Here is a 51173-nt window from a genome sequence, read left to right as displayed (position 1 = left end):
AGGCCTAAAAAGGTTGATATCGCAGGCCTTACTCAAAAGCCTTTTTGTTTATTGCCACTCCAAGGAGGAGAGGACTATAACCTGAAGTTTTCTGATTCTGGTTTTGAGAGCTTGTATGGGCAGAAGGGCGCCAACGATTTATTGGCTCAGGCGCTAATTGATCGGAGTTATGCGGAAGCGCAAGGTGTGAACATTATCGTGACTGAGCATCCTGCTAAAAAATGCCGCTTATCTAATGCTCCGACGTTACCAAAGGGTGTGACATTTATCGAGGCTAAGAAAGGTATCCGTAGTATTGATTTAGCCGCGCATAAAAATTGTGTTGGGGTCGTATCGGTTAACTCTAACTTGGTTCATGAGGCAATGGTCTTAGGCAAGCCTGTTTGTTCTTATGGGCGTTTGATGTACAAGAGTGATGATAAGCCAATGTTTTCGTCAATTGCAGATATGCTGACATGTGGCGAACAAGACCTCAGCCTGGCTGATCAGTATTTAGCGCTATTATTTTTAAGTCAGTGGGAACTCACTGACTTAATGGACCCTATAATTGTGCAGACTTTATTAAACAGCATGGGGAAGGTTTTCCCTTGGGAGTTACGTCGAGGTATTTAACATTGGCTAATGTAAAAGAATATTCTTTTTTACCAGCTTAAAGCTTTTGCCAAGAATCAAACCTCTAATAAGTCTAGATTCAACACCGCTAACTTTACAGCTTCGCGATACTAAGAGTAAAACGTACATTAGCTGGCTTCCCATAATATATAGATAACCTCCTATTTCCGGGTTGCTGGTATATACTGATACGTACTTATTTCGGGTGACAGATGATTAAGGGTATCTTGTATTGAATACTGGTTTCTGGCCGAGCTTTATTGCTCATATTAAATTTACTCTAGCTTTTCTTTTATTGGTTACTTCTATCGAGATGCATGCGAGCTCTGACCAAGCCCGCCACTGCTTCAATTCAGGAGACTATGTCTGCGCCAAAAATATATGGGAGCCATTAGCTTATAAAGGCGATAGCATTGCCCAATTCTATATGGCCCGAATTAATCAGGAAGGTTTAGGTGTCGCTAAGAACATTTCTAATGCGCAGATATGGTACGTAGAAGCCGCTGAGTCAGGCTTGTTGGAAGCGCAAAATAATCTAGCTGTGCTGTATGAGAAAGGTGACGGTTTACCTAGAGATATTAATAAAGCGATAAAGTGGTATACGCTAGCGGCCGAACAGGGCGATACCTCAGCTCAATATAATCTAGCCTTAATTTATTACACCAATGAAGACGTCAAAGACGAAACAAAGGCTAATAGCTGGTTCAAGAAGGCGGCTAAGTTGGGAGACGTTCAAGCTCAGTATAACTTAGCGCTAATGCTCTTAAATGGATTGGGTGTCGAAGCTAAACCGAAAAGGGCTTTGCGTTGGTTGAGACGGGCGGCTGATCATGGGCATATACTGTCTCAGTATCAACTAGGCAGAATTTATCATTCTGGTGAAGTCTCTGGTAAAAACATAGCTGAAGCCATTAGTTGGTATACCTTGGCAGCCGAACAAGGTGATATCGATTCTCAGCTAAGTTTGGCGCAAATCTATTTACAAGATGGTCCTCAACACGACTCGCATGAATCATTTCGTTGGTTTGAAGTGGCTGCAAAATCAGGAAGTGCTCAGGCTCAGTTTCAATTAGGTCGTTTCTATCAAAGCGGTTTCGGTGTTATTAAGAACTTAAGCAAGGCGCAGCAATTGTATCAACAGGCTTGTAGGCAGAGACTTTCTGTTGCTTGTCAGGCTGGCGCTGCGCTGTAAACTTAGGCTCTTCTTGATAGGCATGGCTTGAGCTATAATGCTCAGTTCGCTCATTAGTTAAAATCCCTTTATGTCTTCTTCCTCATCAGAAAATCCCAACGCATTTACCGCTAACGGCCAGAATTATGAGCTTCAGCGTTATCCTGTTGAAAAGCGTAGTCAGTTGCGTGCCTGGGATGCTGCAGACAGCTACCTGCTTAATCTGGTTGATGACATGGCTGGAAGCTTCAAGCAGCTTTGTATCGTGCACGATAACTTTGGTGCTTTGACGATTCCTTTAATGAAATATAAGCCCCTCTGTTACGGCGACTCATGGATGTCATTAGAAGCAACGCGACAGAACCTCAAGAAGAATGCTGAAGCGAATGACGATAATGTGCTGGACTTTGAGTCGGGTCTTGAGTATCTCGTCAAACGAGAAGAGCGCCCAGACTTAATCATTGGTCGAGTACCTAAATCTAAAAGCCAGCTGGCTTATTTACTCGCTGAACTGAATAAGTGGGCACAAGAAGGCTGTACACTTTTACTTGCAGGTATGGATAAGCACTTAAGCAAAGGTCAGTATGAGTTGCTGGAGAAGTGCTTTGGCCCGGCGAGTTTTTTGCCAGGTGTAAAAAAAGCGCGAGTCTGGAGGGCAGAGGTTGATAAATCTCTGGCGTACGCTTCAGAGCAGAATATATTTGAACAGTGCAAGTCTGTCAGCGTTCCCGATTTTGAATTGAACTTGAAGGCTTTACCAAATGTCTTTAGCAATGATCATTTGGATATTGGCAGTCGCTTCTTTTTGGGGCATTACAAGTGCTTACCGGAGGTTTCACAAGTCGCTGATTTAGCCTGTGGGAATGGGGTACTTGGTTTAGCCTACTTACAGCGCTTTCCTAATGCCCAGATGTTTTTCTATGACGAGTCTTTTCAGGCGGTACAGTCTGCGAAACACAATTTGGCGGTCAATATGCCTACAAACCGTGCTGAGTTTATTGCTTGTGACGGCTTGAGCAAGGCTAAGTCTAATTCATTGGAATTGATTCTTTGTAACCCGCCGTTTCATCAGCAAAATACGGTGAGCACTTCGATAGCCCAATCCTTTTTCAAAGAAGCCAAACGTGCATTGAAAACGGGTGGCGAGGTATGGCTCGTGGCAAATCGGCACCTTGGCTACCATTCTGACTTGAAAAGAATATTTGGTAACTTTGAAAATATCGCAGCGAATAAGAAGTTTGTAATTCTCAAAGCTGGGAAGTAAGCCATTCCTTAAAATATGAATAATATTCATGTTTGTGTTAGTCTGGGATTTTATGATCTCAGGTAGGCTGGACTTTTACTTGGTTTAGACTGCAGATCCAAAAAAATAATAAGACTAGTTGGATAATATGGACGCAAACTATTTTTCTAAGCTATCGCTCGCTCTGAGTCAGGCAGGCCTTGCTAGCCCTGTACTGCTTGTCGATAAATCTTTGTTGGATGAAAATATTGCACGCTTGAAAGAAACCCTAGAAAAAGGGTTTGCCTATCGAGTGGTGGCAAAATCTTTACCCAGTATTCCTATGCTGGAATATATACTGTCCGAAACTAATTCCTCTCGTTTAATGTGCTTTCACCTTCCTTTTCTTATACATATTGCAGAGCATAAATGGCCCGTAAAGCCGGACTTGTTGTTAGGAAAACCTATGCCTGTCATGGCGCTTAGAGCTTTCTATCAGTGGTATGAGAAGCAAGGTGAGCCGCTAGACTTTGAGCCAGCAGAGCAAGTTCAATGGCTGATTGACTCAAATGAACGCTTGAACGAGTACGAGGCTGTTGCTTTAGAGTCAGGGCTCAAGATGAAGGTTAACCTTGAGGTCGACGTGGGTTTGCATCGTGGTGGCTTTGCTGACATGAGTGAGTTTAGGTCTTGTCTAGAGCGTATTAAACAATCTGATTTATTGAGCCTTAGCGGACTAATGGGTTACGACTACCACGTTGCCAAGGCGCTTAATATTTTGGAAGGAAGGGCTGTCGTGGCTCGTGCTGCAAAAAGTAGCTATCAGCGTTTTGTTAATGTGGTTGACGAAGTATTTGGTTCTCATGAAGGGCTATGTTTAAACGCAGGGGGAAGCCCAACTTATTCCTTGTATCAGCAAGGCGATTTTAGGAATGAATTAGCAGTTTCGTCAGCTCTGGTTAAGCCCAGCGACTTTGATATTCCAACTCTGGAGCATCATGTGCCTGCCGCATTTATTGCTGCCCCCATTTTAAAGGTAATTGAAAAACCAAGTTTGCCCATTGCTTCATCTTTATCTCCTTTTTTGCGGAGTGCGAAGCTGTTACCGAAGAAGGCGTGCTTTATTTATGGTGGCAATTGGCTTGCTGATCCGTGCTATCCAGAAGGCTCTGAACGAGTGAAGTTGTACGGTTGCTCAAGCAATCAGGAAATGTATTCGCTTGCAGAGTCTTCTGAGCTAAAGCCTAACGACTATATGTTCTTCCGGCCCAGACAAAGTGAAGCCTTGTTTCTCCAGTTCGGGCAAATAGCTGTCTATGATCAGGGAAAGATTGTTGCTTGGTGGTCTGTATTTGATACCTCAAAAACACCTCGCTGGGAGCAATAGTTGTAGTGATGGGTATTTTCTTTATTCTCGTTTTACTCAGCTTTCCCGCTGTGTTGATTGTCGCTGCTCAGCGCTGGGCCATTCTCGACAAGCTGGGTGTCGTGGTGTTGGCTTTTGCCTCGGGTATTGTGCTATCGGGTTTCAATATCCAGAACTACTTGCCCGGTAGCGATGTGCTCTCGATCCAAACTCAGGTAACTGAAGTCGCCATAGCCTTGGCAATTCCAATGCTGGCTTTTTCAATGGATATTAAGTCTGCTTTTCACTTGGCTGGGCCAACGATTAAAGCCATGATTCTAGCATTGTTTAGCGTGATGATTATCACGACGATTCTGTCTTTACTGTTTGATGGGCGAATAGAGCATTTGTGGCAAGTTGCTGGATTAGCGGTCGGCGCGTATACCGGAGGAGGCCCGAATATGGCGGCTATTAGTGCGGCAATTGAAGGTGAGCAGTCGGTGTTTATTACGATGACCAGCTATGATATTTTGCTGTCGGCCTTATATCTATTATTTGTTGTGAGCCTCGCAAAACCGCTGTTTAGCCGGTTTTTAAAAGCCTTCAATGAAAGCGAAAAGTTGCCCTTGAATAGCACGTCGGGTGGGGGGCTCTTTGATCACTTGAGTGATGAAAGTTCACATGCCTATAAGCAGCTAGTGAGCAAAGAAAATGTTTTAAATGTTGCCTCTGTACTCGGCTTTGCAGTGTTGGCATTGGTTATTGGTATAGGCCTTTCTCAGTTGTTCCCGAAAAGTATGTCTTCAGTAGTGACGATAGTGGCGATTACGAGTGCTGGTCTGGGCTTGTCATTTTTTCCTCAGGTAAAGCGTTTGAAGCAGAGCTTTCATTGCGGCATGTATTTGGTGCTAGTGTTTTGTTTTACCATGGGCACAATGACCAACTTGGAAATTCTAAGTGCTCTGAATGTAGAGTTATTTCTCTTTATCGCCTTGTTATTGGTTGGCACGTTAATTCTGCATGCTAGTTTATGCAAGCTATTTAAAGTCGATACAGATACCTTCTTGATTAGTTCGGCCGCAGCCATCATGTCGGTGCCATTTATACCCGTCGTGGCGGGTGCTTTGAAGAATAAATCGCTAATAGTCCCAGGTTTCGCCGCTGCAATTCTTGGCTATATCCTGGGTAACTATTTAGGGATTACGCTCGCCTACTTGATACGCTGGTTGAGCTCTTAAAGTAAATCGTTGCCTACCAACTCCAGGACAGTCCAATATCAACTGATAAGCCAGAATCCGCTAGGCCGTTTTCAACGTTATATAGTGATGCGACGGTATTTTTCTGATCAAAAATATTATTCACGTTTATATACATAGCACGTTCGCCTTCGCCTGATTTAGAGTCGAAGTGTTTAAGAAGGCTGAGGTCAGTACGAAAATAATCATCTGCATCCTCTGGCGCAATTTGCGTCACCTCTAGCGTTGTCGGGTTTGTCGAGGTTATATAGTCACCCTCACTATAGTTGAGCATTGCTCTTTGTTTGATTGATAGCTCGATATTGCTATCAGCAAGTAGGTAGTTACCCTGAAGTGTAAAAATCCACTGTGGGAAAGCTAAATAATCACTATTGAGTTCTTTATTCTCGCTTCGAACATAGCTACTGCTGCCAACTAACTCAAACCTCTTGAACTGTTTTCGACCAGAAAGCTCAACACCATAAGACTCATTTCTACCTGTGTTGAAATATTTCTGAGAAGAGCCCGTTGTTGGCACTAAAACGATGCCTTCTTTCCAGCGACTTGAAAACAGAGTTAACTCTGTAGAATAGTCATTAGCGAGAAAATGATTGACCCACTCAATCGTATCAATTTCCTCTGGTTTGATGCTCTCGTTTGCTTCAATTGCCTGAACAGAGCCAAATCTCTCAATTGCTGTGGGCGCTCTAAAAGCGTGGCCGTAAAGAAGCTTGGAGCTATAGTTTTCATTGACTTTGACAATGAGCCCTGCTCTTGGCGAAAGGTGAGAGCCGACATCTGAGTAATCGTCTGCTCTGAGACCATAGACAGCATGCAGTTTGTCATTAAATAAGCCTGTCTTGGCTTGGAATAGTGCATACCTAATGTGTCGTTTAGAATTCTTATAAGGGTTGTCTTGATCAACAAGGGTGCTGCCATTTAAGTCGATCCGGGAGTAGTTGCTACCGTTGACGATAAATCGGTCATAACCAGCACCGAGAACCCATTGCGTTGAGGCTTCAGGCGATTTGCCTTTTAACTGAAGTTTCGCGCCACTACGTTGCTCATTTGTAGATTGATAGAGTGTGTGAGGGCAGTAAAGAGGGTTATTGGTCGTATTGGTTCCATCTTTACAGTCAAAAGAAGTGATTGGTATATCGTTAGGCGCGTACACGAGGCTTATCGGGTAGCGTGCATTGTCAAATGACCATTCTTGCTTACTCTGCCAATGATAGATTTGAGTGCCCAGTTCAATGCTATCGCTAAGCTGGTAATCGTAAGATAAGCTTGCGAGCCAGAAGCTGGAATCTTGCCCTGAATGTTCCCGATCTTCAGTTAAGCTGGTAGATTGCACGTCAAAATTATCATCAATACGGGTAAAGAACTGGGTGCCGGTGCTTGGAAAACCAGATGCCAAATAGTTTGCGTAGTATGAAAAAAACTCGACACGTCCTGTATCGACTTTGCCAGCGCTCAATTTTATAAAGCCACTTTGATCACGATAGGCATAGTGTCTTTCGGAGTTATAGAGCAAACCGTCATCAGGATCGGTGTAGCGATAGTTCAAGTTTTGATCGCTCTGTCGGGCAAATGCTAAGCCGGCATTGAGTATGCTATCTTCGAATGTCTGTGCGACAAATAGAGAGGCTTTGGTATAACCATCACTGCCTACTTTACTTCTAATCTGGGTCTCATCTTTATTAGAGTCTTTGAGTTGTCGAGCAATTACACCATGAAAAGCATCGCTTCCATAGAGTGTACTGCCGGGCCCTCTAACCATTTCTATACGGCTTAAATGATCAAGATTGATAATCGGTTTATCATACAACGAGGTCGCATAAGTGTAGCTGTTTAAGGGGACGCCATTTAAAGTGTTGGCAATGCCGCGCACCGATAGCTCTGTAGTGAAGCCGCGAATTGCTATTGCTTCGGCACCACCCCAAGTAGGGTAACTTGCCACGGAAGGAACACTTTCCAGCACATCACTTAAGCGTTTTGCTCCTGTTTTTTGCCAGTCATTTTCGGTCAGAAGAGATACGCTAGACGCTGCGTCCAGCTCTGACTCTTCAAATACTGATGCAACAGTTACTTTGAGGTTCATTAAGTCCTGAATGGACATTTGGACTGTGTGATCGAGATAATGAGGTAATGTATAAAGCGGCACCACTACATGATATTGGGAAGATCGCTATCCCTGATCATATCCTTAACAAGCCTGGTAAGCTAACACCTCAAGAGTGGGAGGTTATGCAGTCTCATGCCCAGATCGGTTACGATATACTTTCGACGTCTGACTTAGAGGTCTTGCGAGCGGGCGCGCTCATTGCAGGTGGGCATCACGAGAACTGGGACGGTTCAGGCTATCCAAACGGTATTGCGGGTGAAGATATTCATATCTTTGCGCGAATTGCTTCGGTGGCAGATGTGTTCGATGCGCTGGTGAATCGTCGATGCTATAAACAAGCTAGGTCTATAGACGAGACATTAAACTTCTTCAAAGAGATGAAAGGCACTAAGTTCGAGCCGCGTTTGGTTGATTTATTACTCGATACCCAAGAAGAGCTAATGAAAATTCAAGAGGCGCATGCCGATTAGGCATGCGCATACGATACTAGGTTTTACGCTTAGAATGCTAAGGCAAAGCCTAGTAGTATCGATAGAGTAGCGAGACCGGATGCAACAATGATTGTCGCCATTGCCTTGTCTTGTTTGGCTGCATCAGAACGAGTAAACGACGCTCTATCTTCGAAGGTCATTTGTTTTAGCGGTGCAGCTAGCATTGGCTTCATTTCGTTATCAACTAAAATTGAATCGTTGGCTGGGTTGTCCTTGCCTGAGCCTTTTTTAGTTTGATGAGGAATGCCGTTAATTCGTGTCTGAAAAGTTGTATTTTCGGCTTCTTCTTGTTCACTCTCTTGCAGCAACTCCAGCGCCCAGCTTTCATCAACCTCTTGCGGTTCAGTGCTCCGGTATGCTGTATAGGTTTGGTTAAACTTTTCGTATAGTGCAGTGGTTTCTTGAAGTGTGAGAGTCTGATCCTGCGCTTTTTGAGAGACCATATTCAAAATACGCGCACGCTCGTCGTGTATCTGTTTATTGTCTTGCTCTAATGCTGAGTTTCCGTAATCTTCAATTGTTGCTACTGACATGATTCGTTCCTGAATTAATTGCCTTCTCTCTCCTTGGCGAACCGTTATCTTAAAACGATAAACGTCGAAAAGGCGTTAAAAGTAAATTCCAATTTGCTTCTTATTACAGGTTCTTTGAATCGATATTATCGGGGGGAGAATAGGAATTCAAAAGCCATATCAAGCTCTTGATTCTATTTCGATAGTGAGTGCTCAATGCAGTTCACTATGACTAACTCTTCCCTGTTATTGTTGTAGATCGAGATACTATCCTGATGTGGGCAATCATAGGTGGAAAGCTGCAAGTGGTCAATGTTTGCCGTGTGAGACATTGACCATTCTTGATGAGGGAAAAATCGATAAATTAAAGTGCTCGAGTTTCTCCAACCTTCATCAATAAAGCATTTTCATCGCCATAGCTTTGATCTATAGCGGCTTGTTTAAAGCGAGGAGGGGCTTCAAATGGGTCTTCAGGTGTCAGCATGATAGCCCCCCAATGCATGCCGATGGTTTTCTGTGCTTTGATACTTCTTGCAATTTCAATGGCATCTTCAGGTGTCGCGTGAACAGAACGCATATACCTTCTTGGCTCATAGGCGCCAATACCAATTAAGGCCAAATCGAAGGGGCCTGCCCGTTCACCTATCTCCTTGAATATCTCACCTTTCGCTGTATCGCCCGAGAACCATATGCTTCTTTCCTTGGAGCGGAAGCTGAAGCTTGCCCATAGGGTCTTGTTGGTATCAAAGAGGCCTCTGCCAGAGAAATGCACGGCGGGTAGTGTGGTGATGGTTAGTTCTTCGACTTGTGTTTCTTGCCACCAGTCTTGCTCAATAACACGCTTGTAGCCTCGCGATGTTAAGAAGCGCTTAAGGCCCAAGGGTACGATGACTAAAGTTTCTTTTTTGTAGGGGTAGGCTCGAAGGGCTAAGTCATCTAAGTGGTCATAGTGGTTGTGGCTGATGGCTATGATATCGGCTTGGGGTAATGACTTGGCGTCAAATGCAGAAGGCACAAAACGTTTGGGGCCTAAAGAACCAAGGCCAGCAACTTCACTCAAGAAGGGGTCGGTAATGATAACTTTGTTGTTTAGGCGGAGGATAAAGGCTGCATGACCTATCCAGGTGATGCTAGGTTGCGGTGTATCGCGGTATTGCTGCTCCACTTGCTCCTTGGGCAGAATGTGGCCTTCAGGTATAGAAGGCATTCTATTTGCGAAGGGGAAGGTGGTAAAGAAGCGTATTGCTTCCCAAGTGCTACTAGTGCGTTTTGGGCTGCCGGGAGGGTTTCGAAACCCTCCTACTGGTAGATGATGTTGGGGGCGCTTGCTTGTCGACACTTGTGCTATTTCTTTCGTTTAACTGATTTTTTCTTGGCGCTTGTTTTCTTTCCAGAGGTTTTCTTTTTCTTCTTAGAACCAGCCGCTTTTCCGGAAGCTTTGAGTTTTTTCGGGCCTTTATAGTGACCTTCAAGCTCTTTAACTTTACGTCGCTTGAAGGTCTGCTTTAGAAAACGCTCTATACCGGCCATAAGGTTAAATTCAGGCGCGGAAATAAGGGTGATGGCTAAACCCTTTTCGCCCGCTCTGCCGGTGCGACCTATACGGTGGACATATATCTCACCACGCCTCGGCATTTCGAAGTTGATCACCAGATCCATGCCTTCAATATCAATACCTCGTGCAGCAATATCTGTAGCGACCATTACTTTCAGCTCGTTACGGCGCATTTTGCTCATCACGAGATTTCGTTGTTTCTGGTCTTTGTCTCCGTGTAATACACCAGCGCTAATTTCTTGTTGCTGCATGACACGGTAAACCTGATCTACTTGCTCTTTCGAGTTACAAAAGACAATGCTGTGACGATATGTTTCGTTTCTTAGTAGCCAGCATAGTAGTTGGTATTTGTGAGCGTTATCGTCAGCAAAGATGATTTGCTGATCAATTGATGTGTGAGTATCGCTTGTTTGGTTTAGCTCATACACTTTTGGCTCATCTAGCAACTGGTCTGCCAGGCCTCGAAGTGCTTTATTGGCTAGTGTTGCTGAATAGAGCTGCGTTTGACGCCGTTGATGACAGTGTTCTGAAATAGATAGAATCTCATCGCTAAAGCCCATGTCGAGTAAGCGGTCTGCTTCATCAAGTATCAGGATGTCTACCGAAGAAAGGTCTAACAGGTCTCTGGCAAGCAATTCAGACAAACGCCCCGGTGTTGCCACGATAAAGTGTGGCGGGTTTTGAATGATTTCGGTCTGTTTGTGGATGTCAGTACCGCCACCGATATGACCCAACTTAAGTGCTGTAAAGCGAGCTAGCTGTTTTGCCTGCTTAAGCACTTGTTGGGCGAGTTCACGTGTAGGAACCAATACCAGGGCAAGTATGTCACCGCCTTCTTCATGCATTATTTGGTCGAAGGTAGGGAGTAGATAGGCAGCCGTTTTACCACTACCTGTCTCAGCGCTGACAAATAAGTCTTCGCCATCGAGCGCGTCAACCAGGGTTTTTTCCTGAACTTCAGTCGGTTCTTTAAAACCTGCTTCTTCTATTGCTTGAATTAAACTGTCTTCGAGTTCACTGAACACAAATATTACCCTCTTCGAATGTGAAGCGGATAATACCAAATTAGAGCAAGAGTTATTAGAAGAAAGGAGAGAAATCGAGAAGTATTAAAATAAACAAGTAGATACTTGATTCTATCTGATTGCGCGCTTTACTCTAGACTTCTTCCCAATACTAACAATCTAATGTTGAACAAATCATATATGAATACCAAGCTAATTCACCTTTTTTCCCTGGTTTTCCTTATTCTTTTGCTTATTTCTACCAGCCTTTTTGCACGACCCAAAATTGGTTTGGCTTTGGGAGGAGGTGGTGCCAAAGGCGGTGCTCATGTTGGTGTGCTTAAAGCCTTAGAGCGTGAGCAGATTCCTGTTGATTACATAGCGGGCACCAGTATTGGCTCGATCGTAGGTGGCCTATATGCCATGGGTTACAGCGCGGCAGAGATTGAGAAGAAGATGATGGCTACTACGTGGGAGGAAGGTTACTCAGACTCGATTCCTCGTCAAGATTTACCTTATCGCTTAAAGCAAAGAGACCAATTTAATGTACCCTTGGATATAGGGCTGCGTGATTACCAAATTACCTCGCCAAGTGGTTTGTTGTATGGTCAGCGTGCCGCGCAGCTATTACGTGAGACCTTTGGTATGGTGCCGGTGCTATCGAGCTTTGATCAGCTGTCGATACCTTATCGAGCAATTGCGACCGACCTGAGCCGCAACGAGCAAGTTACACTAGATCACGGAGACCTACTTAGTGCTATGAGAGCCTCGGCCAATGTGCCTGGTGTGTTGGCACCTGTAAACTGGGACGGGCAGTTGTTAGTTGATGGTGGTTTGGTAAATAACGTTCCAATAGATGTCGTGAAACAAATGGGGGCGGATATCGTTATCGCAGTAGATATCGGGGATGAGTTAGCTAAGCCTGAATCCTTGACTGATACTTTTTCTATCTTGGGGCAGCTCTCTAACTTTCTCACCGTGGCCTCGACTGAAAAACAAAAGGCACACCTGGCGGCTGAAGATATTCTAATAAAGCCTGATATTGATAATTTGAGTACGACTGATTGGTCAACCTTTCACTTGGGAATACAAGAAGGTCTTGAAGCGGCTGAATATCATTTGTTGTCATTGCAGGCTTTGTCACTTTCGGAGGCAGAGTATCAGTCTTACCTGTTGGCAAAAGAGAGGGTGAAAAACCGTTTGGTGCGTGTGCAAAAAGAAGCATTTAAACAGATTAGAATAGATAACCACTCCAATGCTCATCAAAGTATTATTTCAGAAAACCTGGATTTAAAAGCGGGTGAGAAGTTAAGTCCGAGTCAACTTAACCAGGCATTAAGTCGAGTATATTCCCTTGATGAGTTTCAGCGAGTTGATGCCAGAATAATCCCCGAGAACGATCAGCACAGTGTCATAGTTACTGCCGAAGGAAAAGATTGGGGGCCGAACTTCCTTGAGTTTGGCTTGGGCTGGGAAACCAATTTTACCGATCAGTCAAAGACGGATCTTGATTTGGCTTATACCGCGACTAACCTAAGCGTTAATGGTGGAGAGTGGCGTTCGCAACTAGAGCTGGGAAGTGATCCTGAGTTAAATACGGAGTTATATTGGCCACTAACAAAATCCCGTACTTTTTATACTTTAGGTCGCTATGCCTTCGAGTCTGTTGACTGGCGTCTACTTGACCTCAATGTTCTTCCCTTAACTGTCGAGCAGAATATTCATCAGCTTCGGGCGGGTTTGGGGTTTAACTTTTCCAGGAATGGAATACTTGAAGTGGGCGGTTTGGCTGAAGTGGGGAGTTTGGATAATGACTATTTACTCTCCAAAAAGATAAACTATGACACGTATGGAGCTTATCTTAAACTGGGTTATGACAGCTTAAATAGTGCCAGCTTTCCAACAGAAGGAAATCGAATTGAGCTTTCCCTTATTCATAAAGAAGAAGATGCTGATAATGTAACGCTTCAAGATGGAGGGCAAAGTGATTTCGGCGTCCAGTCTACTCAGCTTGGCTTTGAGTGGAAGGGCGCGATTAGTATTGATAGCCATGCCTTTGTAGGCAAGGCTGCTTTTAATAAGATGTTCGTAGATGATGGCGAACACAGTGTTAACAATGCTTCTTTAGGTGGTTTTTTAAACCTGTCCGGTTTTAACGAGCGAGACCTGAGCGGGCCGCATAAGGCCTTTATGGCATTGATTTATCAATACGACTTACGTGGAGGCTTTATTAGAAAAACAGGTTTGCCCTTATACGTAGGACTTAGCGCAGAAGCTGGGAATGTGTGGAGACAGGATGAGAAAGTCGACCTCGAAGAGCTTATTTATGGTGGTAGTATCTATCTAGGCACCGACACCATAATGGGCCCAGTTGCTTTGGGCTACGGTGCCAATGATCATGGTGCCAGCTCGGTATACTTTTACCTGGGTTACGAGCTGTAAGTTTGCCGCTAAGAGAAGTATTCCACTATCCAGGTATAGAGTAGGTCGACGCTTATATCTGCCAGCTTGATTTGCTGAAATGCATCATCAGGGTCCTTATCTCGGTAAGCGAACTGATACATAAGCTGTTCGGGCTGTTCATCATGCAGAATCAAGATGATTCGTTTACCACTTTTCAGACAATCAATTGTCATGACGTCGGCCGGAATCCCGTTAGCTCGCATATTTTTGCTGACACCGACAACCGGATTAATGTTGGCGTGCTCTTGCTGGATTTTTACGTGAGTGTCGGTGGCCAGGTCGGAGAGAATGGATAAGGGGGTTGTGCTCACGAAGGCTCCTCGTCATGTTTGCTGTGGCTGGTTTGATGAATCATCTCTGCAGGTCTAAATAGCTGTTCTAATAAATAGCTTTTGAAAGACTCTGGGTATTCGAGAGTGTCGAGAGCTTTCTCCATACATAGCATCCAGGCGTCTCTTTCTTCACTATCTATGGTGAGGTGGCTATGTACTTTAGGGATGCTAATCGATCCAAAGTGTTGCATATACAAACGCGGTCCACCCATCCACCCGGCCAGGAAGTAGGTGAGCTTCTGTCGGGATAGAGTCAAATCTTCAGGGTGCATTTTCCGAATGACTTGTGCTTCGGGTAGGGTATCCATCATTAAATAGAACGTATCAACTAAACGTGTCAGTCCCGGTTCACCGCCTGCGGCAACAAAGGTCGAGTCACCTTGGCCATACTGTTTATCGCTAATATTCATTAAGTTATCTAACTTTGTTTTCTCACACTTACCAAGCCTTTACTAGCTTAAGCAATGTTTTGTCAGTTTGTTCAGTGCCCTGATTTAAACCATGCCTCATCACTTCCAGAGGTATAATTCAGTCGCGGCCACAAATAGTTTGAGCAGTTGATTCAGCACGATTGGAGATTTGATAAGGGCGTTTAGTTTCTGAGCTTGTCATGTGCTTAATAATGACGTGAAAAATCTTGAAGTCAAATTGAGTGATACTAAATCGTGATTGGCTTATCTGGAAGGGCGGATTCGTTTAATAAAAAGGTTTGAATTATTAAGTAATTAAGATGCCATTAAAGTTAAACTAAGCAGACCAGCCTGTAAAACGCCTAAGTGCGTGTTTTATTATGGTTTACAATTCAGTCATTAGAATCCTTAAAATTGCAAAGAAGTCGGAGAGTTATGCACCTTAATGCAGTCTCAAAATTACGAGATGAGCAGAGTAAAAAGATACATCGGCCTTTTTCTGCTCGTGGTAGCAAGTTAGAAAGGTGCCCGTCATGCCTATTAGTTGAGCATCATTGCATCTGTGCAGAGCGACCCGTTGTTGAGGCTGCTTGTGCATTTTGTTTTATTCTCTATCAGGGGGAAGTATTTAAGCCCAGTAATACCGGACGCATCATCGCAGATCTTATCCCTGACAATTATGCTTTCCAGTGGCAACGTACCGAGCAGGAGGCTGCTTTGCGCGATCTATTGGAGAATCCAGATTACTTTCCTATCGTGGTCTTTCCTCATGAGTATGCAGAAGCTGATCAGTGTATTCGAAACCCGGTTGAAATAGAGAGTCAAGTGCATGGCAAGAGGCCTTTATTTATTATCTTAGATGGAACTTGGCGAGAGGCTAAAAAAATGTTTCGTAGTGCTTATCTTCGGCCTTTTCCTGTGTTGGGGATTAGCCCTGAAAAGGTGTCAAATTATCAGCTGCGCGAAGCATCACAGGATCATCAGTTATGTACGGCCGAAGTGGGTGTTGAAGTACTGAAGTTGGCGGGTGAGCATGAAGCTGCGCAAAGCTTGGATAAATACTTTAAACTCTTTCGAGAGCGTTATTTGGCGGGTAAGGCGAATATCATTCTTAAACGCTAATATTGTGTCTTTAATCTAAGGTTAATAATGTGACAGAAATAGTCGAATTCAAACTAACGCTCGATGAAAGTAATTGCCACATTAAGGCAAGCCAGATACTCGCCAGTCATACGAATCTCTCGCAAGCCAAGATAAAAGACGCCATGCAAAAAGGCGCTGTATGGTTGCATCGAGGGAAGGGGAAGCAGCGTTTAAGGCGAGCTAGTAAGGCGCTAAAGGCTGGTGATGAGCTTGAACTTAATTATAACGCTGAAGTTCTCAGGCAAGCTATCCCTGAACCAAAGTTGATCCATGATGCTTATGATTACAGTATTTGGTTCAAACCCTATGGCCTGAACTGCCAGGGAAGCCGATGGGGAGACTTTGCCAGTATTAATCGTTGGGTAGAAGTAAACCTTGCTAAGCTTAGCAATACCCATGAACGACCTGTCTTTCTAGTCCATCGGTTGGACAGAGCAACCACGGGTTTAATGGTTTTATGTCATAGTAAAAAAGCTGCGCAATGCTTTAGTGAGATGTTTAGTCAGGGGAGGGTTGATAAACGCTACCAGGCAATTGTGCACGGTGATTTTTCTATCTTCCCGCAAGACTATGAAGTAAATAGCCCTGTGGAGGGTAAAGCCGCATGTAGTATGTTTTCTTATGTTGAAGGTAAGGGCGAGTATTCCCTACTTGACGTTAGATTACTAACGGGCCGCAAGCACCAAATTCGCCAACACATCTCCTCCTTAGGCTACCCGATTGTTGGCGACCGGCTATATGGTAAATCATGTGACACGGAAGCTGAGGGTGTTAGGGATCTGCAATTGCAGTCGGTATCACTGAGTTTTGACTGCCCGTTTGAACATTGTAAACAGAGTTTCAAAGTCGCTGAGCAAGATCATCTTTGTCTCTAGGCACTATTCCAATTTTTCAAAAACTAAGCCTAATCTACGCACCTGTTGACTCCCGTCATTTTCTTCTGCCGTACTCAGACTATATTGAGCACTCAATAAAAAAATCTCACTCGCCTCCTAAAGGCGGTCTTCATGTTCGTAGAGATAAGGAAGGGATATGTCTGAAATACTAAAGAATCCGGGGTGGAAGGTAGCCATCGCGGGTACAGGGATCAACCTGGCTCTAGGGGTGCTTTATACCTGGAGCATTTATCAATCCAAGATTGTTGAATCAATTGAAGCGGGCGGTGCCGGTGGATTTAATTGGGACAGAGCTTCGGTTGGCGATCCTTATGCCATCTGCTGTTTAGTGTTTGCCTTTACGATGATTCTGGCGGGTAAGTGCCAGGACTTATTAGGGCCCAGGGTAACGGCACTGATTGGTGGCGTGTTAGTGGGTGCAGGTTTGCTGGTGATTTCGCAAAGCACGAGTTATACAGCTTGGGTGCTTGGTTTTGGTGTGCTCACCGGTGCAGGTATCGGTTTTGGTTATGCTTCGGCTACGCCACCTGCACTGAAGTGGTTCCCCGGCGGGCAGACCGGACTTATTGCGGGTTTGGTCGTTGCAGGCTTTGGCTTGGCACCTGTCTATATTGCCCCCTTGGCTTCTTACCTTGTTGGTGAGTGGGGTTTGCAAAGCACCATGATGTTTTTTGGCGCTGCATTCTTTATTGCCTTAAGCATTCTATCCCGTTTTCTTAAGAATCCGCCTGAGGGCTATGTTCCTGCTGAACCAGAATCTTCGGATCAGAATGTAGTTAAAGAACTGCCTGCCAAAACAGAGCAAGAAGACTTGGAACCGGTTCAACGCAGTGAGCCTGAAAGATCCATGGATGCATCACTGGTTATTAAAACGGCTTCATTTTGGAAACTCTGGTTTCTGTATTTTATTGGCGCTGGAGCCGGGCTAATGGTGATTGGTAGCGTGGCTGGGATGGCGAAGCAAAGTATGGGTAACGCTGCGTTTATCGTCGTCGCCATCATGGCGGTAGGTAATGCCTCAGGACGGATTATTGCTGGCGTGGTGTCTGATGCCATGGGTAAAAACCTTGCCTTGGCAATCTTCCTGGCGCTTCAGTCTTTGAATATGTTTCTGGCGATATTCGTCGTCTCTAGTGAGGGGGCGATGGCGTTCTTTATTGTCTTGTCGGCGACCTTTATTGGCTTTAATTACGGTACCAATCTGGCGCTTTTTCCTGCCTTTTGTAAGGGTTGGTGGGGCTTGAAGTCCTTTGGTATCAATTATGGCCTTCTGTTTACTTCGTGGGGAATAGGCGGTTTTGTGATGACCAAAATATCGGGAGCGATAGTCGCGAGTACCGGATCCTATGTCTGGTCATTTATCGTGGCTGGAATTCTACTGGCGATTGCCGCTTTCGTTGCATTACGAATGAAAGAACCTAAGAGTGTTGCCTAGAGCATGAAAAAAGGGGCGGGTCTAAATCGACCGGCCCCTTTTGTTTAAGTAAGACTAAACCTGTTTAACACTTAGTTTAGTAAATCATTACCTAAGTTGATTAACTGCGTCTCACCATTGCTATCATCAACACCGTCATTGTCATTGACGACATAAACAGTATTGTCTGCAGTTACGGCTAAGCCTTCCATTTTCTCGTAAGTCGCTCCACCTGGCGCAGACAAGTCACCTTCAGCAATAAGATCTCTGACCAGAGTCTTGCTAATGGTGTCGCCATCGCTCAGTGCAGATACGTCAAACTCATAGATGCGCTTAATGGCTGCATCTTTGCCGCCCTGGTTATCACGCTCAAGCATTAGGAACTTACCGTCGCCAATCGAGGTGATATCAGATAAACCAACCCAGCCACCATTTTGCGACTCGGCAGTATCGAGAGGGTAGAAGAAGAAGCTCCACTGCTCACTTGTCGTATTGTAAGCACCAATGCGTGGATTCGCTTCATCGCCCCAAGCGCGCTGAATTGCTACATAGACTGAACCGTTATATTCAGTGATGCCTTCAAAGCCGAAGCGTACTTGAATATCATTCACTGATTGTGGCAGTGTGATAACTTCTTCAATGACGCCATTCGCATCGGTTTTGAATATGAAGTTCAAGCTATTGATTGGTCGTCCTGCATCCCCTTGTGTACCTGAACCTTCAGAAGCAACCCAGAAACCGCCATCGCTGGCAACGGCTATACCTTCAGGGTCAATATTGACGCTGTTGTCATCATTGATCAGTAGCGCTAGGTCTGCTTCATCGAAAACACTGACGCGTGTTGCATCGTCAGCATCAACCGAATCATCTGCCAAAACGCTTCTGGAAATGGCTGCAAAGATATTATTGCTATCTTTGATTGTGACTTCCTGGTTCAGCTGAGCGGGTGTGGTGCTGACGTCAATACCGAAAATACGACTTTGACCATAGAAGCTGTCTTCGATGGAATAAAGCATGTTTTCATCTGTTGGGCTTGCTGCCAAACCAGATAGTGCGCTCCAAGGTATGGGTGTCTCATCGACTCGATTAGTTGACTCGATTGTTGGGTAGCTTGCATCTGCGCTAGAGCGCTGATAGATATTCAATGCCGCACGGAACTTATCACCACGATCATCTTTTTCACTGGCGACAACCAGTAGGTTTCTATCAGGGATAGCCAAGCCACCTTCAGGGCCCACACCCGCAGGTAGGGTTTGCTTGTATACAGGCTGCTCTGGGTTACTGACATCGTAAACAAATACTAGGTTAGCACGTTCAGAGTTGACGAATAAGTAAGGCGTACCACCGAAGCTAGCAACTTCGATATTCTCAGGCTCGTTACCTTTGTTTCCAGAACGAGCATCTGGGTAGTGGCCGAAGCGAACTGCCATGTGGTCCAGGTCGTTGCCGGAAGAGTAAACCACTTCACCTTGCTTGTTGAAGATTGTGAAGCCACGGCTGCCACCGTCTAAATCACCTTCATCGGCAGTGGCGAAATATTCAGTGTCAATCCAAGATACGCCATCAGGCTCACGAGGAATATCGTTTAAGCTCTCGCTTAATGAAATAATGGCGGCATCTTCTTCTGTGTTGTCGATGTTTTCAAGATCAACGGTACCCGCTGAGAAGTCTGCGCTAACCGTGGCTGTTTCCAGGTCAACTAATAAAATGTGGTTGTTTTCCTGAAGTGTGACAACAGCGATATTGTCACTGTTGATATCGACATATTCTGGCTCAGGGTCTGCTGCGTACAGGTCAGCAATTCCGGTGATGTCTAGAGTTTGGCTTGTCCAATCAGCAGGTTCACCGCTTAGGTTAAGAATAACCAGCTCGCCAGCTGGAAGCTGCGGTGGCGCACCATCGCCTAGATCTTCATCACGCTCGTTTTCAAGAATCACAAGTGCATACATGCTGTCCGGGCTGACTGCGATAGAGTCTGGTTGGCCGCCAAGAGCGATCGTTCTAACTAGAGTTTTACTCGCAATATTAATGACAGCTAGCTCGCCCGATACCGTGACGTAGTCTGTTGAAGTGTTTACAGCCGCGAGAGCGTACTCTCCTTTGATCGCTACTGATGTTGGCTCGCCATTGAGTGCGAATGTGCCTGCAGCAGCCGGAGACTCAATAGTAGAAATATCGACGAAGCCTAGCTGTTCTTGCTCGCTGTCAGTATAGATTAACGTTTGTCCGTCAGTGCTTGCGGCAACAATTTCTGCAACGGTTTCGGTGTCGTCATTACATTGAGTATTGATCTGCTCACATACGTGGAAAGTCGCCACTCTATTGAAGTTTTTGACTGACGAGGAGTCTTTATCGTCATCGCTGCAACCTGCTAACAAGAGGGGGCTTGAAATGGCGAGAGCGAGAGCCGTTTTCTTAAACATATTCATAGAGTGCATAATTTTCCTTTCCATTTAACGATAGGTGTTTTTACTGAAGAGGGAATTATGTTTCGAGAGTGCTACAAATTTATGTCTCTTTTAAGTCACTTTGGTGACGGTACTTATATGCAAGGAGTGGAGCCTTCCTGTTTCTATAGAAAAATGACTAGTCGAAACAGGAGGCGAGTTGATTTAGCCGGGCTAGAGAGCACAGAGGTTTGATAACCAGATTGTCTGATAAGGCGCTAAATCGATTGTGTTATCAGCTTTGCTAAGCTCTTGCCCACTGATTAAGTTGCACCATGCTTGAGTATCGACCAGATTAATGTCAGCTATCGCAAGTTGCTGTGACTCCTTGCTGATGTTCGATATACAAAAAATGCTTTGCTTTCTGTCTGGAGACTGACGCCAATAGGCGAATATTTTATCCCCCAGGTGCAAAGTGAATTGCACTGCATTAGGGTGAAAGGCAGCATGTTGTTGTCGGATTTTTAGCAGACGTTTTATTTCGCTGAAGACACGCTGGTGATGCGTGTTTTCGTTAAGCTGCGTAGTTAAATCTGTATAGTCCCACTGGTGTCTGTTAATAGATCGATTATGGCCGGTGTTCTCCATTCGCTTATAGTCGTTTTGGGTGGCTAGCAAGCTATGGACATAAATACCCGGAATGCCCTCTAAGCCAAACATAATGGTATGTGCACAGAGAAAACGTTCGATACCGAATTGATCTTTTCCTTCTGTCGTGCCTTGTAGCGCATCGAATAGTGAGATATTGATTTCGTATGGTTTGCGAGAAGGCGTTTCGGTATTTCGACCATCTACGCTGTCCAGTGCTCGCCATGAGATTTGTCCTCCGAAGCTTTGCATGGTTTCTACTAGATTTTGTACCTCATCTTCGTTGAGAATTCCTTCAATTGGCCGTAAGCCAATACCGTCATGAGAGGCAATGAAGTTGAAATAGCAAGTGCCGTGCTGTGCCGGAGGCATGCTCATCAGCCACAGCTTCAAGTGATGACAGTTCCCACTGATTAAGGTATTCAGCAATAAGGGGGGCAAAGCGAAGTTATAAACACAATGCGCTTCGTTAGCATTACCAAAGTACGACAAGTTTTCTCTATTGGGAATGTTAGTCTCAGTGATAATAATGGCATCGGGCTGAGCATGTTCGATTAACAAACGAAGCAGGCGAACGACGTTATGTGTTTCTTCCAGATTGATACTGCTAGTACCGGCACGCTTCCATAGAAAGGCAATAGCATCCAGGCGAAATACTCGAACGCCCATATCGAGGTAGTGTCTAATGATCTTGATGAATTGCAGTAATACCCGAGGGTTTCTGAAATCGAAGTCGACCTGATCATGACTAAAGGTACACCATACGTGTTGCGTGCCGTAAGGCGTTTCAGTTTTTCTAAGTAGTGGGCTTGTTCTGGGCCTAACGACAGCGCTTAGGTCTGTTTCCGGGTCTTCGGTAAAAAAGTAATCGTGTCCAGGGCCTTCGGCTTTAATAAAGTTCTGAAACCAGACACTACGGCTAGAGCAATGGTTAATCACCAGATCACTCATAAGCTTATAGTGGCTGGCGATGTCCTGGATATCGGGCCAATCGCCTAAGGCTTCATTAACGCTTGAAAAATCCATGACCGCAAAGCCATCGTCTGAGCTATAGGGGAAAAAAGGCAGGATATGAACTGAATTAATGGTGCTTTCACAGTGCTCGTCAAGAAAGTGCTTGAGTGTATGGAGAGGTTTTTCCCCATCGACAAGAAATGTGTCGCCATAAGTAATCATGCACGTTGTTGATTGATCCCATAATGTCTGGTGATCCCCTGGTGTCTGGCAGCTAGTATCTAGCCTCATTTCCTTAAGCGCGCTATCTGTTAGAGAGGCGGTGCTCTCGTTTAGTTCGATGTCATGATAAATAACGTCCAGCAAGTGTTGAGCTTGCTGGACTAGAGCCGAGTATATAGAGTTCATTGTGAGAAAAACTCCTTATTGTCAGCCTCCACCGCTGCATATAGTCTTTCGAGAATATCGGGCTTGGCGCTAATAACTCTGTTCCAACTAGGAATGAAAGGGGTATCCATCGGCTTCTCGAGGAAGGCTTCACCAGCTTTCATGATGTTGTGAGCAAAAAGCTCGACGGCTTTTTCTTCCTGATGAATATCCAGCGACAAGCCATTCATCAAAGCATCGTTGTGATAAGTTTCGACAAAATCGAGCGCGATTCTAAAGTAGGTCGCTTTAATTGAGCGGAATGTTTCAGTGTTAAAGGTCTTGCCGTGAGTTGCCAGTTTTCTAAATAAGGCCTTTGAGATATCGATCGACATCTTGGATAAGCCTCCCTGATCATTTTCAGCTGACAAGTCCTGGTGTTTGTGGTCGTAAACATCGGCAATGTCTACCTGGCACAGCCTATTGTTGGCGTAGTTGCGGTGCATCTCAGAAAGCACACCTATTTCCAAACCCCAGTCGCTGGGAATGCGAATGTCGTTAAGCACATCTTTACGGAAGGAAAACTCACCGGCGAGTGGGTAACGAAAGCTATCCATAAATTGTAGATACTCTAATTCGCCATAGACTTTCTTTAAGGCTCGTAATAGCGGCGTTACCAGCAAACGGCTAACGCGGCCATTTATTTTGCCTTCAGCAACGCGAGCATAGAAACCTTTACAGAACTCATAGTTGAAGCGAGGGTTGGCAACCGGGTAGATCAGTCTTGCTAATAGTTCTCTGTCATAGGTAACAATGTCGCAATCGTGCAGAGCGACTGATTCAGATCGGTCAGACGCTAGCGTGTAGCCCATGCAGTACCAAACATTTCGTCCTTTTCCTAACTCTTTTGGTGCCAGGTTTAAGGCTTGTAATTCAGCATCAATCGCTTTGAGTCGTGGACCTTCATTCCAGAGGACGCGGTGATGTTGCGGTAATTGGCCAAAGAACTTTAAAGCGTGCCGGTACTGCGCCTCGTTAGCTCGATCTAAGCCAATAACGATTTCTGATAGATAGTCGGCACCTTCGAGGTGGCTGACGATCTTGGGTAGTGCCTCACCTTCGAGTTCGGAGAAAAGAGATGGAAGAATCAAGGACATGGGGCGTTGTTTACTAAAGCCCCTTAACTCATCTTCCAAATCATCCAGAGGGCGACGTGATAGGTTGTGTAGGGTGGTGACAATGCCGTTTTGATAGAAATCAGCCATAATGATTTTCTCTCTAACTGTAGATAATGTTGTTTACGCCTTGGGCCCAGCCTTTCGGGCCACAATGCTCGCTAACTTGGTAGCCACTAGTACGGGCTAAACTTGGTGGAGCGTGAGCTGGAGAGCGGATAATGAGCGCTCTATCAGCAAGCTCCAACATGGCGACATCATTAAGACTATCGCCAATTGCGAGTGTTTTTAAGTCGCAGGGAATGGAAAAATTAATGAACTGTTTGACCAGCCAAGATAAGGCTCGGCCTTTATCGTGATCTCCGTTCAAGCATAGGAAACGCCCTCCTTGAAGAACGGTGCCTCCCTTATTTTCCAGATAAGTAATGAAGGATTGCTTATCGGAATGATTGCCTAGCCATTGAATTGGCTCACTGTACTCGCGCTCATTCGCTTGCTTGGCTTGCTCGACGCTAAGCCCTGTTAGCTCGGCAAGCGCTTGCTCGCTCATCGCTGCAAAATGGTTAAATTGCTGCGGAAAATCCTTTTTGGCTTGTTCGAGAATACCGAGCCAGTGTTGACGTGTTTCTGATAAGCCATAAACCCAGTATCCGTTTTGCTCGTAGCAAGCTTCTGGTTTACAGGGAAAATAGTCCGTAGGGATCAAGACAGCAGCGCCATTTTCAACAATAAACGGTTGCTGGTTTTTGATTGCTTTTCTGAGCTTGAGCACCTCGGTACGAGTTTTACTGGTGGCAAAAATAACAGGAATATGATCTGCCTTTAGTTTCCCCAGCAAGGCTTTGGCTTCGGCATATTGATAGCTTTCATGGTCTAGTAAGGAGCCATCTAAATCAGTAAATATTAACCATTGCTTCATATTGATTCTCCTTTACTCTATTCTCTTCAATCAAGAGTTTAACTAACTTTGTCCTAGAGTTTAAATGTCTAAACCTCTAGGCATAAGGTGCTTTACAACCTTTCGTGAATTGTCCAGATTCAGTACGTGATGGCAGTGCTCAGGAAGGCAATCTAAACTATGTCTAGTCAGGCGCTCATAGTGCTGAATAAATGTTTCGACTTCCTCAGGGCTCATGATTTTGCTGTGTGTTTGATCCGTATCAAAAGAGCTTTTCTGACGAAGTTTCTCTTCTTGTTCCAGTCGCCACTGATATACACAGTCGAAGCTTGGCGCTTGTAACATGATCAAGCAATCAATTTGATTCCATAAAGACGGATAGTGGCTTGAGAGTTGATCGTTGACATATTGTCGCCAAGTGCCACTTTCGTCTTGTGTTGATTCAAGTTTGTTGATTGCTTCTTTAAGTCGCTCCTCAGCTTGAGCGGGGATCCCCAGACACCAGCCTTCCAAAATAATTATATCTAAAGGTGCTTCTACTTTTGGCCAGCTGCATTCTGGAAAGCGATCATCGGTAGCTTTATCGAATCGAGGTATAGAGATCTCTTGGTTGTGACTTTTTAGTGCATGCAGTGTATTCAGGGCCAAATTTAGGTCGTGGGTGCCGGGCACGCCTCGTGTTTTAAGCATGGGGTGAATGTCGCGTGCCAAGTGCTGGCGTTGGTCGTGCGTAAGGTAAAAGTCGTCGATAGAGATGGATAGACTCTTTAAACCTTCGGCCTGGAACGACAGGGAAAGGTAGTCTGCCAAAGTAGTCTTTCCAGAGCCTTGGCAACCATTTAATCCAACAATTATGGTTTTTTGTGCACCTTTATGGTGCTTGATAATAGTCTTAACCAGCGGGTCAAACCAAATTGAGGCCTGAGTTAAATAGGACTCAGGTAGCTTGTTGCCCTTTATAAATGCCTGTTTGTCAGCTGTCTTCATGGTAGGGAGCCTATCACTACTCAATAATATAAGTGGGATAATGCATTAACCGTTCCGGTTTTTAAGTTACGGAAGAAGCTTTTGATTGGATCAGGGGGAGACAGCTTTAAATAAGGAACCATGCCTCCCTTAAAACGTCTGGGAGGCATGGGCTAACTTAGCGCCTAACGGAACAGATTTTCTTCATTAACCAATTCAATCGCATTCAACTGATGGTAAATACTATCATCGTAGGCACCATTTGAGATGATGCGTTGTCTGTGACGCTCAAAGATCTTGTTGTACTTCATTATGCGGCTGCCATAAGCAGACCAGGCTTGCTCTTTGGCTTGCTGAGGCCATGATTCGAGTTCAATTTGTGCAGTTTCTAGTTGAGAAACATGCGGGCCTCCCCAAATCATTGACATGGCGAGTGCTCCCATACCGTGCATATCGGGGTGATTCTTCATAGCTTCAATTTGCTGGGGAGTCATTGAGGCAAATGTTCCCATATGCTCCACACTGCGCTTAAGTGCTTTGTAGTAATCTTCCATTGCGTCTTCATCGTAGTTGTCGACGCTAATATTTACATTACGTGTTCTAACATTAACGACAGGTGCTGCAGCAACGACAGGGGTGACAACAGGTGCAGTGTATTGCTGAGTTGCTTGGGGCATTGGGTCGTCTTCACCACCGATCGTTAGACGACCACCTTTACCTAGTCCGCCTTTTACCGTTTGGGCTTTGTATACGCGAAGAGCCTTAACCATTTCATTGAAGGAGTCAGCGAAGGCTGCGGTAACAACCTTACCTTCAGGAGTCTTAGAAAATCCACCTACGCCGACAGCAGCACCGCCACCAAATAGGCCGCCAAGGAAACCGAAGTCATTGTTTTCAGCGCTACCATTTGCCGAAGAAACCTGAACACCAGAACGGTTTTCGATAAGCGTTAAATTGGTTTCGGCTTCATTTGAACTCATTTGACCGGCCGCAAGCTTGCCTAGTGATCCGAAACTGCCAAGTACTGCGCCAAACCCGCCGGTTTTTTCTGCAAACAAGACAGAGGGGCTAAGTGTAAAATCAGCTGCTACCATTTGACCGCCGCCAAAATTACTACCAGAGCGCAGTTGACCAGAATTCATTAGTTGACGTTCACGGTTCATTGCATTCATTGCCGCGCCACGTTCAACGATGACAAAACAGTTTGATTGCTGAATCATGAGTCTTAGGACCGGGACAGTACTTCCTAGTCTTGGATATTGCTGTTTGTAAGTTCCCCACCATGGTAGTGAGGTATCTTCAAAGATAGACAGTGTGCCGAGTGTTTCTTCACACTTTTCGAGTTCTGTGTTGTTATCTACGCTACTTTCACCAGCAGCACTGCCAGTAACGACACCGCTTCCGCCACCACCTAGGGAAGGCATGGTGCTACAAGCAGATAGCAAGATTGATGCGATAGTTATGGATATAACGCTTATTGATTTGATGGGGTTAATTCCGACTTCCTTTTAAATATTCGTGATAACAATATTCAATGTCACATTATGGTTTTACCAACTAACGAAACATTTCCCTCTCTGCTCTATCGAAAAATTACCCTAGGGGCATACTACTTCGTAGTGAGTACTACTCGGAAAAAGACTGCATCGAGCACTGCCTATTATCTTGGCGCTTTTTGAGGGTGATCGAAATATTCTATAGAGCAAAAGTTACAAAAAAATTTCCGTTGCTGTAAGTAACTTGCAATACTATATAACTGTATATTCAGTAGAAAAAAACTCTTAGGATAAACAAAGTACCTTTGCTGAACGTTTTTAGAGGGCTAAATTTATTGGAGAACTGTTATGTTAAAACTAGCAATTTTTCAGAAAGCGCCTTTACTGCTTAACCGACTATAAACAATTGATAAAGCAATCCGTTCCGTTGAAGACGCTGCTACGTAAGGAGCGAGGCTTGTCATACTTTCCGAAGCGATTATTCCAGGTTTACTATTCAATTTATGAAGGAATCTTAAAAAATATGGCAGACTTGCTATTGGCATCTGGCTCCAGTCGCCGGAGAGAACTATTAGAACAAATCGGTGTTCCTTATCATAGTGCATCAATGGATATCGATGAGTCAGTACTTGAAGGGGAATTGCCCGACGCTTATGTAAGGCGCTTGGCTAAAGAAAAAGCCTTAGCAGGTCTCAGCTTTAATCCTGAAAAGACAGTTTTAGCTGCAGATACGACCGTTACGATAGACGGCACGATTCTAGGCAAGCCAGATAATGAACGCGTAGCATTTGAAATGCTAAAGCGTTTATCAGGAACAAATCATCTAGTGCTAACGGGTATCGCTGTGGCGAAGTTATCTGAGGGGAAAGCGGTAATTGAAGCTGATGTTGTGACAACAGAAGTGTCGTTTATGAAGCTGAGTGATCAGCAAATTAGGCAATATATCGCAACGGGTGAACCAATGGATAAGGCAGGTGCATATGGCATACAAGGCAAAGCGGCATTGTTTGTTGAAGGGATTGTCGGAAGCTATAGCAATGTAGTGGGCTTGCCTCTGGCCGAAACAGGGAAGATCTTACAGGCCTTCGATGTGCCTATTTGGCAGGAATAAGGTAAAGGCCAGTAGCGCTGGTTTAGAAGAGTACGGGGCTTAAGTAGTTTGCAATTGATGCCAGCAATATACCTAATCCCGCGCCACACAATACATCTGTCGGATAGTGAAGGCCGAGTACCATTCTCGAGAGGGCAATTAGAATAGAGAAGGGTACCAATAATACAGCGAACTCTGGCAGGTGCCATAGCACAACAGTCGAGAAGCAGGCCGCGTGCATTGTGTGTCCAGAAGGAAAGCTGTATTGATCTAAAGGTGCGCAGCCTTTATAGACATCTTTTGAGCGGATAAATGGTCGTTCTCTTACTAGTTTCTTTTTAAGTTGCTTATAGATCAGTAGGCAAGCACCGCCCGCCGTTATCATCAACCCTGATAAAAGTAGACCTTCTTCACCATATAAGATTGGCAGGACAAGCGCGAGACTATACCAGAAAACACCATCCCCTAAGCGGCTGATTATTGCAAAGAAGGTGTTAACCGTTTTAGTGCGACAAAAATGATTAAGGTACAGGCAAGCTGCAATATCCCAGCTATTGAGCTTATTAAATGCTGTTGATGTTTTGAGAGGATTCATGTGTCTCATCTCCTAGCCTTAAGGGTGGCTTTTCGAGTAACTTTTTGACGAACTGATTGACGATATTGTTCCAGGTAATTGTTTGTGCCAATTGATAGGCATTTTCACGAATTTTTTCCAGCTCGGAAGAGCTTTCGATTGCTTCCAGAGTCAATTGAATGAAGGCTTCGTCATTGTCTAAATTTGCGATATATGCCGAATTGCCATGGCTTAAGTGTTCCTTCGCAGCGGCGTCATTAAATGCAACGATACCCAGCCTGCTTGCCATTGCTTCAGTCACAACATTACCAAAGGTGTCGGTTTTGCTTGGAAATAGAAAAAGGTCTGCTGAGGCATAATACTTGGCTAGCTCTTCACCCGTTTTCATTCCAACGAAACGGATGCCAGGGTGTTCACTTTCCAAGGTTTTTCTTAAGGGGCCATCACCAACGACGACGAAAACACAGTCCGGATGAGTGGCGGTGACGTTCTCATAGGCCTTGATAGCCAAGGCAATATTTTTTTCTCCTGCAACTCGGCCGACATAGAGGCAAACGACTTGCCCATCTGTCACATGCCATCTTTCACGAAGGCGAGAACAGCGTTTACTTGGTGTAAACCGCGAAGAATCGATTCCGCGACTGAGCACACTGACATTTTCAAACCCTTTTCGACTTAGCCATTCCTGCTGTTTTTTCGTAGGCACGATCGTTCCACGTGTCTGGTTGTGAAAATACCTCAGGAAGCCAAATATTAAAGGTTCGAGAAACCCTAGGCCGTAGTACTTACTGTAGGACTGGAAATTAGTATGGAAGCCGCTAAGTATAGGAATATTCAGTTTCTTAGCTGCACGAACAGCTGAAAGACCAAGGGGGCCTTCGGTCGCGACATAAATGGCAGAAGGTGGAGATTTCTTCCATAGACTTACTAGCTTCCTTTTACAAGGTAGGCCAAACTTGAGCTCCTTGTATCTCGGTATAGGAAGTCCGGCAACTGTATAGGTCTCGCATTGATCACTTTCCACTGAGGCATCATCAGGATTCTGCTTGGGTCTGATGATTTGAGTGTAGATACCCTTATTTTGAAGTCCTTCAACCCAGTACTTCAAGGTATTGGCAACGCCATTTACTTCAGGGTAGTAGGTTTCAGTAACAATGCTCACCTTGATTTTTGTCATATCAATACATACTTGGATTTGTACAATTTATGTACAAACTATTCATGTTTGAAGTGACAGTTTGGTGACAAAAGGATGATGGTTTGATGACTTAGGGGCTTTGCCAGAACAGTAGAGTTCTGGGTGTCGCCACAAAAGTACTTATTGAAACTATCTTAAGGGCGAATAAAGTGTGCCCGGTTATGCTTATTCCATCGGGCTTGCTAAGGAATCAAGTAATTCGTTGATCTCTCGTTTAAGTGAGTCATCTTCAATTTTATTGGCGCTAACTTTAGCGTTTTGCAGGTTTTTGATTGCTTCCTCAGTCTGGCCGAGCTCGACCTGCAAGGTCGCCATTGAGTATGCCACTGAAGACATATGGTCTTTTGAATTAATATCGACAGACTTCTTTAGGGCCTTTTCATAAATGGCTATCGCATCGCTTAAGTCTTCTGAAAAGTCAGCTAATGTTTCCCATTGAACAGGGTGATCCTTATCTGTATCTTCATTATCTAGACAGATCGCCTTGAGTTCAGAGTAGAGCGAATCAAAGGTTTCTTGGTCATCTTTTTTCGCTGCTGCCATTAGCTTTTCTGCAAGCCCGTGGACGGCTTTATATATCTTGGTGTTCATCATTTCTTTTTACCTTTGAGTCACGCTGCCTTAGGGTTTACTGTCTAATATTCCTGTTGAATCGAATTGCCATCAGGTGAAACGGCTTTAGCAGTGATTTCCACGTAGATAGTCATAATGTTATTCGCAACCAGTTCATCGATATGGCTCATCAAAGAGGGCAGCTGAATTTCCACAGCCGCTTCTTCTGATTGACCAAACTTACAATCAAAACCCCAATATTTAGTGCCAGAAGGTAGAGGCTTCTTACGTTCCTTTTTGAGAAACTTTCTGATGTCATGTTTTACTGAGTCGACAACGCGAGGCACTTTGATTTTTGGGTGAGCTAATTGATAAGTTTTTTTCATCGGAAGTCCTGCTTGGGTGAGCGCTGTTTGCGCTAGAGAGTTTAAACTGTGGGCAGTGTAATGTTTATGCCGACATTCTACCATGACTTTGACATTTAGCTTGGATTCCTGGGTGTGTGGCCTCCAGCTTAGGGCATACTCATCTTGTTGGGTGGGTAGAGCTTTTTTGAAGGGCCATACTTGCAACTTTATTGATATATCGTCATTGATTGGCGATCTAGGTAGTTTATACTAGGCAGAATTTTATGAATTGAGTGCAGTCTGCTGAAAAATATCGCTGCGATAAGCAATTCACACCGAGCAAAATTGATTCCGGAAGCTTATTTCAAGGCTTCCATTTACAGACTTAGGAATAGTAATGGCCGCATTTGGAACCGTTTTCATGCCTAAAATGGCACTGGCAAGCTACGAAAACAATTCTTGGACCTCTTCAAGTATCATTTCATCCGATAAACTGGAATTACACCCGGGTGCCCATGTCTTGCATTATTCCAGTACATGCTTTGAAGGCTTGAAAGCATTTAAGCATAAAGATGGCAGCATTAATATTTTTCGTATGGATGCCAATGTTCAGCGTATGGCCCAGAGTACAGATTTATTATTCCTACCCGAAATTAACAAAGAACAATTAGGCGATATGATTAAAGAAATCGTCGGACTTTATGTAGAAGACGTACCTGAAGCGCCAGGTTCTATGTATATTCGTCCGACTCATATCGGCACGGAACCAAGCATTGGAAAAGCCGCGGTCTCTTCTGCGACGTCGCTTCTATATGTTTTGTTATCACCCGTAGGTGATTACTTTTCTGGTGGCGTTAAGCCCTTAAGGCTATTGCTAGAAGAAGACGGTATGCGTTGTGCTCCTCATATGGGAATGATTAAGAGTGGTGGTAACTATGCCAGTGCATTAGGCCCAATTGCTCGTGCACGCAACACTAACAATGCTGATCAAGTGCTTTTCTGCCCGAATGGTGATGTACAGGAAACCGGTGCAGCAAACTTCATTCTGATTGATGGAAACGAGATCATAACTAAGGCCTTGGATAGTTCTTTCTTACACGGCATTACTCGTGACTCAATATTAACGATTGCCCGCGATATGGGAATGACCGTGAGCGAACGTGATTTCACGGTAAGTGAATTGATTGAACGCGCACAAAAGCCAGGTACCGAAGCCGCGCTTTCTGGTACTGCCGCAGTATTAACGCCTGTTGGCACCTTAATTCATAATGATGAAGAAATTACAGTAGGTTCTGGTGAGGCAGGTGAAACCACCTTAAAACTTCGCCAGGCACTAAATGATATTCAATGGGGTAAGGCAGAAGATAAGTTTGGCTGGTTGCAGAAAGTCTAAGCCTTGATCATTGCGATGTAATATCGCATTGCGAAAAAGACGCGTATTGAACTGTTTCCTGTGTAGGGGATAAGTTGGTACGCGTTTTTTATATCATCCCACAGATGGGATAAACCTTTTCTCCCCATTTGGCCTCTTTTTAGCACTTCTAACTTGACTTGTGACCAGTGGTCACGGTTAAATAACTACCAGTTACTTATCTTATTTAGGCAAGGCCTTTCCTAATAAGCTGTGTTAGAACATCAAAGCGACTAGCGGTTTATCTCAACGCTAGGTTTTGACACAGCTCCTTTTTCCTCTTACTTTCGTTTCTTACCGTACGCTCTATCTTTTCGACGTTTCTTCTGAGCGGTGCGGGAATTCTTTTTCGATGTTTTAACTTCTTTTGTTAAATCAGGTTCATAGCCGGGTAACCACTGTTGCGGCAAACGTTCATCAAGCACGGCTTCAATTTCTTCTAGTAAATACTCTTCACCTAAGCTTAACAACGATATTGCCAGGCCTTCTTGGCCAGCTCTGCCGGTGCGCCCTATGCGATGAATATAATCCTCCGCAACGTAAGGTAGTTCGTAATTGATGACATACTTGAGCTGGTCAATATCCAGCCCTCGAGCAGCGACATCCGTTGCAACTAAGGCGCGTAGTTTGTTTTGCTTGAAGTCTTCCAGTGCACGCTCACGAGCGCCTTGAGACTTGTCACCATGAATAGCTGCCGTCTTGAGCCCATCCTTGATCATTTCTTTGGAGAGCTCGTCAGCGGCTTGCTTGGTGCGTGTAAAGATGAGTACCTGCTGCCAATTTTTAGAGCCAATTAAGTAAGACGTTAATTCGCGCTTGCGATCCTTGTCGACGGTGTAGACCATTTGTTCAACTTTCTTAGCGGCGGTATTGCGAGCATCGACTTCAATGAGCTTGGGGTCTTTTAATAATTTTTTGCTCAGATCGAAAATAGCCTGATCGAAGGTTGCAGAGAATAGCAGGGTTTGCCGCTGTTTAGGCATGCCCCTCAAAATACGATTTATATCATTAATGAAACCCATGTCTAGCATACGGTCTGCTTCATCAAATACTAGGAACTCAATGTGATTTAAGTCGATACACTCCTTCATGAGCAAGTCGAGTAAACGTCCAGGTGTAGCCACCACAATACTCACCCCCTTTTTGATAGCTTGTATTTGTGGGTTCAAGCTAACGCCGCCATAGGCGATAGCTGACTGAATATTTGTGTTGTGGCTGTAAGTATTTATGCTATTGAATACTTGTAGTGCTAATTCTCGTGTAGGTGTTAATACTAAGGCTTTGGGTGACTGGCAGGAGCTTTCTTCAATGTTGTCATTAATTGGCTTAAGGGTGTTTTGAGCATCAATAAGTTTTTGAATAATGGGAAGGGCAAAGGCTGCGGTTTTGCCCGTACCGGTTTGTGCCCCAGCCATCACATCGTGGCCGGCGAGAACTTCAGGAATAGCTGCTTGTTGGATAGGCGTTGCGTCAAGGTAGCCGAGCTCAAGCAGATGAGTCAATAATTGAGGGGAAAGACCTAGGGTTTGAAAGCTCATGGATATCTCGATTATTGATAGTGGGAAAATGGCGTGCAGTGTAGCGGCTTTATCTTGAACTTGATATATGACACCGCTAGGCTGTTTAATTCCGGGCTTTACTTGATCTGTCATGAAATCTATACGCCAACAGCTATTGATCATTTCATTAGCGTGCAGATTTACCTACAATGCAGCCATTCCTAATATTGAGATTTAGTTATGAAAGTATGTGGTGTTGAATTAAAGGGTAGTGATGCGATTATTTGTCTCTTGTCCATGGATGATGAGATATTCGATATCCCTGACTGTCGCGTAAGAAAAGTGACGCTAGAGAAGAGCCATAGTCTAAAGTACTTTCAGGCTACGTTTGCCAAACTGATGACAGACTATCAAATAGATACCGTAATTATTCGAGAGAGACCGACAAAAGGTAAGTTTGCCGGTGGTGCGATTGGTTTCAAAATGGAGGCTGCAATTGAACTGATTGATGGAGTCGATGTTCGCTTGATAACCCCAGTTGATATCAAAGCAGCTGTTAAGAAAAACCCTATCCCGGTACCTTTTGAAGAAACAGGCCTGAAAGTGATGCAAGAAGCCGCATTTACTACAGCTTATGCCTACCTTATGCGTAGACATTATGGTGTGGATGCAGAACAGGAGTAACGGCCAGGCTTACTTCGACAGTCTTGTATGTTTTATAGTCAATTTGTCTCGACTTTCTAGCCCCAAGTCTTTATAGTTCGCGCCCCTTTGTGCTTAAGCTTCTGTCACTCTTTGCTAAAACCGATTGAAAGACATTCAAGCTGAGCCTCTCACCTTCAAATACCTAGGACGCTCTCTTGATTTCTACCGCTAATATCACCATGCAGTTTGGTGCTGAACCTTTGTTCGAGAACATTTCAGCTAAATTTGGTAACGGTAATCGCTATGGTTTAATCGGGGCTAATGGTTGCGGTAAATCAACCTTTATGAAAATCCTGAGTGGTGAGTTAACACCAACGTCCGGTAACGTTTCTATAACACCAGGTGAAAAGGTCGGTGTACTAAGCCAGGATCAGTTTGCCTTCGAAGAGTACAGCGTTGTCGATGCAGTGATCATGGGTGATGTTGAGCTGTGGAAAGTGAAACAAGAGCGTGATCGTATCTACAGCCTACCTGAAATGTCTGAAGAAGATGGCATGAAGGTCGCTGAATTGGAAACGCAATTTGCGGAGATGGACGGCTACAGTGCGGAGAGTCGAGCCGGGGAAATATTACTATCAGCGGGTATTGCTGAAGAATTCCACTTTGGTTTGATGGCACAAGTTGCACCAGGTTGGAAGTTAAGAGTGTTATTAGCTCAGGCTTTGTTCGCGAACCCTGATATTTTGCTTTTGGACGAACCGACCAACAACCTGGACATTCATACCATTGAGTGGCTCGGTACGGTTTTGAATGAGCGAAAATGTACGATGATTATCATCTCGCACGATCGCCATTTCTTGAATTCTGTGTGCACGCATATGGCGGATATCGATTATGGCGAGTTACGTATTTACCCGGGCAACTATGAAGCCTTTACGGCAGCCTCAACACTAATACGTGAGCAACTATTTGCCGAGAATGCTAAAAAGAGTGCCGAAATTGATGAGCTTCAAGCCTTTGTTAACCGCTTTTCAGCCAATGCGTCGAAAGCTAAACAAGCCAGCTCTCGTGCTAAAAAGCTAGATAAGATAACGCTAGATGAAGTCAAATCGTCTAGCCGTTTAACACCTTCCATTAGTTTCAAGCAAGATAAGAAATTGCATCGCCAAGCCTTGGTGCTGGAAGACTTAGGTCATGGCTTTGACGGTGAGACACTCTTCTCGGGTGGTGACCTGATTCTAGAAGCGGGCGCAAAGCTTGCGGTGATTGGTGAGAACGGGGTGGGGAAGTCAACTTTCTTACGTTGTTTGATGAATGAGATTCAAGCCAATACGGGTGAAGTAAAGTGGGCTGAAAATGCCGTATTAGGCTACTGCCCGCAGGACAGCACGAAAGATTTCGACAGTGACCTAAACCTCTTTGACTGGATGTCTCAGTGGCGTACTGCAAAGCATAACGATTTAATGGTTCGCGGTATGTTAGGTCGAATGCTCTTTACCGAAGATGACGTTAACAAGAAAGCCAAAGTCTGCTCAGGTGGTGAGAAAAACCGCTTGTTGTTTGGCAAGTTAATGATGCAGGACCTAAATATTCTGATTATGGATGAGCCGACCAACCACATGGATATGGAAGCCATTGAAGCTCTGAACGAAGCGCTTAAAAACTTTGATGGCACTTTGATTTTTGTTAGCCACGACCGAGAGTTTGTCTCATCACTGGCAACACGCGTCATCGAAATTAAAGACCAGGGCTTGATAGATTTTCAAGGCACTTACGAAGAGTATATGGCTAACCAGGAAGCAGCTGAGCAAGTTAAGGTCGCTTAGTTCAAGTTGACTTTATCTCAATCAATGGCTGTGCGATGGAGTATATATTGGCCGGGGTCCAGCCGGCACTCCATAAGCTCAGCATGTCGGTAGCGTAAGTCAGTGCTCAAGAGGTTAACGAGCGCTTTTTTTAGTTCCGCTGTCATATTTGCCCCGCAGGTGACGGACTTGATCACCGTATTGGGGATTTTATGAAGGTGAATACTGAGTTCATCGACGTTTATGAGCTTGTCACTCACTGATGCCGGCCGTAATAAGCGCCACTCTTGCTCATGAGAAAAGTGTTCACTACGGTGAAATAGTGAAATGAAAGGATGTGAGTCTTTCAGCTTTAACGGACGCTCTGCACTATACTTCACTGGCTGAAACATTTGAGGGGCATCTCGGTATTGAGGGGCGGTAAAAAACTCATGAGTTTGGTCTAGTTCGATGACCATACCTCGGTGATTAGCCGCTTGATACTGCCAGAGTAGCGAGTTATCTGCTCTTTCAGATAAGCATAGCAGTGTTAGATTTTTCTGTTGTTTAGCCGACACTGTACTCACTTGCGGTACAGAACGTTGTCTTATTTGTGCTTCAATACTGGCTCGTTTGCTTTGGGATTGTTCTTCAAAATACTCAAAGCTCATCAGGCTTGATAAAGACTCTGGTAGCGCCGCGAATTGAGCTTTCAATTCAACTCTGAACTCTTCATCTGAAACAGCGATTGACCCATCAGGCTGATGATTAAGGGCTTCATTGCTAACGAATGGGTCCATCAATGATGAGGCTTCTAAGAAAGGTAGCTTCCCTTCTCGCAACCACGTTAAGCCTTTCTCGCTGCAGTATAAAAACAGGCTCACTTTCTACCTTTATAAGCGTATTATATTTAATGAAAAACCAAAGGGTCAGTTTAAAGTTTCAAGCACTAAAGCAAAGCAGAATAGCATAATCGTCGGGATGAAAATAACTGTAAGTTGTTTCCATCGTGGCCATTTATCAGCCTTTATAAACGCCACCAGGCATGAAATTAAAAATACGATCAGCACTAAAATTCTAAACATAAAGATCCTATGGCAGTTGTATGTAAGCTGCTTTTATGGTCAGGAAGTTGTTAGAAACTATAGCTTAGTTTTCGATTCCTACGATTAACCAAGGCGCATTGTTATCGCGGGTGTCTCTGGTTAAGTGCCAAAGATCTGTAATATCCTCTTCAACTCCTTCGGTTTCATCACTATAGCGCCCACTAAACTGAATGCTTAGCTCTGCCAAGCCTGCTGATTGGTCAGCTCTGACGATCTGGGCATCAATAAACAGCACATTCGTGTGCTGTTCACCTTCAAGCGCTGCACGTTCTTCTTTTAAATGGGAAAACAACTCTGAGCTAACGTACTCCTCAATTTTACTTAGATCATTCTCATTCCAGGCTAGCTGGATGGTACGGTAATGCTCACGAGCGCCGGCCAAAAAATTGTTGATATCAAAGTCTGCAGGCAGGTTATAAGGTACATCATTATACGAACCAAACCCTGAAGTTTGCTCTTCATTAAAGGTAGCATCGTTGTTCTGGTTAGCTGTTGGCTGATTGCCGGAAGATGACTGAGGAAACTGACCCGCCAAGAACTTGCTTGGTTGGGCGTCTGTTTGGCTCTCTTGTCTGAATTGATTTGTAGAATAAGCTGGTTGAGGCTCCATGGAGGCTGCTTTAGCTTGCATCATACCTTTAAATAAGCGAATCAGAATAAAGGCCACCAAAGCGAGCAGAATTATATCCATGATTTGAATGCCTTCAAATGCTCCACCCATTAAAGCTGCAATTAAGCCACCAGCGAGAAGGCCACCCATTAAACCTTTCGCCATACCGCCCTTGGCCGGCGCTTTCTGTTTTGCAGCTCCTGAATTATTTGGCGCAGCTTTTTTAGCAGGAGAAGGCTTGGTTTGAAATAGCTTTCCAAACGACTTTCCGCCGCCGAACTTTTTGGCATCGACGTGCGTGGCGTTTAAAGCTAGTGCAAACAGCACAGGTAGCATGAGCCAGAATTTTTTCATGTGTGATAATACTCTTTTAGGATGGTGATACGTTTCAGGCTAAGTATCCTAATGTCATTACCAGTAATGTCAATGAGAAGAGAAATAAAGGGGGAGAGGCACTTTACTCAGACGCCAATTCCCACTCGGATGATCATTGCCGTTTTTTTGACCAATTATTAGTGCCTTGCTTTATTCAAATTCTAGAAGTGTGCCGCAAGGTGTTGATGGTAAGAAGTATCTGTTTTTACGGTACGACCTTTGATTAATATTTAGTGTTGGTTCAAGAGTCTGACTTTTAGGCCTTGAGCAGTCCTGCATCCAGTTGTTGAGGAATTATCTATGATCAATGTTAGAAATTATGATGAGAAACGTGACCATATCCGTATGAAGCTAGACACGCCTATCCAGGTAAAACTGGATACTGGAAACTATATTGAGGGCACTTGCCTCGATCTTAGTGTAAATGGCATGCAAGTTGAACTTGATAGGGCGATTAACGCAGGTGAATGTATTGAGGCCTGTATCCGCTCAGAGATGGGAATAGTGCCCGACTTGGTTAGCAAGGCGACGGTTGTACGAACAACCCAGATCGAATCGGGTCGATATCTACACGGCGTACAAATACAAAGCATGCAGTAGTCAAAAAGCGACGGAGGGATCTAATTTTAACCAATGTAAGCGGTTTGGTTTATAGTCCCTCTGAAATTTATGAGATCTACTTGTCTCGACTTAGGTGAGTAGTAAACCTAATCTCTGCTGTGTCTTTGCGTTTCCTATATAGACCTAGTTAATCGATTCGTATACATAGAACGATTAAAAAAATATGATACAGCAGTGACTATCAGTTTCCTTTTTATTGAGCAATTGAATAAGCTTGCTCAGACCTTAAAGCGGTTAACTAAGTCGGACAAATCCTGATTTAGTTGGTTTGCTTGTTGGCAGCTTGCAGAAGTTTGTTCCATGCCCTCGCTGGTCGTGGTGGCGACTTCAACAACCGTTTGAACATTCTTCTCCATTTCTTCACACACGCATGACTGTTCTTCTGAAGCGCTTGCTACTAGTTGGTTAATCTCATTTATAACTGAAATCGAAGAAGCAATTTGGTTAAGTGATCGTTGTACTTGTTCACTTTGACGAACGGTACTTTGACTTTGTTCATTACTTCGTGTCATGACTTCGACGGCTCTCTGTGATCCACTTTTGAGTCGATCAATCATTTCTTGTATTTCTTCTGTGCTTTGTTGAGTGCGTCCTGCCAAGCCTCTAACTTCATCAGCAACAACAGCAAATCCTCTACCGTGCTCACCTGCTCGCGCAGCTTCGATTGCGGCATTGAGAGCAAGGAGGTTTGTTTGTTCCGCGATTCCAACGATCACGTTGAGGACGTTTACAATTTGATTGACCTCATCTTCAAGTGTTGAGATGACGCCTGTGGCATCCTCAATTTCAGCTGATAAACTGCCGATAGTCGAGATTGCTTCGGTGACAATTTGTTCGGCTTCTTCACTGACAATTTTCGCTTCGGTCGCACTTCTCGCCGCATTTTCGGTATTTTGAGCAATTTCTCGACCACTTGAGGACATCTGATTGATGGCTGTAGCGATTAGGTCTGTTTGACGTCTTTGTTCGTCTACACTCTCATTTGTTCGTTGAGCAACGTTGTCCATTTCCGTGATCTCTGCCGACATTGTTACAGAACGACTAGATACCTGGCTAATAATGTTATGGATGTTATCAAGGAAGCTGTCAAAGTGATTTCCTAGGGTGCCGAGTTCATCCTTTGACTCCATGTTGAGACGCAGTGTGAGGTCTCCTTCTCCTTGTGCTATGTCTTCAATTCGCGTGCTAATTTCGTTTAAGGGGCTGAGGATTGAGCGCAGTAGAAGTAAAGAGAAGATAATCACAACCACGACGCCGCCAATTGCAGTCATCGTCATAACGCTTAGTGTCGCCTGTTGAATTTGATTAATGACATCGACTTCATTTTCAACTACTCGATCTCCGCTTTCTTCAAATTTACCCAACTGCACCAGGAGTTGGTCAGCAATTGTGATGTATTTGATATGAGTTGTTTGATATGCGTGAGTTGCTGCAAACAGCTTTTTTGTTAGTTCTTCATGTTTGTCTAAGTGTTTTGTGTAGGCCTCTTCATAACTAAGGTTTTGCCATTTGCTTCCTGCATTTAATTTGAATGCACCAGTACTGAACATTTCCTTTGCTGCTTCTTTTTGGAATGCGAGCGCTTCGTTCAGATTGTATTGTGCGGCACTATGCTCTTCGCTCTTTGCGATAAAACGAGCCATATGGTAGAGACCAGAGAGTAAGCCGATACTAGACTCCATTGCGCCATCGGCAGCCAACCACATATTATCTAGGCCAGTATCCCATGTGACTAATTGAGAGGGGGACTTTTCTAGTTGTTCGACCGTTGAATCTCCGATTGCTTCTATTTCGCTACTTAGTTTGACGAATTTTTCTGCATTTTCATCATATTGATATTTTAAGAAGGCAAAGTCTTTATACTCTTTTAGCACTTCTTCGAGCAGCTTTTTATACTGACTTTTGTTTAAGGAAAAATTTTCGATTTGAGTGGCGTCCATGAGCCCTGCATCGCGGAGCTGATCTATCGCTTCATCGGTGCTTTGTTGGGCTTCCTTGATTGACTCTAGCCCTTTATCGTAATGATAACCTTGAAAGATTTTCTCTACTGCAAGCATTTGAGCTTCCAGACCAATTTCTGCCTCCATCGCTCCATCAGCGCTGTCCCATGCTGGACCCACGATAAATGATAGGTTATCTGATAGCTTACTAATACCATTAAAACCGATCAGTCCAACCAAAAGGATAACGAGTGTGGATAGGGCAAATCCAGATATTACTTTTAGACGTATTGTTGCATCGCGAAACATATTGAAGGCCGTTTGATTGAAGGAATGGCTTGTTCTTTTTGTATTCAGTATAGACAGGGTTAGAGATGTGGCAATGAAAGGTATTTTGGCAGCGATATCTCATGGTGACTGTTGATAAGTGAATGAGGTCAAACTCGGCTGATTTGCTCATCTTGCTGTTTTGAGTAGTTTGGAATTCGAAGCTTTTTTCTCGAACCGGTATTCGACATTGCGGCGTCAACCTTTTAATCGAATCTGGCCAAGCTGACACTCACCTTGAGTATTAAGACGCATCGACAAATTGATCTAACATAAAATCTATAAAAACGCGTAACTTTAAAGGCATAAACTCAGTTGAGGGGAACAGTAAAAAAACTTCATGGGGGTATTCTTTTGTCCTGAGAACAGTTCGACGAGTCTCCCGGCTTTAATGTCCTCTTCGATAAGATAACTGGGGAGCATAGAGATTCCCATACCTGCCTTGACCGCCTGATAAACCGATAATACGTCATTTACGACGAGCTTCTTCTGCGTGTCATTAACGTGCATTTCTGGGAGAAGTTGCAGATAACGCAATAGTATCTTTCATTATAGGTTATATATAAACCAATAGCCCGTGCTTATACTTGCATACACACCTTCGAAATATTGGTACATGAGGACGAATTATGAAACTTTCTGAAGCCTTGAAGACGCGCCGTAGCATTCGTCAATTCACACCTGTAAGTATTCCGGATGATGTCTTGGAGCGCGTTATCAGCAAAGCATTGCTATCACCCAGTGGAGGTAACTCTCAACCTTATCGAATTGCAATTGCTAGCGGTAGCACAAAAAATAAGATAGCTGACGAATTATCTAGCAAGTTCGCCAAAGCTAGCCGGATTAAGCGCCTTCCGTTACCAAGCAAAATTTGGCAGGGGTTAACAAGTGGTGTTTTGCCCGACGGCGATTATAACCCCGACGTCAGTTACCCTGATGAGCTTAAGAAACGCAAGTTTGATTGTGGCATGGGGCTATACGAAACACTGGGCATTGAAAGAAGTGACTACGAGGCACGTGAGGCGCAAATGCAAAAGAATTTTGAGTTTTTTGGTGCGCCCACTGCAATTTTTATATTTATCAATGACAAACTTGGTCTTTATAGTGCTTTGGACGCCGGTATCTTTATGCAATCACTCATGCTCGCTGCCGTAGAAGAAGGGTTGGGGTCCTGTCCTCAAGCCGCTATTGCCACTTGGGCAAGTCCGATCAAAAAGCATTTCGATATAGAAGAAGACTATAAACTGCTATGCGGTCTTTCGATCGGTTACCCTGCCGAGCATAAAGTGAACACTTATCAACCGGCAAAACGTAGCGTCGAAAATGTAATGTTTGCACCTACATCTAAGTAAGCTTGACGCTTCGACAAGCTTAAAAAAGGGTTTCATTCAGTCAGCGGGGTTAGCCAGGTCATCCCACAATTCTGTGATCAAGTATCCTCTATGAGAGTAGTGAACGTGAGTGCCAGTGAGAACCCCTCGGTCGTAGGATGAATAGTAATAACTACCTGACTGCCCGGTGCCGAGTTCGCTACCGACTATGCTTCCGGCTTGATTTAGACTAGCACCCTCAGGGTGTTCAGTATCTCTGACCTCAAAAAGATAGTAGGCGTCTTTTTGCCACTGCCAGTCCTCTAATATGCTCGCTGAAAAACCTAGACGCCATGAGTGTTCATCGTTGCCGGGTAAGATACTTAAGGCCGTATGAGTGTATTCGGCAGGAGAATATGATGTGTCGCCTTCAAGCAGTACTTCATTCACTAATAGCGGGTTGCTCATATCGCTCACGTCAAACAGTGCGAGTTTGATATTATTTGTTGCGACGCCACCTTCCGAGCCGCGGCCTAGGCCAAAGACAAGTGTATCGCCGAAGGGGTGAAGGTAGTTTGAAAAGCCGGGCAGTTCTAATTCACCTGCGACGCGAGGAGAGTCGTGATTAGATAAGTCAAGTACATAAAATGGGTCGATTTGTCTAAAGGTCACGATATAAGCTTTGTCACCGTCAAATCGAACACTGTAGATTGACTCTCCTGGTTTTCCGATAGCTTCCGGAGCCGATTCATTAGGGATTGTTGCATTCAGGTTCAGCTCTGTATCATCAATATTGATGGTATGTAGCCGATGTATATTTCTCTCTGTGCTGGAATGGTCAGTGGTCACGACTCGCAGATGATCCTGATACTCGCTAAGTCTGAACTGTTCATTCCAGCCTACTTGGCCGCTTAGGGCTACGCTTCCAGCAAACTCTAGACCATTGTCCGAATAGTCTAGCTTGTAGACCGTACTGCTATAAGATGAATCATTTGCGTTTTCGTAACTGTATTCATTTTCTACCATATACACGGCGTTCAATGATGCGTAGATTGTGGCAATGGGGGCGGCGATGCAGCTGGATTTTATATCTGAAAGCGCCATATCATGTGAAGCGCCAAGGTCGATTTTAGTAACGATAGCCAGGGTAGGTTGTGTTGAATCTTCTGGCTCGTTAGGAATATGGCAATCATTTTCACCTAGTAAAATCTTTGTTTGGCCATTTAAGGTGACGCTTGGGAGTAGGTCTTCTAATGTGGCCTTGCTGATTAATGACTCGTTACGGCTAATATCATCTTCTTCATAGGGATAGATTACATAGTCGTCGAGGTAGGCACTGTATTGGCTAATGATATAGAGCTTTGAGCCGATTTTTCGGCTGCTGACATACTGACCCTCTATCTGTATAGATGTGGTTTTGTCTATGGTGGATTCAGGTGTTTCCACGTCATACATATCAATACTGATACGGCTATCACTCCAGTGCCAGAAGTAGTCGCTATAGACTTGAGCGTATTCGTTAGCGATTGAAATAAGTTTTTTGTTTTCGAGTGTTTCTTCCAGATACAAGCCCTGTAAGTAATGACGTGAAGTAGAGAGGGTAATGGTATTGAGCGCTTCGTGTTTACCTGTCTGTTCCGATAATTCAAATATATTGATGTCGGAACCTCCATTGTAGCTGTATATCAGGTTTCCGTCGGTCTTAAGCCAGTCGAGTTCATCGACTCCTGTTTCTTGAGTATTAGTTCGGGAGTAGCTATCGCTTGACTCGTCAGAAGAGGCATCTGCACTTCCATCGCTTTCGAGTACGGGGGCATCGAGGCAAATATCGCAATAGCTAGGGTTCTGGTTATTCGAAGCAATTCCGTGCTTTAAGTAGCTTTCCAGAGGGCCGCCCGTTCCGGTAATTCCGCCATCATTCTCGGACTCACTACAGCCAACGAAAACAGATGACAGTAAGCTCAAGGTGAGAAGAAACAAACTTGGCTTAAGTTTATGTTGAATGTCCATTGCAGTTGGTCCTTTAAACTTGGCTCGATTTATTGTTGAGCTCTTCGAAATAATAAATTCCAACTCCCGCTCTGTACTGATTGGAAGCGTGTTTTTGTTCGGCTAATGGCATGTCGTGCTGTGCAAGCCACTTATTCAGCTTGAGCAACAATTTTTCATTTTCTTTTTTGCTGTATTGTTTAAATTCTTGAATAGAGTCACTTGATAGGTGCAAGTAAGCAACAGATCGTTGGAAGCGAGGTTCGTCTGAATCTGGATTTAAATTGTTGCTTAGTGTGGATATTAAATCGTGTGCTGATTGTGCGGCGACTTCAATCTGATCAAGGCTTTCGGGTATCGGGATATAGCCGGATTGGTTTAGCCGTAGGTGTTCATTTTCAAGTTTCTCCACTGCACCTAAACGGGTAAGTTCTTCAAGTAAGGTCGTTGTATGAATATCGCCACTATATTCTTTGACTAAAGACTCAAAACTTGGTGTGTCAGCGTTACTCGAGCTAAAAGGGAGGTCTAGCGGTGCGTTTTGATCGCGGCTATAAGCCGGCTCCCTAAGCCATGCGTTAATGACTCTCTCTGCCCGGTTGGCAGGTGTGGTTGTGGTGGGAATCTTGCTTTCATCAAGTTCTTTACGAATTCGTGCAACCTCTTTTCGATGAAGTCCGCTTAAAATCGAAATTCTAGAGGTGCTCTGGGGCTTTCCATCGACAGTGAACTCTTCTTCTGCAACGGCCACATAGGCATGTTTTACCCATTCGGCAAAGTCAGAGAAACCGACTCCTGACCTCAGGAGTATGCGCACCAAAGGTTTCATCATAAAGATGACACATTGGCTTAAGGTGTTTTTGTAGCTTAACGTTTCTTTGTTCATATTGGGAATATATTCCCAATATGAACAAATATCAAGTGAAACTCGCTAAGGCAAACTGGTCATTGCCACCGAATTGTATTGCCCGAACTGACACAAAACCTTCACATCGTATCTCCGATCGGCATCTAAACTTAAACCCATTGTTATTGTTTTTTCCTCCGTGCTGTCACCATGCCTAAAGCTGTATGTAACGATGTAAGTATTGAATACGAGACCTTCGGAAACCCTAAAAGGCCTGCCGTACTTCTGATTATGGGTTTAGGTGCCCAGATGATTGTTTGGCCTGACCGGTTCTGTCATCTGCTTGCTGAAGAAGGTTATTACGTTATCCGATTTGATAATCGCGATATTGGCCTTTCTACCAAGTTTGATCACTATGCAGCTCCTCGTGTGTTGAAACAGGTATTGGCAAACTGGTTTGGCTTGAAGATAGACGCACCCTACGATCTATATCATATGGCCCACGACGCGGTCTGTCTGCTTGACCACCTAAAGTGTAAACAGGCCCATATTGTCGGAGCTTCAATGGGTGGCATGATCGCTCAAATCATTGCTGGTATTTATCATGATCGTATTATTAGCTTAACCTCGATCATGTCTACGGCAGATAGTCGTGGTTTAGTGATGCCTTGGAATATGAAGCTGGGGCTTCATTTGCTTAAGTCGAGCCAGGCTGCCGAAGAAGAACAGCTAGACCTGAAAATGGAAACCGTCCGTTTGATTAGCAGCAGGACTCACCCGCCAAAGCAAGAAGAGTTAGAATCTCGACTCCGGAAAGCTCTGGCGCGTGATGCTGAAAAGTACGGTACAAAAAGACAGCTTTCTGCGATTGTAGCGACTAAGAAAACCAAAAAGATTACACAGCGAGTCAATGTACCCACTTTGATTATTCATGGTGCCGAAGATCGGCTCATTCCTATCAAGTTCGGAAGAAAAAATGCTGAACTGATTGAAGGTGCTGAATTCCGCGAGATAGAAGGGATGGCGCATGACTTTCCAAGACCCCTTGTTGGCTATCTGGCTTTTGTGGTTAGCAAGCACTTAGGAAAATCCTCTGATAGCGAATAGCTTGGTTAATGAATCGAATCACGCCGATGCGACCTTAAGGGGTCAAAGTACTTTAAATTATCTAAAAGAGCGTTTTCGAAAAGACTAGTTGAGCTCTGACATGCAAGCCAACAGTTCAGTTTCGATATCAGAGGCTAAGCCCTTGCCAATAATCTCAATTCGGCTTTCCAGGCATTCATCCAGTGCTACCTCGGTTAAGGCATCTGTTGTTAGGTTATAGCCGAATACTCCCTCGTCAGTGATAAACACGGCTTTCATTCGTTCAGCATTGACTCCACTCAAGAAGTTGAAAAGTGCAGCATGGCTAAAGGTCTTATCTGGCGAAAAGCGCCAGCCGATACTTTCGTAGCCCTCTCCCTTATTTGTTGCTTTTAAAAATCCTGTTTCCGGAATAGGCGAGTCCATGAGTAATCTAGGTGCGTCAGATTCATGATGGTGATGTTTGGCTGTTACCACTGAAGACGTCGGCCCATTCAAAAGTGCGATGTCGATATTTCCATAACTTGTTAGTACAACAGGAGGGGCTTTATCCATTGTTTTCTTAATATATTGGGTGAGTTGTGCTTCATCTCCGTCTTGGTAAAGGTCACTTTTGTTGCCAATGATCATATCAGCAATCAATATCTGTTGATTGAAGGTATCATGCTGGGTGTAGCGCTCATCGCTTAGCTTGCGTGCATCGACCAATGTGAGGGTCTTTTGTAGGGAGAGTACTTGTTGATAGTGTTCTGCCGACAGTACTTCTAAGACTTCTATTGGGTGGCCTAGCCCAGTTGGCTCTATCAACAAACGGTCTGGTTTAGCGCGCGAAAGCAATTGGTTTAAGGCAATTTGCATCGGTAAGCCCGATGCACAGCACATACAGCCGCCTGGCACCTCTTTGATAAATACGCCTTGTTCTTGAGAGCTCTGACCTTGAAAAAAACTGCCGTCTACACCAATTTCGCCAAATTCATTGACGAGTACCGCCCATCGTTCGTTATCGGGTTTTTGTTTGAGTAAGTTCAGAATCGCAGAAGTTTTTCCGACACCGAGGAAGCCGGTGATGATATTGGTGGGTACTGCCGAGACCGTTTTTGCGTCGATGGTCATACTAGGTTTTTGCCTTATATAAGTTTCGGACTGTGGTCAGGGCCAGCAAGCCGGGTAATGATCGGTAGAGTATATTCGAGAGTATAAACATAATCGTGCTGACGCACACGATTGTCTGTCTGACACCTTATGTATAAATAGACCTCAACATATGCAATTCTTGTGTTTACTATAGTGAGAAACGACCCGCTAGTTTGGTTTTGCTTCACCTGAAGGCATTTTCGTAGTTAACTAGAGAGATTAAATTAAGTGATTTATAGGCGTAAGCTTCAACTAACGCTTGGTGGAAAATTGATTAGGTACGAGTTCATGAACAGAAATGCAGTGATTATAATTTTGGTTATTTTTTCCATTTCAGCTGTCGCTTATGGCCATGGCGGGGCGACCGGTATTATTAAAGAGCGTATGGATTTAATGGATAATCTAAAAGGCGCTATGAAAGAGCTAAAACCGATTATGCGAGGGCAAAAAGAATACGACGCTGAAACTGTAAAGAGGAATGCGCTTCTGATCCGAGATCATTCTGGCGAGCATATGACAAAGCTTTTTCCCGATGGCAGTTTAAATATGCCTAGCGAGGCGACTGCTGAAATATGGAATGAGTGGGAGAATTTTCAGCGCTTAGCACGCAATCTAGAACGCTTAGGGCAGGCCTTGCACGATGGAGCTGCCAACAATCAGAATGTGGAACCAGAAAATGGTATGGGGAATACCATGATGGGTAATTCAAATCATATGTCCGGCCATAGCATGATGGGAGAATCGGGCCCTATGAATGGTCGCATGGGGGAGCAAATGAGAGGCCAGGGAATGATGGGTGCCCAAGGTCAAGCAGCAATGGGAGCGCAACGGGGGCTAGACAACATGAGTGATGAACACCTTGCTTCCAAACCGAGCGCTGGCTTGTTTCGTATGATTGGGCAGAGCTGTGCTTCGTGCCATAAAAAATACCGCATCGAGAAATGACAGGAATGCCTCGCCGCTACTACAGCTTTTGCTTACTTCTATTGCTTTTAGGGGGGGGGCTTCTATATAGGCTTTGGCTGCCCCTGTCTCCAAGTTTTAGTTCAGAAGGTATGAATGGAAATACAGCTCGTGGCGCATACTTGGCGCGAATATCAGGGTGTATAGCTTGTCATACTGATATCGATTCCGGCGGTAAATTCTTAGCAGGAGGAAAACCTTTAACCACGCCTTTCGGTGATTTTCGTGCGCCAAACCTAACTTCAGACCCGAAACATGGTATTGGGGCGTGGACATTTCAACAATTTTCGACAGCACTAAGAGAAGGTATTTCACCTGAAGGAAAGCCGTATTATCCGGCTTTTCCATACACGTTTTACGAGAAGTTTTCTGATCAAGATGTAGCCGATTTATGGGTGGCGTTTCAAACCGTACCGCCAGTCGCTGAACCAGACCCCGAGCAGTCTATAAGGTTTCCATTCAATTTTCGTGAAGGTTTAAAGCTATGGCGAGCCATGTTTTTTAGCCCATCTGCTTCAGTGGCGAATTCAGCGTCAGTCGATCAGCTCAATCGAGGAAAATTCCTGGTTGAGGTAGCCGCACACTGCGGCGCTTGCCATACACCAAGGAATCTTTTTGGCGCTTTGAACAGTCAAGAGACTTTTGCTGGTGGTTATGATGCTAACAACAATAAGGTTCCTGCTATCACGGCGGCTAATCTAAAGGAAAATGGCTGGACTGAGGATGATCTTGCCTACGCCTTACAGACCGGAATCAAACATGATGGCGATGTGTTTGGCGGCAGTATGAGTGAGGTAGTAGAGCATAGCACCGGATACATGAGCTGGAACGACTTAAAGGCTGTCGCACAATATTTATTAACACCTTAGAAGCCTTTGGTGCCTGATAGTACGGAAGACTTCTCCTTGAGGCTGACCCTCTCTTTTGGTATGAATATTATCTCTTACTACGTTTATTTTTAAATATTCCTTCATGAATAATTGATAGTATCGAAATGAATCCGTCATTATAATCCATTGATCCCAAATATGTGGCTCGTTCATGCGCACTATTTTGACAAGCAAAATCTGGCAACTTTTCTTAGCGATTGCATTTCTGACAATGCAGTCTGCTTCGGCGCATATTCATTTGGCATCCAGCCATAATCATGACGGGGCGGGCCATTCCCACGCACAAGTAGCACATTCGCACAATGTTGCGTCTCATCATGCTGATGCTTTTGATCAAAATAGTCACACGAACCAGGTCGTCGAGCTAAGCCAAGACTGGATCGTTAAATATGTAAAGTGGCTCAATGACCTAGAGCCTCAAGCAGTCTTAGTCACTAGTTTTTCGTGCGATGAACAGAAAAACGTCACTCAGTTCTATTTTGACAAGTCCTTTGCATATCGCAGCTTCCATTTTCGCTCTAATGTTAAGGCTAGAGCACCGCCAAAATTATTTCCCTCTCTCGTTTAAAACATAAAATTTTACTAGCGTAAGCTAGAACTTATTATTGAGGTAAATAATGTTATCCGTATTTAAAAAATGCCGATGGCCCATCGCCGTTGGTTTCTATTTTATCTGTAGCGTCGTTTTCGGGCATGGCATGTCCGAAGCAGATAAGGCAAAAGCCTTAGAAGCAACTAACTGGGATTTTATTGAGTTAGGCGCAAGCCACATGGTCACCGGTTATGACCATTTACTCTTTCTTTTTGGGGTTGTTTTCTTTCTGACTCGATTTAATGACATTGTTAAGTTTGTCACTGCTTTTACAATTGGTCATTCGATCACGCTGCTTTTTGCAACGCTTTATCAGATCCAAGCAAATTACTATCTTGTAGATGCAGTCATTGCGTTGACCGTCATATACAAAGGTTTTGATAATCTGGGTGGGTTTAAGAAGTATTTAAACATCGCTTCTCCGAATCTGCTTTTGATTGTCTTCGTTTTTGGTTTGATTCATGGCTTTGGTCTTTCAACCCGCCTACAAATGCTCCCGTTATCTGAAGAAGGGTTAGTGCTTAAAATTCTTTCGTTCAACTTAGGTGTAGAACTTGGTCAAATTGCCGCATTGACTGTCATGCTTGGTTTATTGGCTATTTGGCGCAAAACCAAGTCATTTAAAAACTTCAGTAATGCAGCGAATGTTTTTCTAATATCGCTTGGTGTTTTGCTGCTGTTGCAGCAATTGCATGGATACTCGCACACCTCCCACCCAGATGATTTCGGCTTTAGCACCGACAACCATCTACATGAACACGAGAAAATGTCTAGTGACATGGAGAGTGAAATAGAGAGCGAAATGACGAATCAAAGACCGAGAACTTCTCACGACTCAATTGACTAAAACGACAATAATTTAAAGAGGAATATTTATGAAATACTTAATTAGCGCTCCATTGATCTTAGTTATGTTTCTATTCGGGCAAACTGCATTGGCAGGACCAGGAAGTGGTCATTCCCACGGGCATCAACATAAACCTATCACTAGTGAGCAAGCTATCAATAAAGCAACAAAGCATGTCTGGAAGTTGGCCAAGAAGGGCAAAATTGACGCATCTTGGTCTAGCGTAACTTCTAAATCAGTCGAGGAAAAATCATTCGGACATGGCCCAGAATGGGTCGTTACATTTGAGAATGAGTCCATCGAAGACCCTAAAAAGCAAACGCTTTACGTTTTCTTTACGATCAACGGAAAGTACTTGGCTTCTAACTTTACGGGGCAGTAAGGCCTAACGGGAGGTGTTCGCACCTCCCTTCCTATATTTTGCTTATGTCCAGTTTGAGGCCATCTTCTCTTGAAAAACGACCTTGCTTCCAAGAATCTTAATTGTTCAAATCTGAATAAGTCTCGTGAAGAGCTTTAAATAACCTGCTTGAGTGTGCGATACCTAGAGGTTTTATTGATCCAGAGTGGGCTAAGAGTGGGGGGGAATACCTATCTGGCTTGTCATAATAGCTTT

Annotated in this window: 47 protein-coding genes; 22 read left to right on the top strand and 25 right to left on the bottom strand. The window is 44.3% G+C overall.

Features of this window, described 5'->3' with window-relative positions; translation table 11 throughout:
* The 5 genes from A3729_RS16550 to A3729_RS16530 all read left to right on the top strand — a co-directional run.
* Positions 1 to 612, top strand: a 612-nt coding sequence (locus A3729_RS16550; protein ID WP_156497979.1) for a hypothetical protein, incomplete at its 5' end; no start/stop codon positions are given.
* Between the two features lie 232 nt (positions 613 to 844).
* Positions 845 to 1804: a tetratricopeptide repeat protein gene (locus A3729_RS16545; RefSeq protein ID WP_068510874.1), complete on the top strand. Its 960-nt coding sequence runs from the start codon at positions 845 to 847 to the stop codon at positions 1802 to 1804.
* Between the two features lie 70 nt (positions 1805 to 1874).
* Positions 1875 to 3047 carry a methyltransferase gene (locus A3729_RS16540; RefSeq protein ID WP_068510872.1) on the top strand — a complete coding sequence of 391 codons (1173 nt, stop codon included), beginning with the start codon at positions 1875 to 1877 and terminating at the stop codon, positions 3045 to 3047.
* A 127-nt stretch (positions 3048 to 3174) separates the two neighbouring features.
* Positions 3175 to 4392, top strand: a complete 1218-nt coding sequence (locus tag A3729_RS16535; RefSeq protein WP_068510870.1) for an alanine racemase — start codon at positions 3175 to 3177, stop codon at positions 4390 to 4392.
* An 8-nt stretch (positions 4393 to 4400) separates the two neighbouring features.
* Positions 4401 to 5588 carry a DUF819 family protein gene (locus tag A3729_RS16530; RefSeq protein WP_068553504.1) on the top strand — a complete coding sequence of 396 codons (1188 nt, stop codon included), beginning with the start codon at positions 4401 to 4403 and terminating at the stop codon, positions 5586 to 5588.
* A gap of 13 nt (positions 5589 to 5601) precedes the next feature.
* On the opposite strand, the gene A3729_RS16525 is transcribed toward A3729_RS16530, so the two are convergent.
* Positions 5602 to 7686, bottom strand: coding sequence for a TonB-dependent receptor (locus A3729_RS16525; RefSeq protein ID WP_068509502.1), 2085 nt, complete (start codon positions 7684 to 7686; stop codon positions 5602 to 5604).
* A gap of 23 nt (positions 7687 to 7709) precedes the next feature.
* On the opposite strand from A3729_RS16525, the gene A3729_RS16520 reads away from it, so the two are divergent.
* Positions 7710 to 8180 carry an HD-GYP domain-containing protein gene (locus tag A3729_RS16520; RefSeq protein WP_082907151.1) on the top strand — a complete coding sequence of 157 codons (471 nt, stop codon included), beginning with the start codon at positions 7710 to 7712 and terminating at the stop codon, positions 8178 to 8180.
* A 29-nt stretch (positions 8181 to 8209) separates the two neighbouring features.
* Here the strand turns inward: A3729_RS16520 and A3729_RS16515 are convergent, their stop codons facing one another.
* The 4 genes from A3729_RS16515 to A3729_RS16505 all read right to left on the bottom strand — a co-directional run bounded on the left by A3729_RS16515 (position 8210) and on the right by A3729_RS16505 (position 11293).
* Complete coding sequence (locus tag A3729_RS16515; protein WP_068509498.1) at positions 8210 to 8734, bottom strand: hypothetical protein; 525 nt, start codon at positions 8732 to 8734, stop codon at positions 8210 to 8212.
* A gap of 173 nt (positions 8735 to 8907) precedes the next feature.
* On the bottom strand, positions 8908 to 9045 hold the full coding sequence (locus A3729_RS31730) for a hypothetical protein (RefSeq protein ID WP_156497978.1): 138 nt from the start codon (positions 9043 to 9045) through the stop codon (positions 8908 to 8910).
* 32 nt (positions 9046 to 9077) lie between these two features.
* Positions 9078 to 10052 carry an MBL fold metallo-hydrolase gene (locus A3729_RS16510; RefSeq protein WP_068509495.1) on the bottom strand — a complete coding sequence of 325 codons (975 nt, stop codon included), beginning with the start codon at positions 10050 to 10052 and terminating at the stop codon, positions 9078 to 9080.
* Between the two features lie 5 nt (positions 10053 to 10057).
* Positions 10058 to 11293, bottom strand: coding sequence for a DEAD/DEAH box helicase (locus A3729_RS16505; protein ID WP_197469805.1), 1236 nt, complete (start codon positions 11291 to 11293; stop codon positions 10058 to 10060).
* Between the two features lie 180 nt (positions 11294 to 11473).
* Here A3729_RS16505 and A3729_RS16500 point away from each other — a divergent pair, with 180 nt between their 5' ends.
* Positions 11474 to 13714, top strand: a complete 2241-nt coding sequence (locus tag A3729_RS16500) for a patatin-like phospholipase family protein (protein ID WP_068509510.1) — start codon at positions 11474 to 11476, stop codon at positions 13712 to 13714.
* A gap of 8 nt (positions 13715 to 13722) precedes the next feature.
* Here A3729_RS16500 and A3729_RS16495 read toward each other — a convergent pair whose 3' ends face one another.
* Together A3729_RS16495 and A3729_RS16490 are read right to left on the bottom strand one after the other, a co-directional pair.
* The gene (locus A3729_RS16495; protein WP_068509494.1) at positions 13723 to 14046 is read right to left on the bottom strand and encodes a hypothetical protein; all 324 of its coding nucleotides are present in this window, start codon (positions 14044 to 14046) and stop codon (positions 13723 to 13725) included.
* Positions 14043 to 14477 (bottom strand): group II truncated hemoglobin, encoded by a 435-nt coding sequence (locus A3729_RS16490; RefSeq protein WP_068509492.1) that lies wholly within the window; start codon positions 14475 to 14477, stop codon positions 14043 to 14045. Before A3729_RS16490 ends, A3729_RS16495 begins: the two co-directional genes overlap by 4 nt.
* Before the next feature lie 435 nt (positions 14478 to 14912).
* Between A3729_RS16490 and A3729_RS16485 the strand changes: the two genes are divergently transcribed.
* From A3729_RS16485 to A3729_RS16475, 3 genes are all read left to right on the top strand, one after another.
* Positions 14913 to 15599 (top strand): tRNA-uridine aminocarboxypropyltransferase, encoded by a 687-nt coding sequence (locus A3729_RS16485; protein WP_068509490.1) that lies wholly within the window; start codon positions 14913 to 14915, stop codon positions 15597 to 15599.
* Between the two features lie 29 nt (positions 15600 to 15628).
* Positions 15629 to 16495 carry an RNA pseudouridine synthase gene (locus tag A3729_RS16480; protein ID WP_197470093.1) on the top strand — a complete coding sequence of 289 codons (867 nt, stop codon included), beginning with the start codon at positions 15629 to 15631 and terminating at the stop codon, positions 16493 to 16495.
* A 157-nt stretch (positions 16496 to 16652) separates the two neighbouring features.
* Complete coding sequence (locus A3729_RS16475; RefSeq protein WP_068509488.1) at positions 16653 to 17951, top strand: OFA family MFS transporter; 1299 nt, start codon at positions 16653 to 16655, stop codon at positions 17949 to 17951.
* Positions 17952 to 18022: 71 nt separating this feature from the next.
* On the opposite strand, the gene A3729_RS16470 is transcribed toward A3729_RS16475, so the two are convergent.
* From A3729_RS16470 to A3729_RS16445, 6 genes are all read right to left on the bottom strand, one after another.
* Positions 18023 to 20359 carry an esterase-like activity of phytase family protein gene (locus A3729_RS16470; protein WP_197475884.1) on the bottom strand — a complete coding sequence of 779 codons (2337 nt, stop codon included), beginning with the start codon at positions 20357 to 20359 and terminating at the stop codon, positions 18023 to 18025.
* A gap of 192 nt (positions 20360 to 20551) precedes the next feature.
* Complete coding sequence (locus A3729_RS16465; RefSeq protein WP_068509484.1) at positions 20552 to 22327, bottom strand: sugar phosphorylase; 1776 nt, start codon at positions 22325 to 22327, stop codon at positions 20552 to 20554.
* A complete protein-coding gene (locus tag A3729_RS16460) occupies positions 22324 to 23550 on the bottom strand; it encodes a glycosyl transferase (RefSeq protein WP_068509482.1) in 1227 nt (408 codons plus the stop codon). The genes A3729_RS16465 and A3729_RS16460 overlap by 4 nt, the downstream gene beginning before the upstream one ends.
* A gap of 13 nt (positions 23551 to 23563) precedes the next feature.
* Positions 23564 to 24379 (bottom strand): mannosyl-3-phosphoglycerate phosphatase, encoded by an 816-nt coding sequence (locus A3729_RS16455; protein ID WP_068509480.1) that lies wholly within the window; start codon positions 24377 to 24379, stop codon positions 23564 to 23566.
* A gap of 60 nt (positions 24380 to 24439) precedes the next feature.
* A complete protein-coding gene (locus A3729_RS16450; RefSeq protein WP_068509477.1) occupies positions 24440 to 25345 on the bottom strand; it encodes a hypothetical protein in 906 nt (301 codons plus the stop codon).
* Positions 25346 to 25509: 164 nt separating this feature from the next.
* Positions 25510 to 26748, bottom strand: a complete 1239-nt coding sequence (locus tag A3729_RS16445) for a CsgG/HfaB family protein (RefSeq protein ID WP_068509475.1) — start codon at positions 26746 to 26748, stop codon at positions 25510 to 25512.
* Positions 26749 to 27343: 595 nt separating this feature from the next.
* Here A3729_RS16445 and A3729_RS16440 point away from each other — a divergent pair.
* Positions 27344 to 27931 (top strand): nucleoside triphosphate pyrophosphatase, encoded by a 588-nt coding sequence (locus tag A3729_RS16440; protein ID WP_068509507.1) that lies wholly within the window; start codon positions 27344 to 27346, stop codon positions 27929 to 27931.
* 22 nt (positions 27932 to 27953) lie between these two features.
* Here the strand turns inward: A3729_RS16440 and A3729_RS16435 are convergent, their stop codons facing one another.
* The 4 genes from A3729_RS16435 to A3729_RS16420 all read right to left on the bottom strand — a co-directional run bounded on the left by A3729_RS16435 (position 27954) and on the right by A3729_RS16420 (position 30620).
* Positions 27954 to 28505: a phosphatase PAP2 family protein gene (locus tag A3729_RS16435; protein ID WP_068509473.1), complete on the bottom strand. Its 552-nt coding sequence runs from the start codon at positions 28503 to 28505 to the stop codon at positions 27954 to 27956.
* A complete protein-coding gene (locus A3729_RS16430; protein WP_068509471.1) occupies positions 28474 to 29661 on the bottom strand; it encodes a glycosyltransferase family 1 protein in 1188 nt (395 codons plus the stop codon). Before A3729_RS16430 ends, A3729_RS16435 begins: the two co-directional genes overlap by 32 nt.
* Positions 29662 to 29847: 186 nt before the next feature.
* On the bottom strand, positions 29848 to 30276 hold the full coding sequence (locus tag A3729_RS16425; RefSeq protein WP_068509469.1) for a tetratricopeptide repeat protein: 429 nt from the start codon (positions 30274 to 30276) through the stop codon (positions 29848 to 29850).
* A gap of 41 nt (positions 30277 to 30317) precedes the next feature.
* Complete coding sequence (locus A3729_RS16420; RefSeq protein WP_068509467.1) at positions 30318 to 30620, bottom strand: DUF6172 family protein; 303 nt, start codon at positions 30618 to 30620, stop codon at positions 30318 to 30320.
* 358 nt (positions 30621 to 30978) lie between these two features.
* Between A3729_RS16420 and A3729_RS16415 the strand changes: the two genes are divergently transcribed.
* Positions 30979 to 31974, top strand: a complete 996-nt coding sequence (locus A3729_RS16415) for a branched-chain amino acid aminotransferase (RefSeq protein ID WP_068509465.1) — start codon at positions 30979 to 30981, stop codon at positions 31972 to 31974.
* Positions 31975 to 32273: 299 nt separating this feature from the next.
* Here A3729_RS16415 and A3729_RS16410 read toward each other — a convergent pair whose 3' ends face one another.
* On the bottom strand, positions 32274 to 33530 hold the full coding sequence (locus A3729_RS16410; protein WP_068509505.1) for a DEAD/DEAH box helicase: 1257 nt from the start codon (positions 33528 to 33530) through the stop codon (positions 32274 to 32276).
* Positions 33531 to 33731: 201 nt separating this feature from the next.
* Between A3729_RS16410 and A3729_RS16405 the strand changes: the two genes are divergently transcribed.
* Together A3729_RS16405 and A3729_RS16400 are read left to right on the top strand one after the other, a co-directional pair.
* Positions 33732 to 34175: a DUF3010 family protein gene (locus A3729_RS16405; RefSeq protein ID WP_068509463.1), complete on the top strand. Its 444-nt coding sequence runs from the start codon at positions 33732 to 33734 to the stop codon at positions 34173 to 34175.
* A gap of 176 nt (positions 34176 to 34351) precedes the next feature.
* Positions 34352 to 35962 carry an ABC-F family ATPase gene (locus tag A3729_RS16400; protein ID WP_082865154.1) on the top strand — a complete coding sequence of 537 codons (1611 nt, stop codon included), beginning with the start codon at positions 34352 to 34354 and terminating at the stop codon, positions 35960 to 35962.
* 17 nt (positions 35963 to 35979) lie between these two features.
* Here the strand turns inward: A3729_RS16400 and A3729_RS16395 are convergent, their stop codons facing one another.
* Together A3729_RS16395 and A3729_RS16390 are read right to left on the bottom strand one after the other, a co-directional pair.
* Positions 35980 to 36804, bottom strand: coding sequence for a DUF2971 domain-containing protein (locus A3729_RS16395; RefSeq protein ID WP_068509459.1), 825 nt, complete (start codon positions 36802 to 36804; stop codon positions 35980 to 35982).
* 265 nt (positions 36805 to 37069) lie between these two features.
* The gene (locus A3729_RS16390) at positions 37070 to 37990 is read right to left on the bottom strand and encodes a Tim44 domain-containing protein (protein WP_068509456.1); all 921 of its coding nucleotides are present in this window, start codon (positions 37988 to 37990) and stop codon (positions 37070 to 37072) included.
* A 321-nt stretch (positions 37991 to 38311) separates the two neighbouring features.
* On the opposite strand from A3729_RS16390, the gene A3729_RS16385 reads away from it, so the two are divergent.
* A complete protein-coding gene (locus A3729_RS16385; protein WP_068509454.1) occupies positions 38312 to 38611 on the top strand; it encodes a PilZ domain-containing protein in 300 nt (99 codons plus the stop codon).
* 239 nt (positions 38612 to 38850) lie between these two features.
* Here A3729_RS16385 and A3729_RS16380 read toward each other — a convergent pair whose 3' ends face one another.
* Together A3729_RS16380 and A3729_RS34645 are read right to left on the bottom strand one after the other, a co-directional pair.
* On the bottom strand, positions 38851 to 40881 hold the full coding sequence (locus tag A3729_RS16380; protein ID WP_068509451.1) for a methyl-accepting chemotaxis protein: 2031 nt from the start codon (positions 40879 to 40881) through the stop codon (positions 38851 to 38853).
* A gap of 315 nt (positions 40882 to 41196) precedes the next feature.
* The gene (locus tag A3729_RS34645; RefSeq protein WP_068509449.1) at positions 41197 to 41409 is read right to left on the bottom strand and encodes a LysR substrate-binding domain-containing protein; all 213 of its coding nucleotides are present in this window, start codon (positions 41407 to 41409) and stop codon (positions 41197 to 41199) included.
* Between the two features lie 119 nt (positions 41410 to 41528).
* Here A3729_RS34645 and A3729_RS16370 point away from each other — a divergent pair, with 119 nt between their 5' ends.
* On the top strand, positions 41529 to 42251 hold the full coding sequence (locus tag A3729_RS16370) for a nitroreductase (RefSeq protein WP_068509447.1): 723 nt from the start codon (positions 41529 to 41531) through the stop codon (positions 42249 to 42251).
* A 36-nt stretch (positions 42252 to 42287) separates the two neighbouring features.
* Here the strand turns inward: A3729_RS16370 and A3729_RS16365 are convergent, their stop codons facing one another.
* Positions 42288 to 44219: a beta-propeller domain-containing protein gene (locus A3729_RS16365; RefSeq protein WP_068509444.1), complete on the bottom strand. Its 1932-nt coding sequence runs from the start codon at positions 44217 to 44219 to the stop codon at positions 42288 to 42290.
* Between the two features lie 13 nt (positions 44220 to 44232).
* Positions 44233 to 45084: a DUF6502 family protein gene (locus A3729_RS16360; protein ID WP_068509442.1), complete on the bottom strand. Its 852-nt coding sequence runs from the start codon at positions 45082 to 45084 to the stop codon at positions 44233 to 44235.
* Positions 45085 to 45255: 171 nt separating this feature from the next.
* Between A3729_RS16360 and A3729_RS16355 the strand changes: the two genes are divergently transcribed.
* Positions 45256 to 46152 carry an alpha/beta fold hydrolase gene (locus A3729_RS16355; protein WP_068509440.1) on the top strand — a complete coding sequence of 299 codons (897 nt, stop codon included), beginning with the start codon at positions 45256 to 45258 and terminating at the stop codon, positions 46150 to 46152.
* 84 nt (positions 46153 to 46236) lie between these two features.
* On the opposite strand, the gene A3729_RS16350 is transcribed toward A3729_RS16355, so the two are convergent.
* The gene (locus A3729_RS16350; RefSeq protein WP_068509437.1) at positions 46237 to 47244 is read right to left on the bottom strand and encodes a GTP-binding protein; all 1008 of its coding nucleotides are present in this window, start codon (positions 47242 to 47244) and stop codon (positions 46237 to 46239) included.
* 309 nt (positions 47245 to 47553) lie between these two features.
* Between A3729_RS16350 and A3729_RS16345 the strand changes: the two genes are divergently transcribed.
* From A3729_RS16345 to A3729_RS16320, 5 genes are all read left to right on the top strand, one after another.
* Positions 47554 to 48210 carry a cytochrome c gene (locus A3729_RS16345; RefSeq protein ID WP_068509435.1) on the top strand — a complete coding sequence of 219 codons (657 nt, stop codon included), beginning with the start codon at positions 47554 to 47556 and terminating at the stop codon, positions 48208 to 48210.
* Between the two features lie 110 nt (positions 48211 to 48320).
* On the top strand, positions 48321 to 49097 hold the full coding sequence (locus A3729_RS16340) for a cytochrome c (protein WP_231872315.1): 777 nt from the start codon (positions 48321 to 48323) through the stop codon (positions 49095 to 49097).
* A 172-nt stretch (positions 49098 to 49269) separates the two neighbouring features.
* Positions 49270 to 49686, top strand: coding sequence for a hypothetical protein (locus tag A3729_RS16330; protein ID WP_068634087.1), 417 nt, complete (start codon positions 49270 to 49272; stop codon positions 49684 to 49686).
* Between the two features lie 130 nt (positions 49687 to 49816).
* Positions 49817 to 50557: a HupE/UreJ family protein gene (locus tag A3729_RS16325; RefSeq protein WP_082880592.1), complete on the top strand. Its 741-nt coding sequence runs from the start codon at positions 49817 to 49819 to the stop codon at positions 50555 to 50557.
* Positions 50558 to 50585: 28 nt separating this feature from the next.
* Positions 50586 to 50939 (top strand): DUF6488 family protein, encoded by a 354-nt coding sequence (locus A3729_RS16320; protein ID WP_068510782.1) that lies wholly within the window; start codon positions 50586 to 50588, stop codon positions 50937 to 50939.
* Positions 50940 to 51173 lie beyond the last annotated feature (234 nt).

It is taken from the genome of Oleiphilus sp. HI0043 (genome assembly GCF_001634935.1).
Note: the sequence above shows the minus strand (reverse complement) of the source record. Positions and strands in the feature narration are given on the sequence as shown.

Excerpts from the sequence above, each read along its gene's own strand:
- A3729_RS16420 (WP_068509467.1), bottom strand. The coding sequence starts at position 30,620 with ATGAAAAAAACTTATCAATTAGCTCACCCAAAAATCAAAGTGCCTCGC.
- A3729_RS16430 (WP_068509471.1), bottom strand. The coding sequence starts at position 29,661 with ATGACAAAAATCAAGGTGAGCATTGTTACTGAAACCTACTACCCTGAA.
- A3729_RS16450 (WP_068509477.1), bottom strand. The coding sequence starts at position 25,345 with ATGAAGACAGCTGACAAACAGGCATTTATAAAGGGCAACAAGCTACCT.
- A3729_RS34645 (WP_068509449.1), bottom strand. The coding sequence starts at position 41,409 with ATGCACGTTAATGACACGCAGAAGAAGCTCGTCGTAAATGACGTATTA.
- A3729_RS16440 (WP_068509507.1), top strand. The coding sequence starts at position 27,344 with ATGGCAGACTTGCTATTGGCATCTGGCTCCAGTCGCCGGAGAGAACTA.
- A3729_RS16325 (WP_082880592.1), top strand. The coding sequence starts at position 49,817 with ATGTCCGAAGCAGATAAGGCAAAAGCCTTAGAAGCAACTAACTGGGAT.
- A3729_RS16380 (WP_068509451.1), bottom strand. The coding sequence starts at position 40,881 with ATGTTTCGCGATGCAACAATACGTCTAAAAGTAATATCTGGATTTGCC.
- A3729_RS16370 (WP_068509447.1), top strand. The coding sequence starts at position 41,529 with ATGAAACTTTCTGAAGCCTTGAAGACGCGCCGTAGCATTCGTCAATTC.
- A3729_RS16490 (WP_068509492.1), bottom strand. The coding sequence starts at position 14,477 with ATGAATATTAGCGATAAACAGTATGGCCAAGGTGACTCGACCTTTGTT.
- A3729_RS16330 (WP_068634087.1), top strand. The coding sequence starts at position 49,270 with ATGCGCACTATTTTGACAAGCAAAATCTGGCAACTTTTCTTAGCGATT.
- A3729_RS16360 (WP_068509442.1), bottom strand. The coding sequence starts at position 45,084 with ATGAACAAAGAAACGTTAAGCTACAAAAACACCTTAAGCCAATGTGTC.
- A3729_RS16500 (WP_068509510.1), top strand. The coding sequence starts at position 11,474 with ATGAATACCAAGCTAATTCACCTTTTTTCCCTGGTTTTCCTTATTCTT.
- A3729_RS16410 (WP_068509505.1), bottom strand. The coding sequence starts at position 33,530 with ATGAGCTTTCAAACCCTAGGTCTTTCCCCTCAATTATTGACTCATCTG.
- A3729_RS16535 (WP_068510870.1), top strand. The coding sequence starts at position 3,175 with ATGGACGCAAACTATTTTTCTAAGCTATCGCTCGCTCTGAGTCAGGCA.
- A3729_RS16435 (WP_068509473.1), bottom strand. The coding sequence starts at position 28,505 with ATGAATCCTCTCAAAACATCAACAGCATTTAATAAGCTCAATAGCTGG.
- A3729_RS16460 (WP_068509482.1), bottom strand. The coding sequence starts at position 23,550 with ATGGCTGATTTCTATCAAAACGGCATTGTCACCACCCTACACAACCTA.
- A3729_RS16350 (WP_068509437.1), bottom strand. The coding sequence starts at position 47,244 with ATGACCATCGACGCAAAAACGGTCTCGGCAGTACCCACCAATATCATC.
- A3729_RS16525 (WP_068509502.1), bottom strand. The coding sequence starts at position 7,686 with ATGAACCTCAAAGTAACTGTTGCATCAGTATTTGAAGAGTCAGAGCTG.
- A3729_RS16485 (WP_068509490.1), top strand. The coding sequence starts at position 14,913 with ATGCACCTTAATGCAGTCTCAAAATTACGAGATGAGCAGAGTAAAAAG.
- A3729_RS16425 (WP_068509469.1), bottom strand. The coding sequence starts at position 30,276 with ATGATGAACACCAAGATATATAAAGCCGTCCACGGGCTTGCAGAAAAG.
- A3729_RS16385 (WP_068509454.1), top strand. The coding sequence starts at position 38,312 with ATGATCAATGTTAGAAATTATGATGAGAAACGTGACCATATCCGTATG.
- A3729_RS16465 (WP_068509484.1), bottom strand. The coding sequence starts at position 22,327 with ATGAACTCTATATACTCGGCTCTAGTCCAGCAAGCTCAACACTTGCTG.
- A3729_RS16515 (WP_068509498.1), bottom strand. The coding sequence starts at position 8,734 with ATGTCAGTAGCAACAATTGAAGATTACGGAAACTCAGCATTAGAGCAA.
- A3729_RS16470 (WP_197475884.1), bottom strand. The coding sequence starts at position 20,359 with ATGAATATGTTTAAGAAAACGGCTCTCGCTCTCGCCATTTCAAGCCCC.
- A3729_RS16445 (WP_068509475.1), bottom strand. The coding sequence starts at position 26,748 with ATGCCTTCCCTAGGTGGTGGCGGAAGCGGTGTCGTTACTGGCAGTGCT.
- A3729_RS16405 (WP_068509463.1), top strand. The coding sequence starts at position 33,732 with ATGAAAGTATGTGGTGTTGAATTAAAGGGTAGTGATGCGATTATTTGT.
- A3729_RS16455 (WP_068509480.1), bottom strand. The coding sequence starts at position 24,379 with ATGAAGCAATGGTTAATATTTACTGATTTAGATGGCTCCTTACTAGAC.
- A3729_RS16415 (WP_068509465.1), top strand. The coding sequence starts at position 30,979 with ATGGCCGCATTTGGAACCGTTTTCATGCCTAAAATGGCACTGGCAAGC.
- A3729_RS16540 (WP_068510872.1), top strand. The coding sequence starts at position 1,875 with ATGTCTTCTTCCTCATCAGAAAATCCCAACGCATTTACCGCTAACGGC.
- A3729_RS31730 (WP_156497978.1), bottom strand. The coding sequence starts at position 9,045 with ATGTCTCACACGGCAAACATTGACCACTTGCAGCTTTCCACCTATGAT.
- A3729_RS16355 (WP_068509440.1), top strand. The coding sequence starts at position 45,256 with ATGCCTAAAGCTGTATGTAACGATGTAAGTATTGAATACGAGACCTTC.
- A3729_RS16390 (WP_068509456.1), bottom strand. The coding sequence starts at position 37,990 with ATGAAAAAATTCTGGCTCATGCTACCTGTGCTGTTTGCACTAGCTTTA.
- A3729_RS16530 (WP_068553504.1), top strand. The coding sequence starts at position 4,401 with ATGGGTATTTTCTTTATTCTCGTTTTACTCAGCTTTCCCGCTGTGTTG.
- A3729_RS16365 (WP_068509444.1), bottom strand. The coding sequence starts at position 44,219 with ATGGACATTCAACATAAACTTAAGCCAAGTTTGTTTCTTCTCACCTTG.
- A3729_RS16320 (WP_068510782.1), top strand. The coding sequence starts at position 50,586 with ATGAAATACTTAATTAGCGCTCCATTGATCTTAGTTATGTTTCTATTC.
- A3729_RS16345 (WP_068509435.1), top strand. The coding sequence starts at position 47,554 with ATGAACAGAAATGCAGTGATTATAATTTTGGTTATTTTTTCCATTTCA.
- A3729_RS16340 (WP_231872315.1), top strand. The coding sequence starts at position 48,321 with ATGAATGGAAATACAGCTCGTGGCGCATACTTGGCGCGAATATCAGGG.
- A3729_RS16475 (WP_068509488.1), top strand. The coding sequence starts at position 16,653 with ATGTCTGAAATACTAAAGAATCCGGGGTGGAAGGTAGCCATCGCGGGT.